Origin of the sequence: Legionella waltersii, from assembly GCF_001468085.1 — a bacterium.
In the GTDB taxonomy this organism is placed as follows: domain Bacteria; phylum Pseudomonadota; class Gammaproteobacteria; order Legionellales; family Legionellaceae; genus Legionella; species Legionella waltersii.
On the sequence record NZ_LNZB01000041.1, the window covers coordinates 21748 to 79418 of the forward strand.

The following is a 57671-nucleotide window of genomic DNA, read 5'->3' on the forward strand; positions in this document are numbered from 1 at the left end:
CGAAGCAGCGATCTTCTTATTGAGGTTACGCTGATGTCTATGTTTACTTTTGCCTTTGTAAAGCACTAAATGAACAGGCACTTGTTTTTCTTCAGTTAAGAGCGCATGCCCCAAATGGGCAGGTTTTCCCGTTGCTTGTTCAAAAAAAAGCGAGCTTAATTGCCAGGCCTGTGCATCCTCCGTAAGTACAAGGTTTTTATTGCGCAACCGTCCTACAAAATTCCACCCCATCTCACGAACAGCCATAAACCATGGGGCTCGAAATCCTCCATCAGTAACAATAATTGGGGTGGCACAAGAGGGTAAAATGGCTTTAAGATTCTTTAAAAACTGCTTGTGAACAACATGATTGTTCTCTTTTTTCTTAGGGTGACATTCCTCATAAAGCACAATAGAACGCCCTTTTACAGAAATGCTTGCTCTTAATAAATAGAGATTCGTTGTTGGATTGATACAACTCCAATCTACATGGATCCATGGGTTCATCCAGCTTGGAATTAATCGACAAGCCATTGCCTGATAAAATAATGGGCGCTCTTTATGAAGATGCTCATTTCCCAATAACCGGTTTACTTTCTCTATATTGCTGCTGGTCTTAGTTGGTGAGGGATCTTTTCTTCCTAGACCCGTTAAAAAAAGCGTGTTGTTGTTTGCTGCAGTATTGCAAGCCTTCATTAGGCAATCTAATCGTGTTTTATGAACAAAAGGTAATTCTTTTTCAAATTCTTTATGTAATAATGGCATCTGTTGCATGGTGGCGGTCTCATATTGTTTGTCGAAACGCTATTTGATCATAATCACCATGCACATTCAAATTTTTTAAATCATTTATTTTCAATAAGTTAAATCAATTATTCGTGTGGAACGCTCAGGGTCCGTCCCCAACATCGTAGTCTTATCCGCGATCGTAAGGGAGCGGATATATTTGTTAAACCTCTAACTCAGGCCGATTCTTAAAATATTCCAAAGCCTCTGGATTGGCCAAAGACTGCAAATTATTTACTTCCAGGTGATGCACTACTTGCCTTACAGCCAACTCAACTATTTTCCCACTCAATGTTCTAGGAATATCTGGTACTTGAAGTATGACTGCGGGAACATGTCTTGGAGAGGCGTTGCTTTTGATGGTAGTCTTAATTCTATCAATGAGCTGTTGATTAAGTTGTAGACCTTCTTTGAGTTTTACAAACAAAACCACTCGGACATCATCTTGCCAATCCTGGCCTATTACAATGCTATCTGCCACGTCCTCAATGGTTTCAACTTGTCTATAAATTTCAGCTGTCCCGATACGGACACCGCCAGGGTTTAAGACTGCATCAGAACGGCCATAGATAATTAAACCTTGATGAGCAGTCAGCTCAGCAAAGTCACCATGTGCCCATACACCCGGGAACCGTTCGAAATAGGCCCTCTTGTATGCACTTCGATCTTTGTCATTCCAAAACGCGACTGGCATTGAGGGAAATGGTTTTGTACAGACTAATTCACCACGTTTTTCTTTAATGGAGTGACCTTGTTCGTCAAAGATATCCACTTCCATCCCCAAACCGATGCATTGAAGCTCACCTCTGTATACTGGGAGAATGGGATTTCCCAACGCAAAACAAGAAATAATGTCTGTGCCACCAGATATGGAGCTTAATTGAATGTCGTCTTTTATGTGTTCATAAACAAAATCGTAGTTCTTGGGCAGTAAGGGGGAGCCAGTACTTAAAATCGTTCTTAATTTTGTTAGATCACAGTGACTCTTTGGTTGCACACCTGCTTTTTCAATCGCTGAAATAAATTTTGCACTGGTGCCGAAAACGCTGACTTTTTCGTTAGCAATGAGCTGGAACATTCGGTTATCTTCAGGATAGGTAGGACATCCTTCGTACAAAGTAATTGTGGCTCCTAGCGCCAAGGCTGATGCTGTCCAGTTCCACATCATCCAACCACAAGTCGTATAAAAGCATAAGTTATCCTCTGAACGGAGATCAGAGTGCAATCCCAACTCCTTTAAATGCTGAATCAGAGTTCCTCCAGCCCCATGTACAATGCACTTAGGTTTACCAGTAGTTCCTGAAGAAAACATAATGTAAACAGGGTGATCGAAGGGCAGGGAGGCAAATTCGCATTGTGTTGCTGGCTTAATAAAAGTTTCCCACTGCACAACTTTAGGTAATTCTTTGAATTGAAGTGTGTTATTAATAGTGGGGCAAATCACAATACGAGATAAAGAAGGCATAGCCTCATGTAATTTAACAATTTTATCATCAGCACTATGTTGTTTTCCTTGATATTGATGGCCATCACAAATAAATAGGACCTTGGGCTCAACCTGACCTAAACGATCAAGCGCGGCCTGTGCTCCAAAATCAGGTGAGCAGGAGGACCAGATGGCACCTAAAGAGGTTGTTGCCAGCATGGCAATGATTGTATGTGAAGTATTCGGCATCACACCTGCAACTCTATCCCCAACAGTAACGCCTATTGCTTTAAGCCCGGCAGCGCACTCTGCAACTTGTTTATGGAGTTCAGAATAAGTGATTACACACCGTTCATTGTCTTCATTTAAACTTACTAATGCAGGGTGATCATCATTTCGACTTAATAGCTTTTGCGCAAAATTGAATTGGGCGCCAGAAAACCACCTCGCCTCCATCATGTCGGCATAATAATTCAAAATTTGGTGTGGTGGGGTATCAAAAGTCAGTTTAAAAAAATCGCATAGACAACTCCAGAACGTTTCTGGATGCTTAACTGACCATGTATGTAATTCATTGTAATTATTAAAAATTTGACAGTGATTTTTAGCGGCAAACTCCATGAATTGCCACATTCTGCTTTTTTCGGGATGTTTTGGATTCCATACCATTTCATTCATGACGAACTATCTCTGCTGTTAGGATTAATTACACGGATTAGCTAATAACGCATTAGCTACTTTTGATTGATTTTTTTTACCAATGATCTTACAGATCATGTCACCTATGGTTACGACTTTGTATATATCTATACCAGTATCAATTCCTAAACCATGCATTAAGTAAAGCACGTCTTCAGTGGCAACATTTCCACTCGCTCCACGGGCATAGGGACAGCCACCTAGTCCAGCAACGGAGCTATCAAAACGATGAACACCGTATTGCAATGAGGCATGAATATTGGCTATTGCTTGTCCATAAGTGTCATGGAAATGCATGGACAGCTTGGAAATTGGGATGTTAGGGAGTATCAGATCTAATACCTTTTTTGTTTGGCCTGGGGTTCCTACACCAATAGTGTCACCAAGCGATACTTCATCCACTTCGTGCTCAAGAAGAATTTGGGTTAATTGGGCTACCTTCTCTGGTTTTACTTCTCCTTCGTAGGGACAACCTAAAACACAAGAAATATATCCTCTGACTTTTATTTGATTCGATTTTGCTAGCTGAATGACAGGCTTGAACCGTTCGATGCTCTCTTTAATCGAGCAATTGATATTCCGTTGATTAAACAATTCACTGGCAGCAGTAAATACAGCGATTTCCTTGACTCCGGCTGCCAGCGCTTTTTGCATTCCCTTTTCATTAGGTACAAGTGCTGAATAATGAACTTGCTTATTTTTAAGGATAGAGCGAAATACATCCTCGCCATCTGCCAGTTGAGGTATTGCTTTTGCGGATACAAAACTGGTGACCTCAATTTGTGTTAAGCCTGTTTGACTTAGCGCGTTGATGAATTCAATCTTGTTATCAGTAGGTACAAAAAAGGATTCATTCTGCAAGCCATCTCGAGGTCCTACCTCGATTATCGTCACCTGTTTTGGGTAGTCCATAGCCTTCTCTTACGTTTCGGATTCGCTGAGTGACAGTAGTTCAGCCCCTTCACTCACTTGTGAGCCAACGGAATAAAATACCTCAGATAATATGCCATCTATTGGTGCATGAATAGTGTGTTCCATTTTCATCGCTTCTAAAATAATGAGGCTGTCACCTGCCTTAACTTCATCGCCCTTGTTTTTTAATACAGCAACGACTGTTGCAGGCATCGGCGCTGTCAGTTGGCCTTTATGACTTGAAGCATGCGCATCCAATTTACTCCAACGATATCGTTCAATGGTTAAAATGCCATTTTCGGTATAAAAAGTAATAAGTGATGGTTTTGTTTCAAAATGAGCTTTAAGGTGCTGGTTGTTTGCCGAAATCATCAACTGTCCATCCGCAAAACGAGCATGGATCTGGAATTCTCTGTCCATTGTTTTTAGTGAGAACTGGCTATGATTAATGGGAGTTATTTCTGCTTCGATCATTGCACCATCCTGTTGATAGCGCCAGACCCAATGGCTTCTAAGATGCATTTGCCAGGCAAATGAGTCAGATAAAAGGGGGTCTGAATAAGATCGTTGAAGGATTAAATAATCCAAAGCGGTGGCTAAAAGAGTAGCCGACTCAACATCAGGAATGGGTAGTTCAATGGCTTCTTTTTCTAAGAAATCAGTGGATAGCTCAGCCTGTTTAAATTTAGGGTGCGAGCAAATGGCTTGTAGAAATGGGATATTCGTTTTAACACCACCAATCAGATAATGCCTAAGACTTTGCGATAAGCGTTGTAAAGCTTGCTCTCTGCTGTCTCCCCAAACAATTAATTTAGCGATCATAGGATCATAGAAGCGCGTAATCTCAGAGGCTACTGTGACGCCTGTATCTATCCGAACACCATCACCTTTCGGCTCTCGCAAATAATGGATCTGACCTATCGATGGTATAAAATGCTGATAAGGGTCTTCCGCATAAATACGGCACTCAATCGAATGTCCGTTCTCTTGAATTTGTTCTTGGCTAAGCGGCAGATGTTGGTTGGCGGCTATTTTTATTTGCCAAGATACAAGGTCCAGCCCTGTAATCATTTCAGTGACTGGATGTTCAACTTGTAGCCTAGTATTCATTTCCATAAAATAAAAATTGTCTTGGTCATCGACCAAAAACTCAACTGTACCTGCTCCACGATAATCAATAGACCGAGCCACTTCACAAGCTGCCTCAGATAGTTTTTTTCTTAAGGTTGCTGGTAAATTGGGGGCAGGGGCTTCTTCAATGATTTTTTGATGTCGCCGTTGAATTGAACAATCCCTTTCAAATAAGTGCACGACCTGACCATGATTGTCTGCCATGACTTGAAGCTCAACATGGCGTGGGTTGGTGATGAGTTTTTCAATAATCATTGTATCATCAGCAAATGAGGCCATGGATTCCCGTTTTGCCCCAGCTAATGCCTCGTGGAACTCCATCTCTTTATACACAGCTCGCATCCCTTTCCCGCCACCACCATTAGCTGCTTTTATTAATACAGGAAAGCCAATTTTTTTTGCAGCATCCAACAGTTGCTCTTCGCTTTGTCCTTTTCCATGGTACCCCGGGGTTAATGGAACAGCTGTCTTTTCAAGCAATTGTTTTGCGACTTGCTTTGAACCCATGGCTTCAATGGCTTTAATGGATGGGCCAATAAATACTATCCCAGCTTGTTCACATGCTTTTGCAAAATCTGGATTTTCAGATAAAAAACCATAACCTGGATGTATAGCTTGTGCTCCACATTCTTTAGCCACTTGAACAATTTTAGGTATATCCAAATAGCTTTCTTTGGCTGGTGCTTCGCCAATAAAATAAGCGCTGTCTGCTTGTCTAACGTGTAAGCTGTCCCTATCTGCCTCAGAATACACTGCAACGGCATGTATACCCATAGAGTGGGCGGTCTTAATAATTCGGCAGGCTATTTCGCCTCTATTCGCAATGAGAATTTTATCAAACATGGTTTAAACCTTTGTTCCAATTTGGTGTTTCTTTATTTAAAAATGCTTTTAAACCTTCTTGACCTTCGGCGGATACACGTTTTTGTGCGATCAGTGTAGCAGTATAATGGACCAGCTTTTCGTCAATGACTGCAGAGGCCACTTTCTCAACTAATTCTTTAGAGGCTTTTACTGCTTCAGGGGCATTCTGAGCGATCTGATTAGCGAAGTTCAGCGTAAATTCCAGTAATTGATCCTCTGGGACGCAATGTTGAATTAGATTGATGGCATGTGCTCTGCTTGCGTCAATAATCTCAGCGCTCATAAACAGCATTTTTGACATTCTTTCACCAATCGCTTTGACCACATAGGGGCTAATGACGGCTGGGATGAGACCAAGTTTTACCTCTGAAAAACAAAATCGCGCGTTATTGGCTGCGATTGCTATATCGCAAGCAGCAATTAAACCAGCACCACCACCGTAGGCAGAGCCTTGGACCATCGCAATAGTGGGTTTCGGGGAGTGATGTAAATGGTACATTAAATTGCCTAATACTAAGGAATCTTGCAGATTTTCTTGTTCAGAAAATGAAACCATACTCTGCATCCATTCCAGATCAGCCCCGGCTGAGAAATGCTTTCCATTGGCCTTTAGGATAATGACGCGAACTTTACTATCAGCAAACGCAATATCAAGTGTCTTCATCATGTCTGAAAGCAATTGGTTATTGAACGCATTGTTCTTACTTGTGCGATTCAAAGTAATTAAACCAATTTTACCCTGTTGTTCGTATAATAATTCACTCACTGGTTTATCCTCTTACATGCGAAACACGCCGAAATGCGTTGGAAGAATTGGTGCATTTAGTGCGGCAGACAGTCCTAAACCTAGAACAATTCTGGTGTCTTTGGGAGCAATAACCCCATCATCCCATAGTCGTGCACTTGCATAATATGGATTTCCTTGAGATTCATATTGAGCGCGCATCTGCGCTTTGAATGCTTCTTCTTCTGAGATTGGCCACTCTTTGCCTTGTTTACCGTACTTATCTCTATTCACTTGGGCTAGAACATTGGCCGCTTGCTCACCTCCCATGACTGAAATACGTGAGTTTGGCCATGTCCATAAAAAGCGAGGGCTGTAGGCTCGTCCGCACATGGCGTAATTTCCCGCACCAAAACTACCTCCCACAAAAACAGTAAGTTTTGGTACATTTGCGTTTGCTACAGCAGTTACCATTTTAGCGCCATGCTTTGCTATCCCTGACGCTTCGTATTTGGAGCCCACCATAAATCCAGTAATATTTTGTAGAAATATCAACGGAATTTTGCGCTGACAACACAATTCAACAAAATGGCTGCCTTTGAGAGCGCTTTCACCGAACAAAATTCCATTATTACCAATTATACCCACTGGATAACCATATAAGCGTGCAAATCCACAAACCAGAGTAGTTCCAAATAACGCTTTGAACTCATCAAATTCAGAACCATCCACGATGCGGGCAATCACTTCACGAATGTCAAATGGCTTCCTTAAATCACAGGGAACGATACCATTTAATTCTTCAGTATCATAAACGGGGGGAACTGTGTCTATTCGGTCGAGAGTCACCGACTTTTTTCGATTCAAATTGCTTACAACGACTCTTGCTAAATGCAGTGCATGAGAGTCATTTTCAGCATAATGATCGGCCACACCCGAGTGCCTGCAGTGGACATCTGCTCCTCCCAGCTCTTCTGCGCTGATTATTTCTCCAGTCGCTGCTTTAACTAAAGGTGGTCCACCAAGGAAAATAGTGGCTTGATTTTTCACCATAATGGATTCATCTGCCATAGCGGGGACATAGGCCCCTCCTGCTGTACAGGATCCCATTACGACAGCAATTTGAGGTATATTTAATGCGGACATTTGAGCTTGATTGAAAAATATACGACCATAATGTTCTTTATCAGGAAATACTTCATCCTGTCGGGGGAGAAAAGCCCCTCCAGAGTCAACTAAATAAACACAGGGCAAGTGGTTTGTTAGTGCAATTTCTTGTGCTCTTAGGTGTTTTTTTACGGTCAACGGATAATAGGTCCCTCCTTTTACCGTTGGGTCATTAGCAACGATGACACACTCAACTCCTGACACGTGACCTATACCCGTAATGATTCCAGCAGCTGGAACATTGTCTTCATAAGTCTGATAGGCTGCCAGCTGTGAAAACTCAAGAAAAGGAGCTCCTGGATCTAATAATTGTCGGAGTCGTTCTCGAGGTAGTAATTTTCCATACTGTGTATGCCTAGCCCGAGCTTTATCATCACCTCCTAAGGCAATTCGATGAATCGTGCTCTGGAGATCCTCAACTAGGGTCTGCATTGCTTGCTGATTGGTTTTAAATTCTTGGCTCGCAGGATTGATTTGCGTAGTGAGCTTAGCCATAGTTTATCCTTACTGAATCAAAATATCGCTGAGGACAATAATAGTCCAAACAACCCAAACAATTGGCAGAAAATGAGGCATGTCTTTACCTTTTATCACGCGATAGAGCATTGCAGGTATACCCACAATGATAATTGGCAAAATCATAAGAACTATTATTTTTCTAATGATGAGTCCCCAACCAGTTTGGCTAAATATCGGGGTTAATTTGAGGTTAACGTAAAGGAAAAAGGTATCAATGTATACCACAAGACTATGTGCGTATTTAGCAAAAAACACAATCAATAAACTTGCGAATAGGTAAATAAGGCTATGTCTTAGCATGTACTTCCTTTCATTTTAATGCAGAGGACACCTCAGTATTCGTACTGAAGTGTCTTTTGTTGTGATTTACAACAATTCAATTGCCATTGCTGTTCCTTCTCCACCGCCAATGCATAATGAAGCGACACCTCGGCGTTTATTGTTTTGCTTCAAAGCATTTAGCAGTGTTACAAGGATACGAGCTCCTGATGCACCAATTGGATGCCCTAATGCGCATGCACCACCATAAATGTTTACGTGCTCAGGGTTAAGTTCCAATTGAGTCATTGCTGCCATCGTTACTACAGCAAAAGCTTCATTGATTTCATACAAGTCAACGTCGTTTTGATTCCAGTTCGCTTTATTCATTACTTTGCGGATAGCATCAACTGGAGCTGTAGTAAACCATTCAGGAGCTTGGGCGTGACTGGCATGAGCAACAATCCTAGCTATTGGTTTAATTCCACGTTTTTCTGCAGTAGTTGCACTCATAATAATTAAACTAGCTGCTCCGTCTGAAATTGAGCTAGAGTTTGCTGCTGTCACGGTTCCATCTGCTTGAAAAGCGGGTTTCAATTGAGGAATTTTAGCCAGCTTAGCTTCGTCAGGCCCCTCATCTGTATTGACAGTGATATCTCCTTTACGAGTGGATAGAGTAACAGGAGTAATTTCAGCACTAAATAGTCCTGATTCAATTGCTTTAAGTGCTTTAGTCATTGAGCGTTGTGCAAACTCATCTTGTTGATCTCGAGTAAAGTTGTAGTGCTTAGCAGTAGCTTCAGCAAAGCATCCCATTAACTGTCCACGCGTGTAGGCATCTTCTAGACCATCTAAAAACATGTGATCCTTGATTTCACCATGTCCAAGTCGATAGCCTGCTCTTGCTTTAGCGAGTAAGTAGGGAGCGTTTGTCATGCTTTCCATGCCGCCAGCAAGAATGACATTTGCTGTACCTGCTTTAATTAAATCATGGCCAAACATCACGGATTTCATTCCTGAGCCACACATTTTATTAATTGTTGTCGCACCAGTAGAGTTTGGTATTCCTGCTTTAATCGCTGCTTGTCTTGCTGGAGCTTGACCAATACCAGCTTGTAATACACAACCACTGATGACCTCATCGATTTCTGCTGGACTGATACCTGATTCGGATAAAACGGCCATGTGTGCGACAGCACCTAATTCTGGCGCAGTAAGTGCTGATAAAGTACCAAGCATTGCTCCCATGGGAGTTCTTTTTGCTGCAACAATAACTACATCATTATTTTCCATGCCATTATTCCTTATAATGTTTCTTTAAAAAGTTCCCTTCCGATTAACATTCTTCTAATTTCAGAAGTTCCTGCTCCAATTTCATAAAGCTTGGCATCTCGTAATAAACGACCTGTAGGATATTCGTTAATATATCCATTACCGCCGAGGGTTTGTATTGCTTGTAATGCCATTTGAGTTGCTTTTTCCGCTGTATACAGAATGACTCCAGCGGCATCCTTACGACTCACTTTTCCATTGTCACACGCTTTTGCAACGGAATACAAATAGGAGCGACAGGCATTTAATTCGGTGTACATATCGGCTAATTTACCCTGAATGAACTGAAATTCACCGATAGCCTGATTAAATTGCTTGCGCTCATGCACATAGGGTAAAACCACATCCAAACAAGCTTGCATAATACCTACAGGACCTGCTGCGAGAATGGTACGTTCGTAATCAAGTCCACTCATCAGCACTTTCACCCCTTGATTTAGGGTGCCAAGAACATTTTCTTGTGGCACTCTGCATTGTTCAAACACTAATTCACAAGTATTCGAACCTCGCATTCCTAATTTATCAAGCTTTTGGGCTGTTTTAAAACCAGGCATGCCTTTCTCAATGATAAATGCAGTTATCCCTTTACTCTCAGCTTGTTTATCGGTTTTGGCATAAACCACTAAGACGTCTGCATCAGGGCCATTGGTAATCCACATTTTGGTACCATCTAAAACATAATGATCGCCAGCAGGTTTTGCATGCAATTGCATACTCACAACATCAGAGCCTGAATTGGACTCACTCATGGCTAAGGCACCGATGAACTCGCCGCTAATAAGTTTAGGCAGATATTTCTGTTTTTGCTTGTGATTTCCATTTAAATAAATCTGATTCACACAAAGGTTAGAGTGAGCCCCATAGCTAAGTCCAACAGAAGCTGATGCTCTAGATATTTCTTCCATAGCAATGGCATGAGCAAGGTAGCCCATGTTTGCTCCGCCATATTCTTCGCTGACTGTAATTCCCAATAATCCCATGTCTCCTAACTTGCGCCAGAGGTGATTTGGGAAAGTATTGCTCTCATCAATTTTTGCAGCAAAGGGGGCAATTTCAGCTCTTGCGAATTGGTAAACGCTATCACGAAGCATGTCGTAGGTATCGCCCAATTGGTAGTCTAAGCCTGTGTACATGGAGTACTTCCTGTTCCGTTGATAAATACGCAGACTATACCCAAACGCGGGATGTTTGTCACCTTGATGGCTTCTTCTAAAACAAACTATTTTAAAATGAATCTTTACCTTGTAATAAAAATCACCTAATCTTGCCTTAGCGTTTAGAGAGAGGAGTATGGCTCATGCGAAAGCTTGTTTTATGGGGACATAGAGCTGAAGATTACTTAGAAATGTTTGATTTATCACAAGCAGAAATTGAATCAGGAATTTTGGAGTACGGTTGTGGACCGAGCGCAGTAAACTCCCAATTGACTAAGATGAAGAAACAAATAGTGAGCTGCGATCCTTTATTTGTTTTAGATAAAGACACCTTGTCTTCTAAAGCAAAAATGATTTTTGCCAATATGGCAGATGAAATAAAACAACATCAAGATCAGTTTGATTTTTCGTCCAGTGGTGGCTTTGAGAAATTATTGGATAAAAGACAACGAGGAATGCAGGATTTTTTTGCCGATTTCAGCAATGGTAAAAAGGAGGGGAGATACTTAGGCATCAATGACTACCACTTACCTTTTGCAGATTTTACGTTTGAATTTGCTTTAAGCCCACATTATTTCTTTGCTGATTTAGATGAGCAAACGGTTGATTTTCATTTGATTGTTATTCGCGAATTAGCGAGAATTGCTAAGGAAGTTCGACTATTTCCGCTCGTGGACCGGGAAGGCAAAATGTCTGACTTTTTAGGTCCCGTTTTACTTGGTCTTCAACAAGAGAATTATGGTGTAGAAGTCAGGGAGGTCTCTTTTCATCTTCATAAATCAGGAAATGCCATGTTAAGAGTATGGGCACAAGAGTGTGTTGTGTGAAATGGATGTAAAAAATAAGGAATATTAAAATGGCGAAAGATTCAAATGAACAAAAAAAATCCCCCACTTGGGTTAAGCATCTACTAACATCTCTTTCAGGAATAGGGATTACTTCAGCGATTGTTTGGTTTGCAACTGGAATGCCTATCGCCCCTATTTTAGTTGAGTCATTTCCAGTAGGTGTGTACGTAGGAGTTTTTTTTACATTTGCTGCGATTAGTGTGCTGAATTTAACCCCCTTTGCTATGGCTGCCATTTATTTTAGTGTTGTCGGAGCCTTGGTTGGGGCAGGTGTTGTTGGTTTGACTCTATTGGCATCCAAATTCATGAACTCTAAAAACGTCAATGAAGACAGTAGTGATTTTGAATTGGAAGATGAAAGCGAGGAACTCTCCTCTGAAAGTGACGAGGAGAGTTCTGAGAACAATGAAAATACCAAGAGCTTTTGGAGTCGATATTATGGTTTAGGGGTGAATTTCATGGTAAGTTCTTTAGCCTCTGCTGGAGTGAGTTTATTGATTCCAAACGTACTTGTCTCCTTTGCTGTAATTCCCACCTTTTTGGCGGGTGTGCTCACTGGGCTTTTAGCGTTCCCATTTGCTGCCTCTGTCGAGCTTCTAGGGGTGTTGGCACTGCCTTTTGCAGCTGCCGGATTTAGTTTAAGCGCTCTTGTTACTGGAGCAACTGCGTATCTTTGCTTAAGAAATGACAATGATGCCACCTCTCCACAAGGGGATATCAACGAAGAGCTTCACTTTGAACATGAAGATGATTTCGGGCTTACTAAAAGTTCTCCATTAAGTCAATTAAGTAGGAAAAGGGATCAAAATGTTGAAGCCCATTCCGAACATGACTTGTCAAAAGAGGGCTCATCCAAACCCCTCTTTGAACGACAAAATCGAGATGAAAGACGTTCTTCACCTAAAAATTTACAAGATGATGCGGAGTCTTGTTGTGGTTTAAGTTGGAGCTCCTGATGTACTCTTTATTACGACCATTTTTATTCCATCTTGATGAAGAGAGGGCCCATGGCTTAGCACTGCATGCACTTCATTACGTACCTAAAGGTTTTTTTCCCGATCCTATTGGTCAAGCTGTGCATGCATTGGGTCTGGTTTTTCCCCATCCGGTTGGACTTGCCGCAGGGTTGGATAAAAATGGTGAACACATCGATGCTTTAGCAAAACTGGGATTTTCCTTTATTGAAATTGGCACAGTAACTCCACGACCGCAAGAAGGAAATCCAAAACCTAGGTTATTTAGGCTTCCTGAAGCACAAGCGATTATTAATAGAATGGGATTTAATAATCATGGAGTTGATGCTCTCGTAGAAAATGTAAAAAAGAGTCGTTACAAGGGGATTTTAGGAATCAACATTGGTAAAAATAAAGACACCGATCTTAACAAAGCGATAGATGATTACTCCTATTGCTTAGAAAGGGTTTATCAATATGCTTCTTACGTGACCATTAATATTTCGTCACCAAATACCCCCGATTTGCGTCAACTTCAGCAAAAGGACTATTTGTCAGCGCTTTTAACGGGACTTCAAGCTCAACAGGAGAAACTGGCAGAGAAACATGAGAAACACGTTCCTTTGGTTGTCAAAGTGTCTCCCGATGAAACTGACGAGGTGCTTAAGGAAATGACAGAAGTTATCTTACAATCCAGCATTGAAGGGATTATTGCCACGAACACAACGTCTGCCCGTGATGCCGTAAAGAATCTTCACCATGGCCAAGAGCAGGGGGGGCTCAGTGGCCCACCAGTATTTGATCAGTCGACAAGATGTTTGCGTTTGCTAAAAGAGTACGTTGGAGATGCGCTAACTTTGATTGGTGTCGGTGGTATACATAGTGCGAAAACTGCTGAAGAAAAACTAAGAAGCGGGGCTGCTATAGTTCAGGTCTATACAGGCTTGATCTATCAGGGCCCTCATTTAATTCGTGATATTGTTTCTAGTATTGCGCAAACTAGTATGCACAGCAGAGGGGAGCACTCAATTAGCCACCGATGAATGGTTGAATGATCTACTTTCAGGCCACGCTCAAGAGCAAGCTCCTCAACATCACGATAACTCAAAGAATAGGCCAGGTACCATCTGACAAGCATCAATATAATATCCCGTTTGAAATGTCTCCATTTTAAACTAAGCATCTTCAAACACCAAAAAATCTGGAACCTCTACCAGAGTCTGTAATTTTCTGCGATAAAACCCTAGTCATTTATCAATTATTAGAGACAATTATCAGAGAATTATTAGAGAATTGAAATAGTGCAAAAATTGAACTAAATTTAATTGTAGTAATTACTAATTTAATATTTAGGAAATAGAATTTATGTTTGCTAAGTTTAAGTCAAAGAAAAGCCCCCAAACTAAGAGAATAGCTTTTGTAGATATTGATGATACAATCATTAAAAATGGAAAACTTAATCAAGAAGTTGTTGAAAAGTTGAAAGATGGAAACTACGACCAAATTATTCTATTTTCTCAAAGATCACGACAAGTTCAGGTTGAAAATTTGAAACACAGGTATTTTTATGTGCAAAATTCAAATAGTAATGAACTTATTACCACTTCTCAAGTTGTAGATGCATTAACAAATGAACTAAAACCAAAAAAGCCCATCAAAGTATCATCGTCAGCGGATACCGCTTTTGGTAAGCCAATGGAGTATTATAAAAGTAAATTAAAGTCCTTCGAGGATAAGTTATTCAAAGCGTTTTCAAACCAAAAAGAGTTAGGGATGGAAGCCCCTGATATATCAGCATTTAAAAAAGAAATAGAAGAGGATGAGGAGGCTATAAAAAAACGATTTGGTGAACATCCTCTGACTAAAGAAGAGCAGTACAAATCCTTGGCTGAAAGTCTGGGCCCAGATGTAGAAATCGATTTTTTTGATGATTCTTATGCGAATCTAAAAGGAGTATATAACGATCCTACTATAGAAAAGAAACCAAATTTATATTCAGTTTATAAAGGTAAGGTGGAATCATGGGGGGAGAGTCATTATAAAGAAATTAAAGAGATAGGTCAGCTTTTAACGGATATCAACACTCTAAGAAAAAGCCTACAGAAAATTGAGAGATCCCTGGATGCTCCTGAGGATAAAAGGACTATGGCACACCAAGCATTAATGAAAATAAAACAATTCGATGAGGATTATTCAAAATCCAAGAGGTTTTGGGATACCCCTTCTGATGAATTGGTATCGGTGAAGCAAATTATTAAATCGAGAGGTCTTGAGAGTGATCTTGAATCACTTCATGAAACAGTTAAACTTAGTGAATCGTGCCACCTTAGAGGAAGGAGTAATAGGGCCTCACCCCAGGATTTCGAGAAATTTAAACAAACTCAAGTTGGGTTGAGACAATTAGTGACAGACTTAAGAAGTGATGCCATTTCGCCCCCAGCACCTCCGGATTCTCAGACAAGTGAAGACGAAACTAGTAAACAACAACTTCACTAAGGTCAATTAGTTTTCATAACTTGCTATGGTTAAAAACAAACAGACCAAAGTGAAAAAAACTAGGGAGTTTAGATAGACTAAATGACCCGATTGAAATCTATATTTAACGAAGAGATTGGAGTTTTTCGTAAGCATTTCAAGCACCCAGTGCTCCCCATAAAATAGATAACTTCGAACAATCATCCCATCCGCCCTTTGTGCAAGCTTCTCCCCATTCCTGGGGCGAAGGGAAAATTGAAGGGAGTTATTTAGAAGCCCTGTAAGAGCTTATTTTGGATTGTTTCGTTTTATTGGCACTCCGGCGTAATTCCAGTTACAATAAGGGCCGTTTACCCACACTATTCTAAATCAGTAATGAAGCACTCAAACATCATTAAAACCAGCGTGTTGTACAAACGCTTACTAAGTTATGTCAAACCGTTCTGGCTGGTGTTAGTGCTGGGCATTTTAGCTAATATACTCTACTCAGGAATTGATGCGGGTTTTACTTATCTTACTAAGTTTTTTTTAGATAAAAGCTTTATTTCCGTGGATCTGGATTTTGTGAAGAAAATTCCTTTTATTGTTTTAGTGGGAATTACTTTGCGGGGACTAGTCAGTTCCCTGGGTAGCTATTGCATGACTTGGGTTGCACGTTCAGTTGTTAAAGTATTAAGACAAGTGGTGTTCTCACACATTTTACGTTTACCTGCTGATTATTACGATGAAGCAACATCGGGACAGTTGTTGTCGAAAATTCTCTATGATGTGGAACAGGTCGCACAGGTCAGTGCGGATGCATTAACCGATTTTATTCAGAATGTGTGTTTGGTTATTGGGCTACTTACGGTCATGATGGTGATTTGCTGGCAGTTATCACTCATGTTTCTCGTGACAGTGCCATTTGTGGGTATTATTGTAAATTACACCAATAAACGTGTACGCCGTATTAGTCATTGTGTGCAGAAAACCATGGGAGAGGTCACTGAAATTGCGAGTGAAGCGATTGAGGGCTATCAAGTTGTGCGCATTTTTGGTGGTGAAAAGTACGAAACCAATAAATTCAATCAAGCTACTGAACATTCTCGGCAAAATGACATGAAAGTAGCCATGAGTAAGGCTATTAATGTCTCTGGGGTGCAACTAGTTATCGCGATTGGAATTGCCATGATCATCATGGCGGCAATTCATTTATCGGCAGTCATAACGGTTAGTGCTGGATCGTTTTTGGCAATCATGGCGGCCATGTTGCAGTTAATTAAGCCTATGAAAACCTTAACTACATTGAATGCAACCATCCAAAGAGGATTGGCTGGAGCAGAGAGTGTGTTTAATTTATTGGATTTACCCATTGAGTCAGACAAAGGGGTAATTCTCGACAGAAAGTCTCGTGGTGAAATCGAGTTTAAGCATGTTTCTTATGCGTATAGGCAAGGGCAAACGGTATTGCATGACGTGAGTTTTTTAATTGAGGCTGGGTCTTCAGTCGCACTCGTAGGTCATTCTGGCAGTGGTAAAACGACCATAGCTAGTTTGCTGCCCCGCTTTTACGAGTTAAATTCCGGCAGCATTTATTTAGATGGGATATCCATCGATAAAATCAGCTTAATTAACTTAAGAGAACAAATGTCTCTAGTTAGTCAACAAGTCACACTATTTAACGATTCAATTGCTAATAACATTGCATATGGTCGTGAAGATATCTCACGGGACCAAGTCATTCAAGCGGCGAAATTAGCCTATGCGGATGAGTTTATCCGTCAGCTTCCAGAAGGCTATGACACGCGGGTTGGTGAAAATGGAGTTCTTCTGTCCGGGGGACAGAGACAACGAATAGCAATTGCAAGAGCTATTCTAAAAGATGCACCCCTATTAATTTTAGATGAAGCAACCTCTGCATTGGACAGTGAATCTGAATTCTATATTCAAAAAGCACTCGAACAAGTGATGAGGAATAGAACAAGTATTGTTATTGCTCATCGCCTATCAACGATAAAAAATGTAGATAAGATCATTGTCATGCAACATGGCCGTGTTGTTGAACAAGGTAGTCACCAAGAACTCCTAGAGCTTAATGGTCATTATTGCCAATTGTACAAGGTACAACAGATTGATAATCGTCATGAGGAAGTCGTTGTATAATGTCATTTCTAATTGAAAAAATATGGTACGGCAATAGTCGCATCAAATGGTTCCTGTGGCCCTTTTCCCTCATTTATAAAGGAATCATTACAATTAGACGTCAGTATTTGGAACAGTTTAAACAATGCAACTTCGCTATACCCATCATCGTTGTCGGCAATATCACTGTTGGTGGTGTCGGTAAAACCCCTCTGGTTATTGAGCTAGCCAGAAGAATGCTGGATCGGGGGCTTAAGGTCGGAATTGTTAGTCGTGGATATGGCGCTCAAATGAAACATTTTCCACATGAAGTTAAGCGATTCGATTCTGCCGATCAAGTAGGTGATGAACCTTTACTCATAGCCAAGAAGGTGAATTGTCCTGTGGTTATTGATCCAGATCGCGTCGCTGCTGTTCAATACTTAATGGATCACCATTCAGTACAGTTGGTTATCAGTGATGATGGTTTACAGCACTATCGCATGGGTCGTACCATTGAGTTAGCGCTTATCGATGGTTTAAGGGGATTAGGTAATAGACTCTGTTTGCCAGCGGGACCTTTGCGTGAATCGGATAGTCGTTTGAATGAAGTCGATTTTGTCATTGTGAATGAAGGGGAATGGAAAAACGCTTATTCAATGAAATTAAGTCCTGGAAAAATCATTAATCTGTCGACTCAAGAGGAACTTAGTGTAGAGCAATTGTCGAAGGAGGTTGCTGCTGTTGCTGCTATAGGTAATCCACAACGCTTTTATTCGACATTAAGCAAGATGGGAATAAAATTTAACGCATATTCTTACCCAGATCATTACCAATTTACTTCATATGATTTAAACTATCGCGAATCTCTGGTCATCATGACCGAGAAGGATGCAGTAAAATGTCAATCATTTAATTTAGATAAGCTGTGTGTTTTACCAGTAGAAGCAAGATTAAGTGACGATTTTTGGGATGCATTGTGGTCACATCAACTGTTAAAAGGTTATTGCTAAAATGATGCCAAAACGAATTTGGTTTTTGTTGTTTTCAGTGTGTATTTTTGTAAATGGACTAGTGTTTGCTGCTGATGAAGCGAGCGAGGAACAAACGACTCAACACGTTGAACCTCAAGTAGCAAGCTGGATTTTTACTGGAATGGTTGCTAACGAAAGTGGTGATCAATACGGGTATTTTTTCCAATTGCAAAAACAGGGGAACGAATTTTATGCAAAATCAGCTTTAATCGATGGTCAGACCAATCAGTTAATTCTATTTTATGAAGGCAAAGAATTGATTCAAGATCCATCCACACTGAATTGGCGTATAGGCAGAGCCTTTATTCGCTACAATCCAATTAATTCGCGGTGGGTTTTTGGAGTGAAATCACAAGACGATAAAGGATTTAACTTTAAAGTGGACATGCTGAAACAAGACAATAATAAAAATGAAATACTGACACTTCGACCCGGTGTTGAGTTACAAGCATCACAATCTAGCCAGTTAAATGGACATATTCAAACAGGGACATCAAATAAAGAAGAGTTTGTTACTGGTAATAATGCTTGGTTTGCTAAATTATGGTACAGCAAAGACCAACGTACTGCTCATGGTATTCACACAACGTTTTGTAGACTGGGCAATAACAGTGGATTTTATTCGGCTAATTTAAAGGAAACTGATGCGACTAGAGCCGCAATCGCTGTATGGAGAGATGCGGCTGGTAATAATGTCAAAATGTCGCAATTTATATCCGTTAAGCCTCAGGCCGATAATCAATGCTTGTTATCAGTGGCTTTACCAAAACTGTCCTTAAGATTAATAAATGCTTTAAAGCAAGAAGAAAATTCCCCAATTGCTATTGCAGGGTTCTCGAAAAAAGATCCGAAAGATTTTTGTTTTGTTACTGAACAACAATTTAAGAAAGTAGAAGTGCCAAAGCCAGCTGAGTCTGCTAAGGGCGCTGCTTAGTTTAAGTATTTTATCTGCTCCATTACGATCAGGGACCGGTTGGCGCTATGGAGTATGGGTAGACGTATGGTGGAAGCATGGGGACGGACCCCAGTGGGGTCCGTCCCCATGCTTATGTGGTCCCCGTGCTCCATAGTTTACTCAGAGCCGGGGCCGTACGGGAGCCGACTACTGCAATTAAAATTTAATGGCATTAGACGATTGGAGAATCGCGTTGCTGCTGACAGGACCACTGCTTTGCATTGGTCTGAAATAAGCAGATGCGTTAGATTTTGGTTCAGGCATAAATCCAAATACCGCTAATCCTTTTTTATGCGATGCCGTGTCAACTTTACTGAATGATGGTGTCACATCACTTGGAATCTTAGTACTGTCACAACCAGCCTCTTTTCTAACGGATAAGACAACTGATTCAAGACCTTGAATTAATTGAGTGACATCGCTAAGAGTAGCTTCTTCTTGCTGAAAAACAGTAACATACTCCCTAGGCTTTTACTTCTTTTCTGGTAAAAAAGAAGCTAAAGTACTGGCCAAGATCAATGCGAATGGAACGATTAACAGTCCGGTTTGATAATCATTTAACGTATAATGACCGTGATTGTTGTTTAGCAGATCTAGAATATACCCGACTAAGGGTTGTAAAAGCGGTGCTGATAGCATTGCAATAGTATTAGTAAAGCCAGTGCATGTCGATAAAAATTGTGCTGGTGCTAGTTCGTTGGAAATTGAGTAAGCGAGCATATAGGCACCACAAGTCAAACCAATGGTGAAAAGAAGTAAACCCATCGTAAAGTAGCTTTGAATCGGCGAATAAAGACAAATTAGCAACAATAGTGCAGTTGATAAACAAGAGAAATGGATTATTGGTTTACGCTTGTTTAAGCGCGTAGAAAGGTAACCTAATACAGGACAACTAAGGCCAGCACCCAACAAAGTCATTGAGGTTAGGATACTTGCTTGCTCAAGCGAACAATTCATTTTTAATTGCAAGAAGGGGACTGCCCACATCGCAGAAAATACAGTGATCACAGAAAACTCTAGACAAACAAACAAACCATTAATCCAAGCCAACCCATTTTTAGTGATCGACAGAAGTTGACCACCGTAGTTTATGGGTTTTGCCGGCAAGGGTTTGCTATTCGGGATGAATAACCAACACAAGAAGGCAATAATAAAACCAGAAAACCCAGCTGAATAAATGAATGACCTCCATCCAAATTGGGTTATAAATGATCCCATCCCAATCATTCCAATGACAGTGAGAGTAAATCCCAATGTTTCAGATAAACCAATCATGAAAGCGTATTGCTTTATCGGGAAATGCTCTCTAAGTTGATGACTTAAACCAACAAACGCAAAAGCAGAACCCATACCAATTACCAGGCGTCCTAAGATTAATTGACCAAAACTTTCACCAGAAGCAAATAAGAAACAACCTAATGCACATAGACAAGCATTAATCGTAATCAGCCAACGAGCGTTGTAACGGTCAAATAGGATGCCGACTGGGATTTGCAAGCTTGTGTAGACGTAATAGAACGAACTAGACAGAAGTCCTGCATTAAGTGCTGATAGGTGTTGTTCATGCATAATTGCACCAATCACAATTCCTGAGGACAGCTGTAAGAAAAATTGAAAGAGGAGAAACATAACTCCAACCAACCATAGGATGATTTGCCGGCTTTGAATCGGTGCGTTTTGTGTACTAGTCATAGGATGGCGATATAAAATGTTTAAATATATAGCATTGAGCATCAGGTGTAAATTTAAAAAGTGAATCTCTTGTAAAGTGAATCGCTATAGGTTACAAAAGATAAGTTGAATCACCGTTCTACCTACATCGACTTAGGTGCAAAATGAATCTAAGAGACCTACATTATTTTGTTGTTCTTGCAGAAATCAAGCATTTTGGAGAGGCAGCAAACCGATGTTTTGTAAGTCAACCTACCCTTAGTATGCAAATCAAAAAGTTAGAAGATTCATTAGGTGTGATTCTGTTTGAGAGAAACAATAAACAAGTGCTCTTAACCGATCAAGGGAAGCAATTATTGGAGAAGGCTCGAAAAGTATTGCTTCTTGTAGATGACATGAAGGATCTAGCAAGAGAATCATCGGATCCATTTTCGGGGGATTTACGGCTTGGGGTTATCCCTACGGTTTCGCCCTATTTATTACCTTTAGTTATGTCAGAGCTTAATCATCTTTTTCCAAAGTTAAAAATATGGTTAATTGAAGAGCAAACCCATCGTTTAATTACTGAACTCGAGCATGGCAATATCGATGCTGCAATAATGGCTGTCCCAGTTGAGGCTTCTTTTGAATACCGATTGTTGTATGAAGAGGAGTTTTACTTTGCTTGCTCAAGAGCAAACTCGTTGTCTGAAAATGATGTTATCCAAATGACTGATCTAAGTAATCAGAGGGTTATGTTATTAGCAGAAGGTCATTGCTTACGTGATCAAGCAATGGCTGTTTGCCAATTAGCTCGGGCGAATGATATCGCTGATTTTACTGCAACTAGCCTAGAGACATTAAGATTGATGGTTCAAGCTGGAATGGGGGTAACTCTTCTGCCCGCTTTATCGGTTAAAACCAGCAATACTCCTAACCTTGTATGCAGACCTTTCGCAAAGCCTGCACCACTCCGCTGCTTAGCCCTGTATTGGAGAAAAAGCACCCCTAAAAGAGAGTGTTTAGGTGCCATTAGCGATGTCATTACAGCACAGGTTCATGATGCTATGAAATCGGGTGAATTTTAATGAGCATTCCAATGTGTTGATGGTCAAAATAGTACATTTCTCCACCTTTGACCCTAGCCGTTTGCGATACAGTAAAAGACTTGTCTGGAAAGCTTGGTGGTGAGCATTGGAGTTCGGCATTTACGGAATAATAACTACTTTGCACGACCTTTAAAGTACCTTCAATCTGCCATCCTTTGGTATCAATTTTCGGAAGCACGATCTTGCTTTGGTTTTTTGCCGGCTGCTTCCAAGAAAAATGACCGAGCACTTGATAGTTTGAGCGTCTACTGAGTAAATAATTTTGGTCTTTAAGCCCTGAGAGAGTGGGGGACATAATTTGATAGGTGCTGTTCGTTTTGTTGCCTATTCCAAGAGGTATGGCATTTTGGTGAGCTGTTACAAAAGGAATGGTTGTATCCAAGGCAGATTCATTAATGTTTGATTGTGGATTGGCAAAAATAATCAAGTCGACTTGATAGTTTGTTGCTGCCAATGTCAAACTCGAGAAGATTAAACATAGTTTTAAAAGAACAAATCGAATCATGATGAATTTATTGTTAGTGTGTTAAATGATATCTACAGGACTTATGAAAAGCCGCAAGGTCAAAAAAACTTTTTAATGAAGGGGTTTAGATGTACTAAATGACCGAATTAAAAATGTCTTTTAACGAAGTGCTTGGGTTTTTTCGTAAGTCCTGATCCTATTACATAAGATAATACAAATCCAACTTCTTATTCCACAACTATATTTGGGAATTTATCCGCATAATTGATTGGTTTTTTGCTCAACTCAATGACCGCACGCATCGCTGTATCTCTGAAGGCATTTGATAGCTTGTTAGAGGTGAGGGTCGCTGTAGGTATTCCTGCATCACAGTCTTCCCTAACTTGGCTGGCTAAAGGCAATTGACCTAACAAAGAGCAATTGTAATCCTTGCAAAGCGCTTCTGCGCCACCTTCTCCAAAGATAGGCTCTGCATGACCACATGCGCTGCATTGGTGAATAGACATGTTCTCAATAACTCCAAGCACATCAATGTTGGTTTTACTAAACATGGTTATGGCCTTCTGAGCATCGAGAGTGGCTACGTTTTGTGGGGTGGTAACAACAATAGCGGCAGTAAGGGGAATTTTCTGTACCAAAGTCAGCTGTATATCGCCTGTACCAGGGGGTAAGTCAATAAAAAGATAATCAAGGTTATCCCAGAGAGTAATATCCAACATCTGGATCAAGGACTTAGCAAGCATGGGGCCTCTCCAAATCAGGGCTTGATTAGAGTCGGTCAAATAGCCTATAGACATAGCCTGAACTCCATGGGCATGAACAGGCAAGTAGAAATTGTCTTGTATTTGGACTTCTTCTGATTGTCCAAGCATTAATGGCATGCTTGGTCCATAAATGTCGGCGTCTAAGATTCCAACACGAGCTCCGAGTTTCGCTAAAGCAGTCGCTAAGTTAACAGTAACGGTGGATTTGCCTACTCCACCCTTGCCCGATGCAATTGCAATAGTGTTCTTTACTCCCCGTAACCCTTTGCCTACCATTTGCGTTTTGTGGGCTTTGATGAATTCTTGGCAGCTTATTGTGGTCGTGTAGTGTGGAAATTCTTTTGTAAGAATGGATTGTAGAGTTGGGATGATCTGATCTTCTAAATATTGTTTGGGAAAGCCAGTGTTAATCAAGACAGTAATCTGATCATTTGCACACTGTACCTCGTATTTGCAATTCATTTCGGACAATGACAGATTCAAAATAGGGTCTTTAATGGTTTCAATACGCTGAGAAATTGTTGTAGGTAATGACATAGTTGGAAATCGGTAATTAATTAATGCTTAATGATAACTCAGCTTCTATTGGACGAACAGCGAAAAAATGATCAGTAATTGTATTCCCAATCTAGCCAATGTCCACTTGACATATAGTACAAACCACAGCGAATAGGTAGTGTGGTCTCTTCTCTAAGGTATTTGCCATATTGATTGAGCTGAATCTTATGTTTCTCAAGGCTGCTTTGATCTTCTTTACCAGTCTTAAAATCAATAATCCATCGGATGCTATTCTCATCAAAGGTTCTGTCAATAATTCGTGTCAGTAGTTTACCGTCTTGCTCCACCAATAACTCATATTCATTGTGTTCATTGTGATGTTCTTGGATAATCCATAATCCTCTATCAGTTGAAAATACACCAATGATTTGAGTCCTAATACTATTGATAGCATTTTCAGTCATTACTTCATTGAATCCAAGCTGGGTAAATTCGGTACGCAACCAATTCCATGGGACTTGTTCAATAGACAAGGGATGATGATCGCAGATCCATTTCATGAGTTGGTGGGTAACAATACCTATTATTCTTGGTATGCCTGAAGTTAGGAGACTGGGTTCATTTAACGTAACTTCAATGAGTGATTTTCCTTTTTCATAATACTCAATTGGAAGTTTTTCCAGTTTAGGCCAAGCAAATTCTTGAGCTTTGTCTATTTCCGATTCATCAAACTTCAAAAATTCATGCGTCTTCAATAAATGTCGAAAGGCAGTCTGATAGGACTTGTTAGAACTATCCAATAAATAGAGTTTAGATTTTGCTCTTGTGACTGCAACGTAGAGAAGTCTCTGGGCTTCATACAATGATTTTTCATCATCCAGATCTTGTAAATAATCATATAAAGAGCAATTTTCCTGATGAGCTCCTTTGATGGGTGAAAACAATAATAGTTCTCCCTGCTCCTTTGTGGGTAACCTTAACCAGCGAAGTAGTGGAGATTCTCCTCTTGGTGCTTGTGACCCTATGCCTGGTAGTATGACAGTATCAAACTCAAGTCCTTTTGATTTATGGATAGTCATGATTTGTAAAGGAGAAGGAGTAACTTGTTTGGAGTATAATTTTTCCAACTCACTGGTAAATTCACTAAAGTTGGCGATTCGACCATCTTCTTCATACTTATCGATTAACATCCATAGTTGTTCTAGGTCGAGTAATTGTTTTGGTTCTAGAATGTCTTGATAAAGGAAGTTTGCTAAGGTGCTCCGAATCCAATCTGATAGTCGGTTTTGATACCGTTGAGAGAGTGCGGTATGCATGACTTGAATAAAATAACTAGCTCGTAAGCGTCCCTCTTCACTTAATTCATTAATCTGTTCTAAGTTCAATAAATTGGAATAGATGGATTTTTTAGTATTATACTCCGCTATCCATTGAATATCTTTAAGAGCAAGCCCACAATAAGGACCATGAAGGCTTGCAAGCCAGGTTAATCGGTTTCCAGGGAATAGTAAGGCTTGAGCAATTGACCAAACATCACGTAGGTGTGTTAAATGACTAAGCAAATCAATCTCAGTTCCTTGGTAGGGGATATTGTTTTCTCGTAATGCTTGAATGATATCTGGCAGTTGAGTTCTGGAGCGAACCAGTATTGCAATATTCTTTTCAGGATGAGTGCCTAATTCATGACGTACAATTTCAATGAGTTGTTTAGCCTCTTGATCACGATTAGCGAATTGCAGCGCTTTTATATAACTTGCATCATTACTCTCTAATACATGAACCGATGCATGAAATGATACAGCTCCAGATTCTATATCAAATTGTTTTGGAAAAATGTGATCAAACTGTTGATTCACCCAATTGATTATGGTTGCTGTTGAGCGAAAGTTGCAGCTTAATTGGAGAAATTCTAAGGAGATCGGACCTATTCCTTGTTCCTTAGCGCGAAAGAATAGGCCAACCTCGGCTTGACGAAAGCGATAGATAGACTGCATGGGATCGCCCACGATAAATAAGGTTTTGCCATCCCCTGGACTCCAACCTTGAACCAGTTTGTTTAATAATTCAAATTGAGTAATTGACGTATCCTGAAACTCATCGATAAGAAGGTGATGGATAGCATGGTCAAGATACAGTGCTAAATCAGTCGGGTGCTCTTCTGTACCAAGTGCATTTAGAGCCTGTTGGGATACAGCAGTAAAATCGATTTCATTTTTATCACTAAATGAAAGGTGTAGAAACCCTGTTAAGAGTGGCAGCAATACAAATAATGATTGCAGAACTTTCCATTGTTCCTCATCATACTCTGGTCTAGGGAGCTTAGTCACTTGGATTAACGACGTTATAAAATTTGGATACTGTTGTAACTGGTTAAGTAGATCTGTACTTGCTAGTTTCAAGTGTTGATATTCTTCTGGGGTGCAATCCTTTTTTGATAAGCCAACATGATGATCAAAAGACTTGCGTAGTTGTTTATCACTCCCTAATATTAATTTGCTCAATGCAATCGCAAACTCTTGGCTTAACTGTTCAATCCCATACCAGTCTTTTAGACGGTATCTGGGTGATTCAGGGTTATTTTCAATGTCAGCCATTGTTCGACATAGTTCGATTAATTCCTTGGCTAACTCGGACGGCAAGCTATTCTTTAGGCGCGCTAATTCGTGTTGCTCTATAAGACGAAGGGCTGTCTCAAAAGTTGACTTTTCTTGTTCTTTGGCATGGAATAGCAATGATAACCATTGATCTCGTTGGGATAACAAAGATTCAAAAAGAGAGATTAAATGGTCTTGTTTATTATCCACATGCAGCAGAAGTGTTTTGATGGCTTCTTGGTACTCTTTAGTGTTAAGAGAGTGGTCTAAACAATTTCGAGCTGCCTGATTGTAATGGATAAATGATGTATCACTAATCTCTGCATAGGCTATTTGTTTTTCATACAGCGGAATAGCTTGATTAATGCTTTGGCACAAAGAATCAATGGTTATTATTCTTAATCGATTTGGCTGTTGTAATAGATTCCATTGATAATGCTTGTTTTGCTTCAAAGCTTGTTTAGCAAAATCCAAAGTAGTTTGTTGGTGCTGACTTGCTGCGATTGCATTTTCTGCTGCTTGGTTGAGAGCTAAAATGATTCGTTCTCGCATTTCGCTAGCTGCTTTACGAGTAAACGTTAATGCGATAATTTGCTCTGGATTACTCACAGTGCCCAGCAAGCGTAAAAACCGCTGGGTCAGTATTTCTGTTTTTCCTGAACCAGCAGGAGCTTGAACGATGAAGGATCTATTTGGATCTGTAGCCTGGCTCCTTTGCACACTGTCAATTAAGGTCATGATCCTATTCCATGGCTATTTCCTGAGCTGGTGGCCTTAAATTGTAATGTGAACTCATACAATGCCCATAAGCCCCCGCGTTAGCGATTAACAAGACGTCACCTTCCTTTGTATCAGGCAGTAAACGGTCGTAACCCAAGGTGTCTCCTGACTCGCAAATTGGGCCTACTATATGTGCAAAGCTTGATTTTTCTTCATGCAAACGAGTTAGGTTAACAATTTCATGGTAAGCGCCATACAAAGAGGGTCTTATTAAAGAGTTCATTCCTGTCTCTATTCCAATAAAGCGGACTTTTCCTTTTTCCTTACACTGGGTCACTTTAGCAAGAATGACGCCACTGTCTGAAACAAAGTAGCGTCCTGGTTCAAGCCAAATTTCTAAGTTGGGGTATTGTGATTTTACAGCTAATAATTGAGCATCCAAGGCCGTAAAATCGAGAGGATGTTGTCCTGGTTTTTCAACCACTCCTAAACCTCCACCTAAGTTAATTGACCTAACGTCAGAGAATTGATCGGTTAATGAGGCTAACATAGCAGCTGTTTGTTGCCATAAATCAGTAGATAGTATTCCACTTCCAGAATGAGCATGTAAACCAATCACCTTGATATGGTTGGATTTTGTTAATGAAATGACCTTACTGATGTCATTTTGAGTGATACCAAATTTAGACTCATTTCCACCTGTCGACACGTGCTTATGATGACCAGCTCCGGTACCTGGGTCTATACGAATAATCACTTCGCGGTTTTTAAATAGTTCAGGCCAATTTTCAAGTGGATACAGACTATCAATAGTCACATAACAACCTGTCTCTAGAGCAAATGCATATTCAGATTTAGGGGCAAAATTCGGTGTAAATAAGATTCTGTCCTTCTTTATAGTTGGGAAAAGACTTAAGACAAGTTCTAATTCCTGGACGGAAACGCATTCAAAGCCAATGCCTTCTTTCTCAAGTGTTTTTAAGACAGAAGGAAATGGATTGGCTTTCATGGCATAAAATAAATTATCAATCGATTTGAGTGCTTTCAGTTGTTTCGCTCTGCTTGCTTGAGTAGGACTGTGATACACATAACAAGGAGATTGCATAGAGCTCGTAGTCAGTAATTGATCACGCTCAATTTCCCACCATGGGGTGGGGCGCACATTGGGCTTGCCGAATTCTTCATGCCAACTTTTAGAATAGTAGAATATTTGTGGATTACTTTCGATAAGCAGATGGTGCAGCTTTTGACATAATTTGTCGGCTTGTGATTCGTCGACAACAAATGTTAAATTAAGATCGTTGGATGCTAAGGACATCAAGTACACCTGCTTCGCTTCAAATACTTCTAAAGCGGGGCCTAACTGAGGTAACACAGTACGGATGTGGTGTCCTACCAAGCTAACCGCACTGCATGGTTCAATCAATTTAGCTCTGCCAAATTCGTTTAAGTCTTCAATTAAGCTGTTTATAGCTGGTCTGTCGTGAATTTTAGCATTAACATCAAGAGATATCGTGACGTTAAACTCAGACGAAGAGAGCAGGTCGACTGAAAATCCATGTTTTTTGAATGCCGCGAATACATCAGCCAAGAAACCAACTTGTTGCCACATATTTAAGGTGTCAATTGAAATGAGAATGATGCTGTGTTTAACTTGAATGGATTTAATCAGAGGAGCAGACTCATCAATATCTTTAGTGATTAGCGTTCCTGAATGCTCAGGAAGCTGAGTGTATTTGACGACCATTGGTATGTTCGCGCGCCGTACAGGTGGTATACAGTTTGGATGCAATACTTTTGCTCCCATGGAAGCAATTTCTTGTGCTTCATCGTAGTTGAGCTGCTTAAGTAGACGAGCATGCGGTAACTGATGGGGATTCGCTGTATAAATGCCAGGAACATCCGTCCATATCTCACAAGCAGAGGCATGCAACTTTCCTGCGATGAGCGCAGCCGATGTATCAGAACCCCCACGTCCTAATAAAACCGTTTCTCCATGTGGATTTGAGGCAAAAAAACCTTGCGTGATGATGGCTTGAGCACCGCAATTGATGAAGTTATTGACTAGTTCAGGGCTGTATTCACTGTCGCAACGAGCAGAAAGATAATTTACAGTGTCTCCGCCTAGGCTCGGTGTACTTACTAATAGCTCTCTTGCATCATACCATTTTACTTTTATTCCTTGCTTTTCAAGAAATGCATGACCTAGTCTTGTCATCATTAATTCACCTAAGCTTAGTATTTGAGCTTGGGTTTTAGCTGGGGCTTGCTTTAATAGAGCTATACCTGTTAACCATTGATTGAGTTGGTGTAATTCTTGTGTAATTAATTCAGCGCTAACTTCAAGCTTTTCCGCTAAATGAAAATGAGTTGTTTCAATGTCTTGGTAGATGCTGTGGTGCTCATTTAATAATGCCGCCTCTATGGCTTTTTCAAGTTTATTGGATATTTGGGTTAAAGCTGAGCAAACAATGACTGGCTGAACACTTGAACTCATGTGTTTTTTAGTGATAGCTGCGATATTATTCCATGTTTCTCGTGTAGATACGCTTGTACCGCCAAATTTGGTGACAATGTGATGCATGATGATTTCCGTGCAAAATTAAAGCACATTAGCATGGACCAAAGGACTTGTACAAGTAGATGGAGTTAACTTTTTGTTTTTAGTTCATAAACAAACACATAATTATTAATTATCAAACAATTGTAAGCCTTGGGAACGTCAATAGTTCACCAAGGCTGTACTTATAAAATGAGTTGCTTTAAAACGGGATGATAGAGGGGGCTTTAGGAGTTTTTGGATGTCCATCCTTATTGACTGGCTGTTTTTCATCGCTTAATCCACGAGGTGGAATCGAGCCAAACAATGTTGAAGCTCCATACGCGATGCCTGCAATGGCAGCTGTTTCGAATGTTAGTCTTGTGGTTTGCTTGAAAAATTTACACAACATAATTCGTTCCTTCTGGTTGTTTTCTTTTGGAGCATAAATCCTTTTTTTGCATCTGTCTACGTTTTTTGTTGACAAATGAAAATAAATACCACTGGATATGTTCTATATTTAGAAAAAATCCAGTGGTATTGGTAGCTTTTATTTCTAGCTTGTTCCTACACTTTGAGGCTAGTTGAAGATGGTACGCTCTCTTTTTCAGGTGTAGGAATAATTGGGGTTGGTGTAGGTGTTTCCTGGCCTTTAGTAACGACGGGGACTCCGTCTTTTGGTAGGACAGGTAGTGGAGTTGGTGTTGCCACCGGTTTATCAGAATCTTTAGATCCAAAGAAGGTGACCCGTTTACTTTTGGCATAATCGTACATGTTTTCTGCAGGTTTCTCACCCAATACATCAGACACGCTTGAAATAATACCAAAAATTGCACCGGTTAATACTGCTCTAACAGGTACTTGTTTGAAATATTGAGTAAAGAAATACCTGGATGTACCATAGGGATTTAAAAACATTTCTTTGGCAGCTGAACCTAATACTTGGAAGGAGTATGGTGACTGCAATTTGCGATTTTGCACGGTCGTTTTACCTTGCATGATATCGGCATAATAATCAAACGGAAAGCTAAACATGGTTGCTGTAAAGCCGGTCATTACTCCAGACACTAAATGCCTGCTGCTCTCTGGTCCAAAGGTGATTTTGTTTGCCATTATTTCTTCTAAAACACAAAGAAAATACAAATTAAGAAGACTTTTAGAGGTCTTAGCTGCAAATCCTGTAGACATTAATTTTGCGTTGTTGACTACTGATTCCTTGTTAAACCTGAAACGAATAATTTCCATATTTGCAGGAGTTAATATCCCAAGTTTTTGAAGTTGAGAAACCGAGTTAGAACGTCCAGTAACAAGTGACTCACCCACAGCTGACCAAAATAGAAAGGGAAATTGCCCTCTCGTTTTAGCAGATGGTTCAACAGCGTGCTCCTCCGATTTTGCAGAGCTTCCTTTTACATTCGTGACATACGCTGTACGCATTAAAGAACCCTTGAGGCCTGAAAAAGTTCCTGCGTAAAGACTTTTAACAACAGCCTGGAAAGGGAAGCTAGTTGCGCTAGTTGCTGGTACTGTAAAAGCAGCTGTTAATTTACCTGATTGTGTTCCTTTAACTAAAATGGTTTTGATCGGACTTTGGACAGAAACAATGGCACCACTAATAACACTAGCTTTTGTCATGAAATTTAAAAAATCCCAGGCAAGAGGTTTATACTCAGCTAGGGGAGTTGTCATCACTGGAGTTTTGGCTAAATATTGTGGAAATAAGGACCATGTCTTTTGCTTTGGCATAGTTGGTTGTGGACTTGTTTGTGTGGTTGTCTCTTTTTTTGCTTGCATGATTGTCTTCTTTGGTTTTGTGTCTATTTACTGATCATTGTATTCGATGAATCTTAAGACAATATTAACAAAGTAAATAAAATTAAATCATAAATTATACTCTGCATACATTGTGAACAGAATCAGAATAAAACCTTGGGTTTAGCCAACTAATCACCAAAAGAGAAAGATTAAAAATCAATGTGAAAATAAATTGTCTATTTAACGCATCAATTAAAAAAATTAATTTTTTAAACGTTTTAAATCAAAATGAATTCATTTATTATCCATTTTACTATTCGAACAATAGGAACGACTTATAACTAAGGAGTGTGGCGTGAACATTAGACACAAGCCCCTAAAAACAAAGGTTAACACCGCTGTGATAGGCATTTTAGCCTCTTCAGTAGTTCATGCGGGTGGCTTCTCCTTGTACACCGAAGGTACAGGGTATGCTACAGGTAACTTTGCTGCAGGTATTGCTGCAGAAGCTTATGATGCTTCTACTGGGTGGTACAACCCTGCAGGTTTGGCTTTAATTCGTGATCAGCAAGCCGTGTTTGGTGGAGTTGGTGTGTTCCCCACTGCCAAATTAAGCGGTACAAGTACATTCACCCAAGTAAGCCCTGTGTTGGGTACTTTAAATTATATACAGACTTTTGCAGATCTAAACGGTGCTGAAAATGCATTTGTTCCTTCATTTCACTACGCGAGACCTTTAGGGGAGAATGCAACGTTTGGTTTTAGTGTAACTTCACCTTTCGGATTATCAACCGATTGGGGGCCTGATTCTCCCGTGCGTTACCAAGGGTCGTTTACAGAACTAATTACGACAAACATTTCTCCCGAGCTAGGGGCAAAAGTAACGGATAACCTTGCTCTAGGAGCTGGTTTAGATTTGCAGTATGCAAGAGTTAAATTTAATCGGATTTTAGGTTTGCCCACTGTATTCAATGTCCTTGGGAATCCATATGGAAGTGACTCCTTAACGTATAACAAAGGTGATTCCTGGAGTGTGGGGTTTCATGCTGGCATTATGGCCATGTTCAACGACAATCACACCAGATTGGGCCTGAACTATCAGTCCGAAATGAGGCATAAGTTTAGAGGTTACAGCCAATTAACAGGCCCACTTGCTGGAAGTACTAGTGTATTTGGGGTTATTAGCGATGGTGTATTTAGATCAGATGATTTGTACAGTAGTGCCATTGATCTACCAGATGTCGTAACTCTAAGTGCTTATCATGATTTAAATGAAAAAGTTGCTTTATTGGCATCTGTTGTATACAACGGATGGAGTAGCTTTAAAAACATTGAATTGTTTAATATTGCTGCTCCATCAATAAGAGCTGATGGAGCCATTTCACGTGTTTATGCATCAAACAGCTCTCCTCAAAATTATAAAGACACTGTCAGAGTAGCACTAGGTGCTAATTATCACGTGAATGAGAAAATAATGCTACGAGTCGGTGGTGGATATGATCCAACACCAACAAATGATATCGACAGAGATGTTCGTTTACCAGATACTGATCGCTGGGCATTATCCATAGGCGGCCATTATCAAGCTACTGACGCCTTAGGTTTTGAGCTGGGTTATACACACCTATTTCCTGCAAGCCATCCTGTGATAAACAGAACGGATGCTCTAGCACCTGGAGTAACTTACAACGTTAGCGCTGTGGGTAAAGCTGGCGCTAGTTTAGTTGGTATTCAGGCTACTTGGACAATGGATAAAGAAAAACCCGTCTCTACAAAATAAGTGGATTTAATCTCGTACAATAAAAAAGCCACTACTAAGTGGCTTTTTTATTCGTCATAGACGCTAGACGCCATTTAGTCTTTTGATATTTCTGCCTCACCTGGGGCGATTGCTTTTAATGTGTAGCCTTGTGCAGAGAGTACTTTAGGCTCAATGTCACCAGTATCTAAATTCAATGAGACGTAACCAATGTCAATTGGATTGGCTGTATTCGTTGCCATTTTTATTAATGCAGAGCATTTACCGTTTGTAGTGTGACCATAGCAAGCAAACTTCACTAAATTCCAATACACTTGGCCTGTGGAATGGGCTGCCGTTGGGTAAGGAGAGGGGATGGTTCCAGCGATATAAGCATTGGACTCTTCATTCGTATTGTTGTGTGTTGTTAAATATAGGGGTGCTGCTAAAGCGCTTACTGTACTAAAACCTAAGGCTAAAGCCGATAGATTTTTAAGCATTGCTTTCATTAATTTCTCCTGTAAATTGGTAGTGTACTGCGCGAGGCAATCTTTTTTAATATATTGGATTGCTTAGTCGCAGGCAAGCCTTATTAAGTTTATAGCGATTTCTCAGAATTACTTTTGATTGAATTGACCTATTTTAATCAAGATAGTGAGTTAAGTAGACGAGCCATGTCTTTTGCAAAATAAGTAATGATAAAATCCGCTCCGGATCGCTTGATTGCAAGCAAACTTTCCATCATAGCTTGTTGTTCATTAATCAATTGCTGCTTAGCAGCATATTTTATCATGGAGTATTCACCACTGACTTGATAGGCACATAGAGGAACTTCAGGAAAATGTTGCTTAAGTTTATAAAGAATATCAAGATAAAATCCGGCTGGTTTTACCATGATCATATCAGCACCTTCTTCAACATCTAAAGCAGCCTCTCTAAGTGCCTCATTGCTGTTAGCAGGATCCATTTGATAGGATTTTCTATCACCAAATTTAGGTGCTCCTTCTGCAGCTTCTCGAAAAGGTCCATACAAACATGAACAATACTTGGCGCTGTAACTTAAAATTGGAGTTTCTTGGAATCCTTCTTGGTCCAGGGCTTCACGGATAGCTGATACCATTCCATCAATCATACCACTGGGTGCTACCCAGTCTGCTCCTGCCTTTGCATGACTCACTGCTTGTTTTGCCAGTAGTTCTAATGTTGCATCAGTATTTAAATTCTCTCCATTTAAGATGCCACAATGACCATGATCAGTGTATTCGCAAAAGCATAGATCGCTAATGACGATTAAATCCTTATTGATGGATTTGATGGTTCGAATGGCTTGTTGCACTATACCATTATCGTTAAACGATTCACTGCCAATAGCGTCTTTGTGTTTTGGAATTCCGAAAAGAAGTACCCCTGGTAACCCGAGCTGAGAAATGGCATTAATTTCTTCATGAAGACAATCCAAGCTCAATTGGTATTGTCCAGGCATTGAGGGGATTTCTCTTTTATTTGTTAAACACTCACTAATAAATAGAGGGGCAATAAATTGAGTTGGGTGTAATCTTGTTTCACGAACCAAGGTTCTCACCATTGCATTTTTACGTAAGCGAGTTAATCGTAGTGGTATGTGATATGGCTTCATCAAATAATTCCCCAATAGTCTATTTTGCGGAAGTATACACTACATCGACACCATTTCCAGAATCACTGCTGCTGATTTGTATGCTTAAAAATTTGTTTAAAAGATATTTTAGAGTCAGGATATTGGGATCGGATTGACTTAAACCGACGTTGTAACTGACATACACTCTGTTTGAAATAGTCTTTCCAACGACTACTCCAGTCGTGTCTGTGATTTGCTTTGTAGCTTGGTTGTAATTACTTGTGGATTGAACATTGACATCAAACCCTAGTTTTTGTTTTAGCTGTTCAACGAGCTCTGCACCATTTGTCCCAGTTCCTAGATTCATGGAGGAAATGGCCGCCAATAGTAATTGCCCTCCAGCTTTATTGGCTTGGCTCGCTGGCCGACCTAAAACAAGCAAAGAGAGTATGTCTGCTTGGGATAGAGAGGGCGGATTAGAAAATAATTGAATTTTAGGTGATTGGAGACGTCCAGTTACTTCGACTCCCGCACTAATTTTATCTCCAAAATTAGTGTTGTTTTCTGTATTTAAATCGAAGATACCGGGTGTACTGCTTAAGTTATTAAATGTAGTGCTGATTTGTTTTGAGGCTCTTAGACTAATACCTGGATTATCGGGTTTTCCCCCTGTAAATAATAATTGACCTTGTTCAATATGTAGATCTTGCGCATAAGCCTTGTATTCACCTTTAGTCACGTTTAGTTCACCTTTTGCAGTGATAGGCCCTTGAGCTAATTGATTGAGGACTACTGAACCATTGAGCAAGGCATGCAAACCTTTGAAGGTTAATTCCACTGTGTCACCTAATGCAATTTTGATATTCATACTGGTGTTGAAGACAGAAATAGGAGTTGTATCACTATTTTTAGTGAAAACAATGTCTTCAGAGGCACTTAAACTGTTAGTAAATGCGTGGGGGTTGATGTGAGCCTCTGGCACTAAAATTTCCCCTGAAATAGCGACTAGACTTGGACTTATCCCCAATTGTAAATTGGGACTAATTTGAATTTGATATTCTTTAGTATTTGCAATAGTAAAAGAATCTCCTTGAAGGGAAAGATCTCCATGCAAATCCTTAGTGAATAGCCCTTTACCATTTAAGTGAAGCTTTTTCCCACTGGATTCAATTGATCCAGTTGCATTCCATTGACCATTTTTAGCAGTAAAGATAAGCTCAATTGGATTTAAGATTACTCCAAGTGCATTGATATTCATGGAGCTATGCTTAAGAGCTAATGAGCCTTCATAGCTAACATTCGATAAGGTTCCTCGGGCTTTTAATTGAGCTAACAGTTCCCCCTTTAATTGTTGAATATATGGACTGATCTTTTGCAAAAAATCAATGGAGCTAAATTGTAAGGTTGCGTCTGCAATTAAGGCTTGTTTGTTGAAATCTGTATTTAGTTTGAACTTTGGTAAAGAAAAAGAGAGTTTTATCAATTTATTAGAGTCTACTTTGACCTGTCCTTGACCAGCAAATTGCTTGGGAGTAAGTGTCGCCTTAATCACAGTTCCTTCAAAAGGAATAGACGTAGTTGGGGTAAGCCGATAATGGCCTGGACTTATTGTCAAAGTGAAGTCCCCATCATTAGGACTTTGAATAGAGCCCTTAAGTATTAAGCTTGAGTAGAGGCCTTCTTGTTTGGATGATCGTAAAGGTTGTAATAGATTAGCATCAAAGGACCAGTTCCATGGATATACTCCATGAATTGAGCTTTTTAATTGCCAATTTTGTCCTGCGTTAACGTTAATTTTAGAGTTTAATTGAATGAAAAGAGTTGGCAGGGTGCCGCTAACTTCAATTCTGCCGTTAGGACTATTCAGAAGACTATTTTTTGGGGTTTTCCAGAGTAAGTTGTTCCATTTAATGATCTGTTTGAAATGAGTTAGCTGTTGAAGAGATCCACTCATGGATAGGGTGGCCGGGCTAGATACACTGCCAGTCCATTGGATATCTTCTAGATTACCATTGAGAGTAATGTTGCCAGAGATCGAGTTAAATCGGTTGCTTTTAGCGGTTAATACGAATTTCCCACCTAAGGCATAGGGGTATACTTGTTGTAGACGAAGCCGTCCTTTTGCCTTCAAATAGGAATAATTAAATTCAATCGAGCTTAAATTGATTCCTTCTTTGTTGATGATACCTTTAGCATGGATATTACTTACCGATTTAAGTGGGCTTTTAGGGTTAAATTGGATTAATTTGGCTGAAAAGTGATTGATAGGTAATTGTTTATGCATTAAAGAGAGAAATTGCCAATTGATTTTAATTTGTTTAAGTCGGATTTCTTGATGATTGTTTTTATAAATTAACTGACCAATTGTGAACTCATCCACTAATCGTCCATTCAAATTGGAGACGGATAACGAACCAGGAAGCCAGAGACGACTGAGTTTAATGCTAAGATATAAGCCAGGTGTGGTGGTTAGGAAAAATGACAGTAAACAAATGATAACGATACTGGTCATCAACCCACAATACAGGATTTTTTTTAATAGTCTTTTCACACTCATAAGTCCGGCCCCATGCTAATGGCTAAACGTGGGTTATTCTTTGTTTTTTGAAATTGCCTATTGATGGGCTGGGCTAAACCAACTTTAATCGGGCCTATAGGAGATACCCACATTAAGCCACCACCAACATCGTATTGTAAATGTATTTGAGTTGGATTGAATACATCACCGACATCATAAAAGCCAACTAGGTACCAATTTTTCTTGAATTCCTTCTGTATCTCAATTCCCGTATAGGTTATGTATTTGCCTGGGCCGATTGAATTGTAGGTATAGCCTTTTAGATTATCGGTTCCTCCTAGTAATTGGGCTAGGGAGAGTGGTAGTTGCGTAATGTCATCCATGGCAGTCAGACCTTGGATTGTATGCCCATACAACCTTAGTCTTAATGGTTCAATCATCAAAGCAGCTTTTCCATCAAAAGACAATTGTCCGAAATCTAGATTGGAAAAGGTGTATTTATTTGAGCCTAGTGCATTGATGGTTAAATTATAACCGGATGGAGAAAACAGAATGTTGTTTGCTTCTCTTAGGCTCACTGTTGCTTTAGGATACAGAAGAAATTGATAACTATTCGCTTGTAATGAGTAATGAAAGTCTTCATAAAGAGCGTTTACTGATAAAGTTCTTTGAAAGTGATCAGTATTGTGTTGCTGTCCAATGGCCATAAGCCAAGAATTACTATACCCAGCATTGTAGTTCAAATTAGAGAAATTACCCGTAATCGCATATTGATCAGTAACTGGCTTATAACCAGGGATAAGATATTGGGCTTGAAGTGCGCTTTGGCGAAACGAACCTTGGGCAACGGCATTAAATTTATGACCCATTGGATTGACTGGAGTAATATGGAAAGCGGCTGTTCCCCGAACACCAGTGTCAGTTCCATATCCTGCGCCAAGAGTGTAGGAGTATTTTGATACGGGTTTTAACTGAACTGAGATAGGGACTGTTTGGCTTTCGGATAACTCTGGTTTTACTATGACCGAGTTAAAATAACCACTGTTAGAAAGATACTCATTCAATTGAAGCACTTTGTCACTGGAGTATGGGGCCCCTGGAGTAAAGGGAATGTAGCGACGTAACAGTTTTGGTGAAATATACGTTGGGCTAAATTGGACTTGACCATAATAAAACAAGGGCCCAGTATCGAACTCTAAACTGATTTTTGCAGAGTTCTGTTGTTCATCAACAAGAATTTCTGCTTTGCGGAAGTTTGCATGAAGGTATCCCAAGCTTTCTGCTTTGTTCATTAACTGTTGTTTAGCCAGATTATATTGCTCAGAAAGTAGAGGGTCACCAAGATGTATAGGTATCTTACTTATTGTATCCTGTAAAATAGGGTTATTTTTACCTTCGCCTATCAAACGGGTGTTTAGAGAGGTCACTTGAATCTGAGGACCGGGTAGGACACTAATAATGCTGTTTCTTTCATTATTGACTATCAGTTTTATTTGGGGATGAAAATACCCAAATGCTTGCATTGCTCTGGTTGTTTGATTAATTAATTCCTCTTCCTGAAACTCAGCTAAAGGTTTGATTTGCTGTAACTCTTCCAAGCGCTTTTCTATGTTAGATTGCACAATGGGTTCTACCCCAAAGATGCTTACTGTATTGCTTTTGCTGTTTTCTGCCCGTGCAGCAAAACTACAGCACATGAATACAGCCAGCAGAAGTCGAATCATTTAGTCCTCGCCCTAGGTGCTTTCATCGACCAGCTCCAACTTTTTCAAGTGATAAATGAAGTCAAGGGCATCTTTAGCACTTAAACTATCGGGGTTTATTCTGGACAAAGCGCTTAGAATTGGTGATTCAAAAGGGGTATCCATTGTTGCGATATCGGTGTTCAAGGTGTTTTTGTGCGTCTGCTGCAAATATTGATTTGCGGAATAAAGCACTTCTTCAGGGATACCTGCAAGTTTAGCGACCTCAATACCATAACTACGATTGGCCGATCCGTTTTCAACGCGATATAAAAAGATTATTTTACCAGAATCAACAGAAGCCTTTAGATGCACATTGCGAATACACGAGTATTCATGAGCTAATTGGGTGAGTTCTAAATAATGGGTTGAAAAGAGGGTATAGGCTTTGATTTTAGAGGCTAAATAGGCACAGCTTGCATAGGCTATGGACATCCCGTCATAGGTGCTTGTACCTCTACCAATTTCATCAATCAATACCAGACTTTCATGGCTAGCCTGTCTTAAAATTTGTGCTGTTTCAGTCATTTCTACCATAAAGGTCGACCGACCTGAAGCTAGATCATCACTCGCTCCTATTCGAGTGAAAATTCGGTCAATTGGTCCTATCACGGCTTCTTTAGCCGGTACAAAACTACCTATGTGTGCTAATAAAACGATTAGAGCTGTTTGGCGCATGTAGGTGGATTTTCCACCCATATTGGGGCCAGTGATTAAAAGCATGTTTTGGCTAGGATTTAATTCCAAATCATTTGCGATAAATTGTTCTTCCACTAAGGTTTCTATGACCGGATGACGGCCTTCGGTGATATGGATGCCAGAGGTATTCGTCAAAGTAGGGCAAATCCATCTCATGCTTTGCGACCTTTCTGACAAATTGCTGAGAACATCAAGTTCAGCCAGTCCGTCTGCGATATTCTTTAATGCAGGAATATATTGCTGCATCTCCTGCAATAAATTCTCATAAAGCCATTTTTCTCGGGCTAAGGCTTTTGTTTGGGCTGTGAGTACCTTTTCTTCAAAAACCTTGAGTTCTGGAGTGATATACCGTTCTACGTTTTTTAAGGTTTGTTTCCTTTGATAATTCAACGGAGCTTGCTCTGATTGAGTTTTAGACAATTCGATGTAAAATCCTTGAACCGAATTAAAACCCAGTTTTAAAGTAGAAAGACCAGTTCGCTTTTTTTCTTCAACTTCAAGTTGAGTCAGGGTTGCATTAGCATTGGTACTAAGTAGTTTTAACTCATCCAGTTCTTCATCAAAACCCATCGCTATAACTCCACCATCGCGAATGAGCATCGGTGGGTTTTCGACGATAGCAGTGTCTAACAGAAGTTTAAGTTGAGGAATTGTTTTAATCTTCTCTCGTATCTGAACAATCAAATTGGCAGTATTGATGTTTAATGAATCTTCAAACGCTGGAAGTATCTCAAGGGTATCTCTTAGATGTATAAGATCCCTAGGTCTAGCTGATTTTAGAGCAATCCGAGAGAGAATCCGTTCTACGTCACAACATGATTTCAACAAGTGATGAATCGTGATGTCTTGTTCTTTAGAGATAATCTCTTGAATGGCTTGTTGACGGGATTTCAAAAGATTAACGTTTTTAGTCGGTTTAGCAAGCCATCGTTTAAGTAGGCGCCCGCCCATTGGAGAGGCGGTTTTGTCTAAAATCGTGAGTAAACAATTAGGAGTTCCACCTTGAGAATTTTCAAACAGTTCTAAATGCTTTTGAGTAGATGCATCCAATTGTAAATAGTCTTCAGAGCGCTCTAAAGTGACCGCATTTAAATGCGGAATGGCTTGTTTTTGAGTAACCTTTACATAGTGTAATAGGGCCCCAGCGGATATTATTGCATTCGGATAGTCCTTGTCACTAAATGCAGACAAGTGACTCACTGAGAACTGTTCACATAAGAGCTGCTGAGCAAACTCCAAATTAAACTCCCAGCCAGGCCTTGATTTTGTGGGGTATTGATCGCAAAAATCAGGTAATAGACCGGTCTCAGAATACAAGATCTCTGCTGGTTGCAGACGAGTTAACTCAGCTCGAAGATGTGCTTCATCCTTAAGCTCTAATAGATGAAAACGACCTCCACTAAGATCTAACCATGCCATACCATAGTTATTTTTTTTACGTTGTATTGCCAATAAGAGATTATCCTTTTTAGCTTCCATCAATGCTTCATCGGTGACGGTTCCGGGAGTAATAATTCGAGTGACTTGGCGCTCGACAGGGCCTTTGCTGGTTGCTGGATCACCAATTTGCTCGCATATCGCTACGGACTCCCCTTTTTTTAATAACCTAGCGAGATAATTTTCTACTGCATGGTAGGGGACACCTGCCATCGGGATTGGTTTATCTGCTGATTGACCTCGATGAGTTAAGGTGAGGTCTAATAGTTGAGAAGCACGTTTAGCATCATCAAAGAACAACTCATAAAAATCGCCCATCCGATAAAAGAGGAGCATATTGGGGTAGTCCGCTTTGATGCGCAGGTACTGTTGCATCATGGGTGTGTGTGTTGTCATTGTTATTATTCGTGATTGAAATCGTATGATTTTAACAAATGAGCAGGTTTAAGTCAGTATTGAAGGTAGACGTTTTAGTTGCCTGCTAACAAATAACTCAGTTGGACTATAATTAAATCATCGAATGTAAGTTGAAAGGTGACCCAAATGCCCAAGACACAACAACAGTTATTTGATCAAATCGCGGATGCGTTGGATCCAGCTACTGAACGCAGCAAAGAGGAGCGCATGAACCTGTTACTATCAGCTCTCTATGACATGAATGATAACGTAAAAAAGCCTCGGCCTGTTAAACCTGAAGCAATAGATGCTAAAAAACTAGTAGAGGTTATTAATGCTACTGCCGACTTAAATAACGAAGGCATTAATGACGCAAGAAGGGTATTAACAGCTGTGATGGGGAATTTTGAGCTCTATGGATTCAGTCCAAAAATGAGTCCTCTATTTGTAAATAACTTATACAAAAAAGATGCCTTATCAATAATTCCTAAATTCCCAATAGAAGGTGAAAAGGAGACTACTAATGCCATTTTAGTAGACTTTGTTCGATCAAGAGTTAAGTCAAAACTAGAATTTGTTTTTTCTGAGTTTGGGAAAAGTATTATAGACTATTTAAAGACTTTACAAAGTTCATTAACGGGTGAAGGGGTTTCTGAGATACCAGCCCCGGATCCAAAATCAGATGACATTATTGACTACTCAGAAAATTATAGTGGATCTATTCCAAAGAAAGCGAATTCAAAGCTAGAGGAATACCTACAGTATACAGAGCTGTGTTGCAAAACAAATCCATTAATTCAAAATTCTGAAGCAGCTCAGGGTTTTTATAATGAAGGAATCAATTCACGTTGTTTATTCGCTCTTACAAAAATTAAATCCATCATCGAAGACACTGATTGGACATTAGGTAAGTGGGGTAGTAATTCAATGATCGAGGTTAATGGGGGAAAAAAGGAAATACCGAAGCACATGAAGGAAATACACGATAAAATTAAACACGCAGAACAAAATCCAAAAGATGCGCTAAATATGTTAAAAGACATCCATGAGATATCCGAAAGGGCACTTTCAGATAAACCTACAATTTTTAAAAAGTTTAGGGAGCGTAGCCAAGAAACTAGGAGTGCTTATGAAGAAATTGCGAATCAATCAGGAAAAAGATTCGAAATTTAACGTAAAAGGGTATTTAAATGCTTATGATCAGAGTGAGTACCCTTGCTATGCTCGAATTGCGTTCAATAGGTTGTTAATGAGTAATTTTATTTTTGTAAAATGATTGATAAGTTATTCACTTAATATGAATATTTGCTAGAATTAGCGTGATCCATCATAAAAATAATAAGGGAGAGTGAGTATGAAACGTTTAGCGATGGTTGCGGCAGCTAGCCTTTTAGCCATGTTGTTAACCGGTTGTGGTGAAGGCTCTAAGCCAGAAGCTCCAAAAACTGATGATGCTACAGCTACTCAGCAAACTCAAGGCAATGCAACTCAAAATACAGAGAGCAATGCTGGAGAAGAGCAAAAGCCAGCTGAAGGACAAACAGAGAGTCACTAATTCTTTTTTAGATTAATGACCTTTGAGTTAATTAGTCCTAAAAGCCTTGATTCCTGTGCTCTGTGCTTACTCATAGCACTAACCATAATCAAGGCTTTTAGCTTTAAAACGCGATTCAATACTATTTTTGGTCAGGTCAATGAACCAATACATAGAGTTAATCAAAGACATCTCAACTGCTCTTAGTGAGCATCATTGGAAATTAGTGACTGCCGAGTCTTGTACAGGAGGGCTAATATCTACTTGTCTAACCGACATGCCTGGAAGCTCAAATTGGTTTGAGCGCGGATTTGTAACTTACAGCAATGCATCAAAAGAAGAAATGCTTTCTGTTCCCCATGATTTAATGAAGCGCTATGGGGCTGTCAGTGAAGAAGTGGCATTAGCGATGGCTCTCGGAGCAATTGAACACAGCCATGGTGATGTAGCAGTCTCAGTCACTGGAATAGCTGGACCAGATGGAGGTACTCTGGATAAACCAGTTGGAACAGTTTGTTTTTCTTGGGCTCTTCGAGATTTGTCTTCACAGACCGCTAGACAACAATTCAGTGGCAATAGACAAGAAATACGAGCACAAGCCTGTCATTATGCATTAAATGGTGCATTATTCCTTTTAAAAAACAGCTAGCAATTACTTGACTCTTGTTGAGCCATTAAGGTCTTTGCACGCAGCAAAGATGATTGGGCCTGATTTTAGATATATCCTCAAAATACACTCGCCTCATGATTTTGTCCTTAGTTTGTCCTTAGTTAAAGGGTAAAAGTGCTCGTTAACTTTTCCTGTTGCTTTATTGATACAAAATGATTAAAATAAGAGCACTTATTTCAATTAAAGAGAATTTCATGGCTAAGTACTATAAAGCTCCCAAACCAACCTACAGCAATTGGGAATGGTTTAAATTTATTGCAGCACGAACTGTATTCCCACCCATTTTGTTATGGGATTTATTAAAAATGGGTGCGAACAAATGGCTGGGTGGCTATGTTGGACGCATAGTCTTGCCAGCTCAAACGTTGGGTTTTACTGGAGTATCTGAATCCGATCTAGGCCGCTATAACACCAGTAATTACACCTGTGAAAAATACGATGTAGAAACTCATGATGGGGTTCATTTAGACACGGTCCAAATTACTCATCGTTCACAAAAAGACAGAGACCCAAAATTCCAACAATACATCATTAATTTTGTTGGTAATGGGGCGTGTTACAAAGACATCATGGATGAAATGCAACGGGATGCAAACGAGTTGAAGGTAAATGTTATTGGGTTTGATTTGCGTGGAGTTGGCTCAAGTACAGGCCATGCTCAATCAAAGGATGACTTGGTAACAGACGGTATCGCTCAAGTTCAAAGATTGTTAGATGCTGGAGTTTCACCAGAAAATATTACGTTAAAGGCCCATTCGCTTGGTGCTGGTGTTGCTTCCTTGGTTGCGCATCATTTTCTTCAACAGGATATACGTATTAATGTATTCAGTAGTCGGTCATTTAGTTCAATCACTAATTTTGTCGTTGGAGTGATACGTCGGGATTATAATGAGGAATCTCCACGTGGGTCTCTACTAGCCCGAGGTAATAAGGAACCAATAGGTAAACAAATACTGGGTTGGATGCTTAAACCGATCATTAAATTGGCGGTTTCTTTAGTGAATTGGGAAATTAGTGCTGGAGATGCCTTTAAAGAAATTCCTGAAGAATTTAGAGATTATATGGTTGTTCGGTCTAAAAAAGATATCCGTGCTGACCGATTAGATGATCAAGTGATACCTCATTACGCATCGGTGCATGAAGCACTTTCTTCAGAACGTAAGGATAAAAAGGCGGCTATCGATAAGTTAATTAAAGCCGCTGAAAAGAGTCACGATGTTGAAAAGGTATCGCGTTTAAAAGCTGAGAGAAATAGAATCAAAGAATCTCATAAAATGGATACGATTAGCACTGATCGATATGCAGAGGGCCATAATAGTCCTTGGAATGGCCTCAAAAATCGTTTGGGCACAAATGGACATGAATTCTTTAAAGCGTTTTTTCAAAGGGCTGATAAAGATCATGGGGTGCATGAGACACAACAATCAATAAAATACCTATAGGATAATCGCCCTAGAAATAGGGCGAATTCTAATTGCTGAGCATCCATATCTATGTGATAATTTTGGTTTGATCACAACAGTCAATGGATACCATAATGGAAGAGAATAAACAAAAAGCACTATCAGCTGCATTGTCCCAAATTGAGCGTCAATTTGGTAAAGGTTCAGTGATGCGTATGGGGGATAGTACTGTATCACGAGATATTGAAGCAATATCTACTGGCTCATTAGGGCTAGACATCGCTTTAGGTATTGGCGGTTTACCGAAAGGTCGTGTCGTTGAGATTTATGGTCCAGAATCTTCAGGTAAAACCACATTAACCTTGCAAGTGATTGCGGAATGCCAAAAGATGGGTGGTACAGCAGCGTTCATTGATGCTGAACATGCATTAGATCCCAGCTATGCTCAAAAGCTTGGAGTGAATGTCGATGAGCTTTTGGTGTCTCAACCTGACACTGGGGAGCAAGCTTTAGAAATAACGGATATGCTAGTACGCTCTGCCGCTGTTGACGTTGTTATTATTGACTCGGTGGCTGCGTTAACCCCTAAAGCAGAAATTGAAGGAGAGATGGGTGACTCTCATGTCGGTTTACAAGCTCGTCTGATGTCACAGGCTTTACGAAAACTCACTGCCAACATCAAGCGCTCTAATACACTCGTCATATTCATTAACCAAATTCGCATGAAAATTGGCGTGATGTTTGGTAGCCCAGAAACAACAACCGGTGGAAATGCTTTAAAATTCTACGCTTCTGTTCGACTAGATATTCGCCGCATTGGTTCAATTAAGAAAGGTGAAGAAATACTAGGTAGTGAAACACGGGTGAAAGTCGTGAAAAATAAAGTGGCACCTCCGTTCAAAGTCACTGAATTTGATATTCTTTATAATGAGGGAATTTCGAGAGAAAGTGAGATCATTAACTTAGGTGTTCAATTGAACCTGATTGAAAAATCGGGCGCTTGGTATAGCTACAAGCAAGAAAAAATTGGTCAAGGTAAAGACAATGTTCGTGTGTATTTGAAAGATAATCCACAAATTGCTGCTGAACTTGAGCAAAAAATTCGCACGGAGTTGTTGGAAAATAAACTATCCATGCTGACTACTGCAACAGAAGACGCTTTTGAGTCTATCGATGACTAAAGCGTTGGACAGTGCTCTGCGCCTGCTTGCCAGGCGGGAGCATAGTGTGTCTGAGCTGTTAATAAAGTTGGAGCAAAAAGGGCATGTCAAGGATGAGATTCAAAATGCCTTAGATCATTGCCGCAACCATGGTTTGCAAAGCGACACACGTTTTGCTGAAGTGTGTTGTAGGGCAAGAGTTCGTCAAGGATATGGCCCACTCAGAATTAAGCAAGAATTAAAAAGTAAAGGCATTGACGAGGATGTAATTGACTCCGTGTTACAACTCGAGGAGGGCAACTGGGGACAATACGCCTATGAAGCATGGCAGAAGAAATACAAACGCTTTGGAAATCAATCCTTTGAAGACATGCAAAAGCAACAAAGGTTTTTATTATATCGAGGCTTTGACTGGGATATAATTACACAAATGTTTAAAGATAACTTAACTGGTAAGTAGTAACACTATGAAAAGTTCTGAAATTAGAAATGCATTTCTTGAATATTTTGCACAACGCGGTCATCAGAAAGTGGACTCTAGTTCGCTAATTCCTGGAAACGACCCAACTTTATTGTTTACCAATGCAGGAATGGTGCAATTCAAAGACGTGTTTTTGGGGGTGGAAAGCCGGCCCTACCAGCGAGCAGTGACTGCTCAGCGTTGTGTTCGTGCTGGTGGTAAGCATAATGATTTAGAAAATGTGGGATACACCGCCAGACACCATACTTTTTTTGAGATGCTTGGTAATTTTAGCTTTGGTGATTATTTTAAACGAGAGGCTATTCAATTTGCCTGGACCTTTTTAACAGAAGTATTGCATTTTCCAGAAGAGCGCTTATGGGTCACAGTCTATAAGGACGACAAAGAGGCAGAGGACATTTGGTTGAAGGAGATGAAAGTGTCTCCTGAGCGTTTTTCGCGTTGTGGTGAAAAGGATAACTTTTGGTCTATGGGGGATACAGGACCTTGCGGGCCATGTACTGAAATATTCTATGATCATGGACCTGACATTGCAGGCGGCCCTCCTGGAAGTCCAGATGAGGACGGCGATAGATACATCGAGATTTGGAATCTTGTGTTCATGCAGTTTAATAGAGATAAAGCGGGTCATTTACACCCCTTGCCTAAGCCATCAGTAGATACTGGTATGGGGCTGGAACGTTTAGCCGCCGTTGTTCAAGGGGTGCATAGCAACTATGAGATCGATAGCTTTCAACACTTAATTAAGGCCATTGCTGCTTTAGGAAAAGACATTGATCTAAAACAAAATTCTTTAAAAGTGATTGCTGACCATATTCGCTCATGCGCCTTTTTAATTGCAGATGGCGTCTTGCCTAGTAACGAAGGAAGGGGATATGTCCTAAGACGAATCATTCGAAGAGCAGTCAGGCATGGCAATAAGCTTGGATTACCTACTCCGTTTTTTTGCAACTTAGTTCAACCGTTGATTGACGTCATGGGAGACGCTTATCCCGAGCTCATTCAATCCAAAGACCATATTGAGAAAATATTAGTCCAGGAAGAAAATCAGTTTGCCAAGACTCTAGAGCAAGGATTACGTTTGTTACAAGAGCAGATTCACACTATGGGTGGCAAACATCTATCTGGGCAGGTGGCTTTTAAGCTCTATGACACCTATGGATTTCCAATTGATTTAACAGCAGACATCGTTCGTGAACAAGGACTGCATGTGGATATGGATGGTTTTAATCAGCTCATGCAGCAACAAAGAGAGTTGTCTCAGGCAGCAAGCCAGTTTAATACCGATTACCATGAGATCTCACAACTTGATCACCAATCTGAATTTCATGGCTATGAAAAGAACTCCATGACGGCAAAAATAATCAGCTTGCTTCAAGGAAACAAAGAAGTCAGTGCGTTAAAACAGGGTGTAAAGGCAGCAGTAGTTTTAGATCATACCCCTTTTTATGCTGAAAGTGGGGGACAAGTTGGTGATAGAGGAACTTTGAGTGGCAATGGCTTTGAGTTTAGAGTAGATGATACCCAGAAAGTGGGGCAAGCAGTTGTGCATTATGGCGAAGTGGTTTCAGGAGCACTGACAAGTCATGTGGATGTCCAGGCTCAAATTGACTTACCGCGCAGAGAAGCAATACGTTTAAATCATACTGCGACCCACTTGTTGCATGCCGCATTAAAACAAGTCGTCGGCCAACATGTCCAACAAAAGGGATCTTTAGTAGATGCTGAACGGGCTCGGTTTGATTTTTCTCATTTTGAAAGTTTAAATGCTCAACAAATTCAGCAAATAGAAGAGATGGTTAATCAACAAATCCGCATGAATAACGAAGTCACTACCCAGGTGATGGATATAGAAGCAGCAAAACAAAGCGGAGCTGTAGCACTGTTTGGTGAAAAATACGCTGAAGATGTCCGTGTGCTATCAATAGGAGGGTTCTCCAAAGAATTATGTGGTGGAACTCATGCGAGACGGACTGGTGATATTGGGATGTTCAAAATAACTTCGGAATCAGGGATTGCGAGCGGTGTAAGGCGTATTGAAATGGTAACTGGTCAACACGCTTTGAATTGGGTAAATGAGCAACAAAAACTTCTTTCGGACATGGCGGGTGCATTAAAAACAACGCCTAATCTTTTATTCGAAAAACTAACTCAACTCATCGCTGACAATAAAAATCAAGAAAAGACCATTGCTAAATTACTCGCTGAGAAAGCTCAAAAATCCGGAGCGGATATTCTTAATGAAGCAGAAGACATCAACGGTGTGCACTTTCTAGTGAAACAAATGGATGGTATGGATAACCAAACTCTGCGTAACACGATGGATCAATTAAAATCACGCTTAGAATCAGCAGTCATCGTTTTATTCACCTGTGAACAGAATAAGATGAATGTCATTGCAGGAGTTAGTAAAAATCTAATTGGCAAGGTTCCAAGTGCCGCAGAATTTGTTAAACACTTGTGCGGAAAAGGTGGGGGGCGCGATGATATGGCTCAAGGAGGAGGTGAGGCACCTTCTAACCTTGATCAGAAGCTGCGTGAAATTAGAGATATGTTGAAATAACATTTCCGCTCCCTTACGGTCGCGGCTCGGTTTTCTTGCATGGATCCAACAGGCCGCGACCGTAAGGGAGTGGATTAAGTGGACCTTACAAGAGAGGTTAGGGGACGGACCCTGAGGGATCGACACCTATTATAGTGTCCCAACTAATCTCTTCTCTGATGGTCAGTAAGCGTAGGTCCGGTGCTTCGCCTAATGGCCCTGCCTTAAGCAGCGTCATTCGTGAAAGCGGATAGTTCCATATCCGCTTGCTGACGCGCGCGGCTCGGTTCACTCCCTGCTGTGACTAGGATTTGATTCAGACAGCAAAGAAGGAGCCGAGCCGCGCGCGTCAGCAAGCGGACCGATGCGGGTCGTATAGAAGAACCTAATGATACCGCTTAAGGCATTGCCATTAGGCGAAGCACCGGACCTTTGGTATACATGCCCCATTTTAAAAAGTGAGACGACTCCTCAGGGACGGATCCCAGTGGGGTCCGTTCACGCGCCCTTAAAAACGGGTAAAAATACTATGAAATTATATCGCTCCCATCCGTTTATAAATGAAAAAGGGAAGGTGGGTAATTACAGCCGCAATCCATTTCCAAAATTTCGGAAAATAAATGAAAGCTTTGCCTTTAGATACTGCTTTCCAGCAAGCTAATGCACATTCAGATGGAGGTGCTGCGTAGAAAATACCGGGTAAGCCATACGTTTGCTTTGTATCAATGTATCCAAGTCGAGCAATCGTTATCACCTGCGTATTGCTGGTTTTTTGTTGCAACCCCTGCAAATACACTTCAACTGCAGCTTTACTTGCTCCATAAAGGCTATTTTTTGCTCTTCCACGACAAGCAGCAACGGAACTTAAATAGACTAGTTTGTGTTGGCTTTGAGGTAGCTTTAAATAATGATCAATAATTTGTACTGTTGAAGCAATATTGACAGTCAGTAAACGATTGATTGAGTGTGAATTCAAATGATCGTTACTAGTAAAGTCACTGTGAGCAATAAACAGATCAATTTCAGAGTTTTTTGACCTAAGAACATCGATGAAGCCATTTTCATCCTTTGTCAAATCTTGTACTAGTCCATCACAAGCAACTTTAAAGCGTATCTGTATATCCTTGGCGATCAGATCCAACTGTTCTTTATTCCTTCCAACCAAGCGCAGTGAACAACCAGCTTGAGCAGCCAGATGAGCGAATTGTTCTGCAATGACAGAGCTTGCTCCTAAAATAATCCAAGTTCTATCTGTCATGGTTAATTCCTACTCTTTCAGCCAGATCGGAATGCATATTGCAACGATAATGCTTAAGGGTTTGTTCAAATTGCTCATGTGTATTGTACATGGAGCGAAATTGATCTGGATTCAGAAGAAGGTCTTTGGCTAAATACACACGGCCATTAATGTCTGTGATGAATTGATTCATGTGCATGATTGCTTGTTTAGCCTGCTGATTATGAACAAAGTCAATAGCGATGGTAAATCCAGGTTGACAAAATGACAATAACCCATTTCCAGATTGAATAAAAAGTTTAAGAACAGCCAGGGTAGGGATGGCTTTATGTTCTCTGATAATATGAATGAGCTGTTCTATGATTTCAGTAGCACGATTTTGATCAAATAAGGCTTGGAATTGAATTAAACCCTTTGGACCATAGAGCCTATTCCACCCATCCACAGAATCAAGAGGATTGTTAAAATGAATAAACCCTTGCTGTTCATTTTGCTTTTTGGACACAAAGTATAGTTTGTTAAACAGTAACATATTCCATTTATAAATCATGCGAAATGGGAATCGAATAGCACGGTAATGTTTAGAATCTTCCTTAACTACTTCAGAGCTATGATTGGCCATGCAATGGATAGATCTTGGAACTGGGTTAAGCAAATCAAGCCATGCTACTTGATAATCATGGTTTAAACCATAACTAGACATGTTTTGAGTTAATTCTTGAATCGATTCGAACGTTTTATTTTCAATGCTTACCGATCTTGAAGCGTGTTTCATTTGCAGAGCTACTTGGGTAATAATTCCTGTTAGCCCTAAGCCTCCAACAGTTGCATAAAACAAATCACTGTGTTCGTATGGGCTGCAGCGTATAAGCTTGTTAGCTACAATGATTTCCAGCCAGAGCACATGCCTTCCAAAAGAAGCTTCACGATGATTATTTTTTCCATGCACATCATGGGCAATGCAGCCAGCAACTGTGGCATGGATAGTGCCTGGGACTACTGGGGGAATGAAATCTTGATGCAATAAAAACAAGTCTAAAAGAGGCATTCCACCTTGACATACTACAACCCCAGTATGTTCATCAAAATGGATGAAATGATTCAAAAATTGAGTATCTATCACCAAATGGTCGGTATTAAAGCAGCTGTCACTGTAACTTAATCCAGCTCCTCTGGCGAGAATCGCCTTTGGCCTTTCGCTTTTTAAATAATCGAGTAATTCTTTCTCTGTGTTAGGACGAATGCAAAAAGATTCACTGTACATTGCACGAGTGAAATTACCTAGAATGCTTTTTTTGCTGCGCATAAGCCATTATATGGAAAAGATGATTAAAGAGTTTCGCATGAATTTTCGATTTAGGAAACAGGAATATCTCTCAATTGCTGACTATAATAAATACAAGAAAGCATGACAGGGGTTTCTATGAGAAACTTAAGTGTAACCAGTAGCCTATTAATAGCTTTTCTATTTTCTTTCCAATTGTTCGCTGTGGATAATCCTGATCTTGATCAAGATGTTGATCAATTAAATCAAGAGGAATGTACAAACCAAGCTTATCAACAATGTCTAGATGATGTTTGTTTAACGTCAGATTCCACTGATTGCACACAACAATGTCAAAGCTTAGCTAATGATAAATGCCAGCAGCAACAAGATGAATAGGGCATATCTTACAAAAATGACTTCCTTTAGTACAAAGAGTCCATATTTGCTCACTTACAGGACTTCGTCTTTAAAAGTCCTTTCTTGGTGTTTTCGTAAATCAAGCAGAATCTACCTGGTTTTAAATTTAAATAAGCACTTCTCTGAGTAGTCCTCGGAATTATCTTCTGTGTCTTCCTCTGAGTTCGCTTCTGCGCTGTATGCAGGGGTGTGATCTGAGTCGCACAGTTTTATGCAATTTTCATGAACTAATTTGTGATTGATTTCAGAAGACTCAACCTTATCAATAAGCGTTTGTAATGCCTGGCGCATTTCTTTGTAACCTATTCGCTTTGTGGGATCAACACGAGTCATATTTTGCAAGGATACTTTTAGGTCATTTTGAAATTCTTTTGGCATATCCACGCAATGAAAGAGATCAATAAATTCTTCGCAACTATGATAAGAATAAGCTTCATCAATGGTGCATTCATCTGAATTAAAGGAGTCTATAGATCGGTCTCCCCATAATTCTGCGAGTGTTTTCCCCATGGAAAACCAGTCAATTTTTCGAGTTACAACATAGGAGTCAACATACTCGGGGGCGATGTAATACCAATTTCCTTGTAAAACCTCAACAGAACCTTTTTTACAAGTAAAACCAAAATCAATTAGAGTCACTTCTAAATTCTCAAGATCAACAATGATATTATCCGGTTTAATGTCTCGATGTATCCACCCTTGTTTGTGGAGATTATGGAGAGCTGTAATTAAATTGATGCTTAATTTTAGTAATTTGAGCAAGGATAGTTTTGTTTTCCCCTTCTGTATTGAAGAAATTAAATCATCTAAAGGAATTCCATGAGCTTTCGTCATCCTTAAAAAACCATAATTAGAGTTAAATAAAGAGGGTTTGCATCTAATTTTGTTGCTGCATAAATTGATTTGTTTCTCCTCAGCAATAACATCTAAATGAGCGGAGTGCTTTAGGTTAACTTGTTTTACAACCTTTTCTTTATCTGGTGTACGCACTTTAAAGTGCATATTCTTTTCGGTGTGGAGTACTCCAAGGCTGTCGTATAGACTCCCGTAAGAACCAGACCCAAGTTTCTTACCCAGTACTTCAACACGTTTATACTCTGGATTATGTTTGCAGAACCCCTTAACAAGATGATGAGTTAAAAAAATCTCAACAGTATCCGTTTTCATAAAGCTACGTTTTACTTTGTAACGACCAGGTTCGAAATAAATCTCTTGCGAAGTATAGAGAAGCCTTTTTAGTAAGAGTTTAGTTTCTGCACTAAGGTTTGTTGGGTCAATAGTTATAGTCATAGGTTTTCCTAACCTGAATTAGATGGATTCAAAAACTTACAAATAACACCCAATAACTAGTTTGATCTTTGAATTTAAAAAAGATCTGGTTTTAAAAGTTGAATGAATATTTAGATCTTGTCAAGCGATGAGGGGTTGGGAATACCCTCTGACTTTTACGTCAATTGTTTGACGGCCAACTATAGAGTATTGTCAATTTTAATCAAGCATTATCCACTTTATTCTCCTCAGCTACTTGTTGCCTTCAGAACGATGAGAATCACTACATTGACTATCTATACGATCATGGCTCGGAAACATAGGGATACGTTATCAAAATGAGTGAAAATAAAGCATAGAACAGTATTCTCAAATTTTAATTTAACTCATTGAATACAATAATAAAATTTCAAATGGCATGGGCCTTGCATGACAAAGTAATGAAGATGTATTGGTGGAGTACTGACTACTCTAGAAGTCGGGAAAAGCATTAAGGTGCGGGTGAAATAATCATGCCAGAAAAAGACGTACTTTCACAAGAAGAGATCGATGCACTGTTAGACTCCGTTGATGACACCATTGATGATGAAGAGTCTCAAGAAACGGCTACCGAAGCAACCGCTGAAAAACCAGCACGTAAAAAGGGAAAACAAGCGACTAAAGCTGAGGCCGACGAAGAGGCTGGTCCAGAGTCGCAGACGGATTCTGGAGCATCAACAAACGAAGAGGCTGTTAAAACCCTAAGTTTTACCGGTCAGGAACGTATTGTTAAAGGCCAATTACCGGTACTTGATAAAATATATGATCGCGCAGTTCGGCTCTTTGCAGCGGACATTTATCACCTCACAGCGAATGATTTTGAAATCAAGCAAGACCCTTTGTTGATTACTAAACACAAAGATTTTATGAAAAGCTTACCTAACCCGAGTTTGATGGGTATATACAAGTTCAAGCCATTACGTGGAAAAGGAATCATCTTATTTGATAGTACGTTTGTGTATGACTTGGTTGATTACTATTTTGGTGGAACAAGCCAGTTTGGTGCGCAAAAAGATAAAACTGACTTTACTGCTACTGAATTGAGAGTGATGGAGGTTGTGGCCAAAAAATTGGTTGGCGACTTGATGCAAGCATGGGAGCCCATTATTAAATTGGATGTAACGAAGTTCAATGATGAAACCAACCCTCAGTTGGTCAATATCGCAGATCCCGAAGAAATGGTATTAGTAGCGCGCTTTTCCTTAAATTTTGGTAAGGACACAGGGACTTTTTATTTCATATTACCTTACTCCATGTTAGAGCCTATTAAACAACAATTAGAGTTGGGTGCATCACGACCAGATGATGAAATTGATCCTAACTGGATTAAGTCATTAAAAGAGGAATTAATGGATGTAGAGGTGGTTGTTAGTTCAGTGATGGCCGAGTCTGAAAGCAGTTTAGGGAAAGTAATGGAGTGGAAAGTCGGAGACTTTATTCCATTGGATAAAAAAGAAGTGGTGACCATGTACATTGAGGGTACTCCGGCCTACACCGCGACAATGGGAAGCATAAACGATAAAAGAGCCTTAAAAATTATTCGAATAATCAATTATTAGGGGAAGAGCATGACTGAAGTTAATGAAACGCTTATGGAGCAACCAGGTCAAGAAAATACAATTTCTCAACAAGCACCAACTGAAAAGATGGAATTAATTTTGGATATTCCTGTATCAGTTACAGTTGAAATTGGTCGAACGAAAATGAGTATTCGCAATTTGCTGCAATTAAACCAAGGCGGTATCGTTGCTTTAGATCGTCTAGCAGGTGATCCATTGGACGTGCTTGTCAATGGTACTTTGGTAGCTCATGGTGAGGTTGTGGTTGTAAATGATAAATTTGGGGTGCGTCTCACGGATATTGTGAGCAAGGCCGAACGTATTAAACGTTTAAAAGAGCAATAAAATGCAATACCTTATTTCATGTGCTTTCATGCTCATCAGCCAATCGTTGTGGGCAGCCGATACTTCAACTTTAAATGGTATTAATCATGCTGAAATGTTGCGCATGGTTTTCGGTTTGATGGTTGTTTTGGTAGTGATTTTAGCCTTGTCATGGATAGTAAAGCGCATGAACGGGGTAGCATTTTCCTCCACAAAAGGGTTTCAATACCTAGGTGGAATGGTAGTCGGCCCAAAAGAAAAAGTAATGTTGTTAAAAGCAGGAACTAGGTATTTGCTAATCGGTATTGGGTCAGCTTCCATTACCCTGCTACACGACTTTGGCGAAGCGCTCCCTGAGGGATTTGATGCTGAGAATAAATCAATTTTTGCAGACGTATTGAAATCAGCAATAGGGAAGAAAAAATGAAAGCCAAAAGCTTAGCTTTGTTTTTTTTAATGGTAGCGAGTTTACCAATTATAGGACACGCTGATTCATTGTCTTTGCCAGCTATTACGATGCAGCCTGGAACAAATGGCTCACAATCGTACAGTGTCAATTTGCAAATCCTTATTTTTATGACCATCTTGACGGTCTTGCCTGGGGTCTTGATGGCAATGACCTCATTTACAAGGATTATTATTGTACTGTCTATTTTGCGACAAGCGATAGGAATGGCACAAACACCTACAAACCAAATATTGATTGGTATTTCATTGTTTATGACCTATTTTGTTATGGCACCTGTATTTAGTCAAATGAACGAGTCAGCTATACAACCCTATATGGCAGAGAAAATAAGTTTTCAACAAGCTCTAACTGGTGCACAAAAACCACTTCGTGAATTCATGCTTAATCAAACGAGGAAAAATGATTTGGCTCTCTTTGAAAAAATGGCAAATAGTGCACCAAAAACCATTGATGAGGTACCTATGAGTGTGATAATTCCTGCATTTATCACCAGTGAACTAAAAACAGCCTTTCAAATAGGATTTATTTTATTTCTTCCTTTTTTAATCATTGACTTGGTAGTCTCTAGCGTTCTGATGGCAATGGGTATGATGATGTTGTCTCCATTGATTATTTCTTTGCCTTTTAAAATTATGTTATTCGTTATGGTTGACGGTTGGACATTAGTGCTTGGCTCATTGGCTTCAAGTTTTGCACTGACCTAGGGGGCTTTATGAATCCAGATTCAGTTGTCTCATTATTTAGTGAAAGTGTGTACCTCATATTGTTGTTATTGATGGTGTTGATATTGCCCGGACTAGTCGTCGGTTTGATTGTTTCTATGTTTCAGGCAGCCACACAAATCAATGAGTCGAGCTTGAGTTTTATCCCTAAATTGTTTGTGACCTTCTTAGTCCTTGTGTTTGCGGGTCCTTGGTTATTAAAAACCTTGGTCAATTATACGGATTCACTGATTACTAATATCCCTTATTTGATTGGATAGGGACATCCTATGAATTTTGATTATCAAACAGTGATACAACAATTTAGTCAGTACATTTGGCCAATGATTCGTATTGGAGGATTGTTGCTTACTCTTCCTGTTTTATCTTCTGGTCTACTACCTACCCGCATCAAGTTGTTATTTATGATTACATTGAGTTGGATGTGTGTGTCCTTTGTCCCTGTTGAATTATCGTTTGATAAATTTAGTGGTGTGTATTTAGTGTATATCGCTCAAGAGTTACTTCTAGGTATGTTGATGGGATTCGTGATGCAATTAGTTTTTCAAGTGTTTATTTTGGGCGGTCAAATTATCTCAATGCAAGCTGGTCTGGGTTTTGCGGTGATGGTTGATCCTGCTAGTAGGGCGAGTGTTCCTCTTGTTAGCCAATTATACATGATGATGACCACCTTGATTTTCTTGTCTTTAAATGGACATCTCTTCATTATTGAAAGTTTATTGGATAGTTTTAAGCAAATGCCCGTTGGGAAGCTCTCGGTTGATACAGCCATGGTTTGGAGTGTCATTAGTTTTTCAGGATGGATGTTTAAGGAAGCGGTGCTCATTTCAATTCCAGCGATATTGTCATTGCTCATAGTGAGTTTGTCATTTGGAATCATGACTCGTGTGGCACCTCAATTAAACGTATTTTCTTTAGGATTTCCAATTACTTTGTTGATGGGATTTGTCATTATTAAAATTGGATTAGCAACCTTAGGAACACAAATCACTGAAAGTATCGATTATGGACTGAACTTTATTATTGGGATGTTGCGCTGA

The 57671-nt window shown here is 39.9% G+C and carries 48 protein-coding genes (1 of these 48 running past the window's edge); 24 read left to right on the forward strand and 24 right to left on the reverse strand.

The window, feature by feature from the left end; all coding sequences use genetic code 11:
* The 9 genes from Lwal_RS08785 to Lwal_RS08825 all read right to left on the reverse strand — a co-directional run.
* Positions 1 to 753 (reverse strand): IS4 family transposase (locus tag Lwal_RS08785; protein ID WP_193787226.1); only part of this gene is annotated, 753 nt, incomplete at its 3' end.
* 175 nt (positions 754 to 928) lie between these two features.
* On the reverse strand, positions 929 to 2869 hold the full coding sequence (locus tag Lwal_RS08790) for an acetoacetate--CoA ligase (protein WP_058480429.1): 1941 nt from the start codon (positions 2867 to 2869) through the stop codon (positions 929 to 931).
* Positions 2870 to 2893: 24 nt separating this feature from the next.
* A complete protein-coding gene (locus Lwal_RS08795; RefSeq protein WP_058480430.1) occupies positions 2894 to 3802 on the reverse strand; it encodes a hydroxymethylglutaryl-CoA lyase in 909 nt (302 codons plus the stop codon).
* A gap of 9 nt (positions 3803 to 3811) precedes the next feature.
* On the reverse strand, positions 3812 to 5776 hold the full coding sequence (locus tag Lwal_RS08800) for an acetyl/propionyl/methylcrotonyl-CoA carboxylase subunit alpha (RefSeq protein ID WP_058480431.1): 1965 nt from the start codon (positions 5774 to 5776) through the stop codon (positions 3812 to 3814).
* Positions 5769 to 6563, reverse strand: a complete 795-nt coding sequence (locus tag Lwal_RS08805) for an enoyl-CoA hydratase-related protein (RefSeq protein WP_058480432.1) — start codon at positions 6561 to 6563, stop codon at positions 5769 to 5771. The genes Lwal_RS08800 and Lwal_RS08805 overlap by 8 nt, the downstream gene beginning before the upstream one ends.
* A gap of 12 nt (positions 6564 to 6575) precedes the next feature.
* A complete protein-coding gene (locus Lwal_RS08810) occupies positions 6576 to 8183 on the reverse strand; it encodes a carboxyl transferase domain-containing protein (protein WP_058480433.1) in 1608 nt (535 codons plus the stop codon).
* A gap of 9 nt (positions 8184 to 8192) precedes the next feature.
* Entirely contained in the window at positions 8193 to 8507 is a 315-nt protein-coding gene (locus Lwal_RS08815) for a hypothetical protein (protein WP_058480434.1), read from the reverse strand.
* Between the two features lie 66 nt (positions 8508 to 8573).
* Entirely contained in the window at positions 8574 to 9758 is a 1185-nt protein-coding gene (locus tag Lwal_RS08820) for an acetyl-CoA C-acyltransferase (RefSeq protein WP_058480435.1), read from the reverse strand.
* A gap of 11 nt (positions 9759 to 9769) precedes the next feature.
* On the reverse strand, positions 9770 to 10930 hold the full coding sequence (locus Lwal_RS08825; RefSeq protein ID WP_058480436.1) for an isovaleryl-CoA dehydrogenase: 1161 nt from the start codon (positions 10928 to 10930) through the stop codon (positions 9770 to 9772).
* 164 nt (positions 10931 to 11094) lie between these two features.
* Between Lwal_RS08825 and Lwal_RS08830 the strand changes: the two genes are divergently transcribed.
* The 7 genes from Lwal_RS08830 to Lwal_RS08860 all read left to right on the forward strand — a co-directional run bounded on the left by Lwal_RS08830 (position 11095) and on the right by Lwal_RS08860 (position 19295).
* Complete coding sequence (locus tag Lwal_RS08830) at positions 11095 to 11778, forward strand: hypothetical protein (RefSeq protein WP_058480437.1); 684 nt, start codon at positions 11095 to 11097, stop codon at positions 11776 to 11778.
* A gap of 29 nt (positions 11779 to 11807) precedes the next feature.
* The gene (locus tag Lwal_RS08835; protein ID WP_058480438.1) at positions 11808 to 12755 is read left to right on the forward strand and encodes an ECF transporter S component family protein; all 948 of its coding nucleotides are present in this window, start codon (positions 11808 to 11810) and stop codon (positions 12753 to 12755) included.
* On the forward strand, positions 12755 to 13795 hold the full coding sequence (locus Lwal_RS08840) for a quinone-dependent dihydroorotate dehydrogenase (RefSeq protein ID WP_058480439.1): 1041 nt from the start codon (positions 12755 to 12757) through the stop codon (positions 13793 to 13795). Before Lwal_RS08835 ends, Lwal_RS08840 begins: the two co-directional genes overlap by 1 nt.
* Before the next feature lie 322 nt (positions 13796 to 14117).
* Positions 14118 to 15248, forward strand: a complete 1131-nt coding sequence (locus Lwal_RS08845; protein WP_058480440.1) for a hypothetical protein — start codon at positions 14118 to 14120, stop codon at positions 15246 to 15248.
* Positions 15249 to 15602: 354 nt separating this feature from the next.
* Positions 15603 to 17369 (forward strand): lipid A export permease/ATP-binding protein MsbA, encoded by a 1767-nt coding sequence (gene msbA / locus Lwal_RS08850; protein ID WP_058480441.1) that lies wholly within the window; start codon positions 15603 to 15605, stop codon positions 17367 to 17369.
* Positions 17369 to 18340 carry a tetraacyldisaccharide 4'-kinase gene (lpxK, locus tag Lwal_RS08855; protein WP_058480442.1) on the forward strand — a complete coding sequence of 324 codons (972 nt, stop codon included), beginning with the start codon at positions 17369 to 17371 and terminating at the stop codon, positions 18338 to 18340. Before msbA ends, lpxK begins: the two co-directional genes overlap by 1 nt.
* A gap of 1 nt (position 18341) precedes the next feature.
* Positions 18342 to 19295 carry a hypothetical protein gene (locus tag Lwal_RS08860; RefSeq protein WP_058480443.1) on the forward strand — a complete coding sequence of 318 codons (954 nt, stop codon included), beginning with the start codon at positions 18342 to 18344 and terminating at the stop codon, positions 19293 to 19295.
* A gap of 492 nt (positions 19296 to 19787) precedes the next feature.
* Here Lwal_RS08860 and Lwal_RS08865 read toward each other — a convergent pair whose 3' ends face one another.
* On the reverse strand, positions 19788 to 21008 hold the full coding sequence (locus Lwal_RS08865; RefSeq protein ID WP_083500077.1) for an MFS transporter: 1221 nt from the start codon (positions 21006 to 21008) through the stop codon (positions 19788 to 19790).
* A gap of 143 nt (positions 21009 to 21151) precedes the next feature.
* On the opposite strand from Lwal_RS08865, the gene Lwal_RS08870 reads away from it, so the two are divergent.
* Positions 21152 to 22054: a LysR substrate-binding domain-containing protein gene (locus tag Lwal_RS08870; RefSeq protein ID WP_058480444.1), complete on the forward strand. Its 903-nt coding sequence runs from the start codon at positions 21152 to 21154 to the stop codon at positions 22052 to 22054.
* Here the strand turns inward: Lwal_RS08870 and Lwal_RS08875 are convergent.
* The 6 genes from Lwal_RS08875 to Lwal_RS08900 form a co-directional block, all read right to left on the reverse strand.
* Entirely contained in the window at positions 22032 to 22580 is a 549-nt protein-coding gene (locus tag Lwal_RS08875) for a CsiV family protein (RefSeq protein ID WP_058480445.1), read from the reverse strand. The genes Lwal_RS08870 and Lwal_RS08875 overlap by 23 nt on opposite strands.
* Before the next feature lie 188 nt (positions 22581 to 22768).
* Positions 22769 to 23842: an iron-sulfur cluster carrier protein ApbC gene (apbC, locus tag Lwal_RS08880; protein WP_058480446.1), complete on the reverse strand. Its 1074-nt coding sequence runs from the start codon at positions 23840 to 23842 to the stop codon at positions 22769 to 22771.
* 71 nt (positions 23843 to 23913) lie between these two features.
* Positions 23914 to 27135: a UvrD-helicase domain-containing protein gene (locus Lwal_RS08885; RefSeq protein WP_058480447.1), complete on the reverse strand. Its 3222-nt coding sequence runs from the start codon at positions 27133 to 27135 to the stop codon at positions 23914 to 23916.
* Positions 27136 to 27139: 4 nt separating this feature from the next.
* Positions 27140 to 29701 carry a bifunctional aspartate kinase/diaminopimelate decarboxylase gene (locus tag Lwal_RS08890; protein WP_058480448.1) on the reverse strand — a complete coding sequence of 854 codons (2562 nt, stop codon included), beginning with the start codon at positions 29699 to 29701 and terminating at the stop codon, positions 27140 to 27142.
* 178 nt (positions 29702 to 29879) lie between these two features.
* The gene (locus tag Lwal_RS08895; protein WP_058480449.1) at positions 29880 to 30068 is read right to left on the reverse strand and encodes a hypothetical protein; all 189 of its coding nucleotides are present in this window, start codon (positions 30066 to 30068) and stop codon (positions 29880 to 29882) included.
* A gap of 155 nt (positions 30069 to 30223) precedes the next feature.
* On the reverse strand, positions 30224 to 31450 hold the full coding sequence (locus Lwal_RS08900) for a hypothetical protein (protein ID WP_058480450.1): 1227 nt from the start codon (positions 31448 to 31450) through the stop codon (positions 30224 to 30226).
* Between the two features lie 316 nt (positions 31451 to 31766).
* Between Lwal_RS08900 and Lwal_RS08905 the strand changes: the two genes are divergently transcribed.
* Positions 31767 to 33191: an OmpP1/FadL family transporter gene (locus Lwal_RS08905; protein ID WP_058480451.1), complete on the forward strand. Its 1425-nt coding sequence runs from the start codon at positions 31767 to 31769 to the stop codon at positions 33189 to 33191.
* Positions 33192 to 33265: 74 nt separating this feature from the next.
* Here the strand turns inward: Lwal_RS08905 and Lwal_RS08910 are convergent, their stop codons facing one another.
* From Lwal_RS08910 to mutS, 5 genes are all read right to left on the reverse strand, one after another.
* Positions 33266 to 33658, reverse strand: coding sequence for a hypothetical protein (locus Lwal_RS08910; protein WP_058480452.1), 393 nt, complete (start codon positions 33656 to 33658; stop codon positions 33266 to 33268).
* Between the two features lie 137 nt (positions 33659 to 33795).
* Positions 33796 to 34785: a porphobilinogen synthase gene (gene hemB / locus Lwal_RS08915; protein ID WP_058480453.1), complete on the reverse strand. Its 990-nt coding sequence runs from the start codon at positions 34783 to 34785 to the stop codon at positions 33796 to 33798.
* A gap of 19 nt (positions 34786 to 34804) precedes the next feature.
* Positions 34805 to 37303: a translocation/assembly module TamB domain-containing protein gene (locus Lwal_RS08920; RefSeq protein WP_058480454.1), complete on the reverse strand. Its 2499-nt coding sequence runs from the start codon at positions 37301 to 37303 to the stop codon at positions 34805 to 34807.
* Positions 37300 to 38988, reverse strand: coding sequence for an autotransporter assembly complex protein TamA (locus Lwal_RS08925; protein ID WP_058480455.1), 1689 nt, complete (start codon positions 38986 to 38988; stop codon positions 37300 to 37302). The genes Lwal_RS08920 and Lwal_RS08925 overlap by 4 nt, the downstream gene beginning before the upstream one ends.
* Before the next feature lie 12 nt (positions 38989 to 39000).
* Positions 39001 to 41538 (reverse strand): DNA mismatch repair protein MutS, encoded by a 2538-nt coding sequence (gene mutS, locus Lwal_RS08930; RefSeq protein WP_058480456.1) that lies wholly within the window; start codon positions 41536 to 41538, stop codon positions 39001 to 39003.
* Positions 41539 to 41685: 147 nt separating this feature from the next.
* Between mutS and Lwal_RS08935 the strand changes: the two genes are divergently transcribed.
* The 7 genes from Lwal_RS08935 (at position 41686) to alaS (ending at position 49349) form a co-directional block, all read left to right on the forward strand.
* Positions 41686 to 42711 carry a hypothetical protein gene (locus tag Lwal_RS08935; protein WP_058480457.1) on the forward strand — a complete coding sequence of 342 codons (1026 nt, stop codon included), beginning with the start codon at positions 41686 to 41688 and terminating at the stop codon, positions 42709 to 42711.
* 181 nt (positions 42712 to 42892) lie between these two features.
* Positions 42893 to 43093, forward strand: coding sequence for a hypothetical protein (locus Lwal_RS08940; RefSeq protein WP_058480458.1), 201 nt, complete (start codon positions 42893 to 42895; stop codon positions 43091 to 43093).
* A gap of 139 nt (positions 43094 to 43232) precedes the next feature.
* Positions 43233 to 43721: a CinA family protein gene (locus Lwal_RS08945; RefSeq protein WP_058480459.1), complete on the forward strand. Its 489-nt coding sequence runs from the start codon at positions 43233 to 43235 to the stop codon at positions 43719 to 43721.
* A gap of 215 nt (positions 43722 to 43936) precedes the next feature.
* Entirely contained in the window at positions 43937 to 45184 is a 1248-nt protein-coding gene (locus tag Lwal_RS08950; protein WP_058480460.1) for an alpha/beta hydrolase family protein, read from the forward strand.
* A 95-nt stretch (positions 45185 to 45279) separates the two neighbouring features.
* Positions 45280 to 46326, forward strand: a complete 1047-nt coding sequence (gene recA, locus Lwal_RS08955) for a recombinase RecA (protein ID WP_058480461.1) — start codon at positions 45280 to 45282, stop codon at positions 46324 to 46326.
* Positions 46319 to 46765, forward strand: a complete 447-nt coding sequence (gene recX, locus Lwal_RS08960; RefSeq protein WP_058480462.1) for a recombination regulator RecX — start codon at positions 46319 to 46321, stop codon at positions 46763 to 46765. The genes recA and recX overlap by 8 nt, the downstream gene beginning before the upstream one ends.
* A 7-nt stretch (positions 46766 to 46772) precedes the next feature.
* Positions 46773 to 49349, forward strand: coding sequence for an alanine--tRNA ligase (gene alaS, locus Lwal_RS08965; protein WP_058480463.1), 2577 nt, complete (start codon positions 46773 to 46775; stop codon positions 49347 to 49349).
* A gap of 514 nt (positions 49350 to 49863) precedes the next feature.
* On the opposite strand, the gene Lwal_RS08970 is transcribed toward alaS, so the two are convergent.
* Positions 49864 to 50586: an SDR family NAD(P)-dependent oxidoreductase gene (locus Lwal_RS08970; protein WP_058480464.1), complete on the reverse strand. Its 723-nt coding sequence runs from the start codon at positions 50584 to 50586 to the stop codon at positions 49864 to 49866.
* Positions 50576 to 51871: an FAD-binding oxidoreductase gene (locus tag Lwal_RS08975; RefSeq protein WP_058480465.1), complete on the reverse strand. Its 1296-nt coding sequence runs from the start codon at positions 51869 to 51871 to the stop codon at positions 50576 to 50578. The genes Lwal_RS08970 and Lwal_RS08975 overlap by 11 nt, the downstream gene beginning before the upstream one ends.
* A gap of 117 nt (positions 51872 to 51988) precedes the next feature.
* Here Lwal_RS08975 and Lwal_RS08980 point away from each other — a divergent pair, with 117 nt between their 5' ends.
* Positions 51989 to 52228 (forward strand): hypothetical protein, encoded by a 240-nt coding sequence (locus Lwal_RS08980; RefSeq protein WP_058480466.1) that lies wholly within the window; start codon positions 51989 to 51991, stop codon positions 52226 to 52228.
* A gap of 111 nt (positions 52229 to 52339) precedes the next feature.
* Here Lwal_RS08980 and Lwal_RS08985 read toward each other — a convergent pair whose 3' ends face one another.
* On the reverse strand, positions 52340 to 53539 hold the full coding sequence (locus Lwal_RS08985; RefSeq protein ID WP_058480467.1) for a protein kinase domain-containing protein: 1200 nt from the start codon (positions 53537 to 53539) through the stop codon (positions 52340 to 52342).
* A 491-nt stretch (positions 53540 to 54030) separates the two neighbouring features.
* Here Lwal_RS08985 and fliM point away from each other — a divergent pair, with 491 nt between their 5' ends.
* Positions 54031 to 55116 (forward strand): flagellar motor switch protein FliM, encoded by a 1086-nt coding sequence (gene fliM / locus Lwal_RS08990; protein WP_058480468.1) that lies wholly within the window; start codon positions 54031 to 54033, stop codon positions 55114 to 55116.
* 9 nt (positions 55117 to 55125) lie between these two features.
* Complete coding sequence (gene fliN, locus Lwal_RS08995) at positions 55126 to 55461, forward strand: flagellar motor switch protein FliN (RefSeq protein WP_058480469.1); 336 nt, start codon at positions 55126 to 55128, stop codon at positions 55459 to 55461.
* A gap of 1 nt (position 55462) precedes the next feature.
* The gene (gene fliO / locus Lwal_RS09000) at positions 55463 to 55867 is read left to right on the forward strand and encodes a flagellar biosynthetic protein FliO (RefSeq protein ID WP_095197556.1); all 405 of its coding nucleotides are present in this window, start codon (positions 55463 to 55465) and stop codon (positions 55865 to 55867) included.
* Entirely contained in the window at positions 55864 to 56613 is a 750-nt protein-coding gene (gene fliP / locus Lwal_RS09005; RefSeq protein ID WP_058480470.1) for a flagellar type III secretion system pore protein FliP, read from the forward strand. Before fliO ends, fliP begins: the two co-directional genes overlap by 4 nt.
* An 8-nt stretch (positions 56614 to 56621) precedes the next feature.
* Positions 56622 to 56891 (forward strand): flagellar biosynthesis protein FliQ, encoded by a 270-nt coding sequence (fliQ, locus tag Lwal_RS09010; RefSeq protein ID WP_058480471.1) that lies wholly within the window; start codon positions 56622 to 56624, stop codon positions 56889 to 56891.
* Between the two features lie 9 nt (positions 56892 to 56900).
* Positions 56901 to 57671: a flagellar biosynthetic protein FliR gene (fliR, locus tag Lwal_RS09015; protein ID WP_058480472.1), complete on the forward strand. Its 771-nt coding sequence runs from the start codon at positions 56901 to 56903 to the stop codon at positions 57669 to 57671.
* Position 57671, forward strand: partial view of a flagellar biosynthesis protein FlhB gene (flhB, locus tag Lwal_RS09020; RefSeq protein ID WP_058480473.1) — a 1-nt sliver only. Its footprint extends 1148 nt past the window's final position; just 1 of its 1149 coding nucleotides falls inside the window; the start codon is cut by the window's right edge — 1 of its three bases falls inside, at position 57671; the stop codon falls past the right edge of the window. The genes fliR and flhB overlap by 1 nt, the downstream gene beginning before the upstream one ends.

Coding starts and splice junctions, on each gene's coding strand:
- Lwal_RS08900 (WP_058480450.1), bottom strand. CDS start 31,450: ATGCAAGCAAAAAAAGAGACAACCACACAAACAAGTCCACAACCAACT.
- Lwal_RS08875 (WP_058480445.1), bottom strand. CDS start 22,580: ATGATTCGATTTGTTCTTTTAAAACTATGTTTAATCTTCTCGAGTTTG.
- alaS (WP_058480463.1), top strand. CDS start 46,773: ATGAAAAGTTCTGAAATTAGAAATGCATTTCTTGAATATTTTGCACAA.
- Lwal_RS08945 (WP_058480459.1), top strand. CDS start 43,233: ATGAACCAATACATAGAGTTAATCAAAGACATCTCAACTGCTCTTAGT.
- apbC (WP_058480446.1), bottom strand. CDS start 23,842: ATGTCATTACCTACAACAATTTCTCAGCGTATTGAAACCATTAAAGAC.
- fliN (WP_058480469.1), top strand. CDS start 55,126: ATGACTGAAGTTAATGAAACGCTTATGGAGCAACCAGGTCAAGAAAAT.
- Lwal_RS08980 (WP_058480466.1), top strand. CDS start 51,989: ATGAGAAACTTAAGTGTAACCAGTAGCCTATTAATAGCTTTTCTATTT.
- Lwal_RS08845 (WP_058480440.1), top strand. CDS start 14,118: ATGTTTGCTAAGTTTAAGTCAAAGAAAAGCCCCCAAACTAAGAGAATA.
- recA (WP_058480461.1), top strand. CDS start 45,280: ATGGAAGAGAATAAACAAAAAGCACTATCAGCTGCATTGTCCCAAATT.
- lpxK (WP_058480442.1), top strand. CDS start 17,369: ATGTCATTTCTAATTGAAAAAATATGGTACGGCAATAGTCGCATCAAA.
- Lwal_RS08975 (WP_058480465.1), bottom strand. CDS start 51,871: ATGCGCAGCAAAAAAAGCATTCTAGGTAATTTCACTCGTGCAATGTAC.
- Lwal_RS08950 (WP_058480460.1), top strand. CDS start 43,937: ATGGCTAAGTACTATAAAGCTCCCAAACCAACCTACAGCAATTGGGAA.
- Lwal_RS08800 (WP_058480431.1), bottom strand. CDS start 5,776: ATGTTTGATAAAATTCTCATTGCGAATAGAGGCGAAATAGCCTGCCGA.
- Lwal_RS08940 (WP_058480458.1), top strand. CDS start 42,893: ATGAAACGTTTAGCGATGGTTGCGGCAGCTAGCCTTTTAGCCATGTTG.
- Lwal_RS08835 (WP_058480438.1), top strand. CDS start 11,808: ATGGCGAAAGATTCAAATGAACAAAAAAAATCCCCCACTTGGGTTAAG.
- Lwal_RS08860 (WP_058480443.1), top strand. CDS start 18,342: ATGATGCCAAAACGAATTTGGTTTTTGTTGTTTTCAGTGTGTATTTTT.
- Lwal_RS08830 (WP_058480437.1), top strand. CDS start 11,095: ATGCGAAAGCTTGTTTTATGGGGACATAGAGCTGAAGATTACTTAGAA.
- Lwal_RS08920 (WP_058480454.1), bottom strand. CDS start 37,303: ATGAGTGTGAAAAGACTATTAAAAAAAATCCTGTATTGTGGGTTGATG.
- fliM (WP_058480468.1), top strand. CDS start 54,031: ATGCCAGAAAAAGACGTACTTTCACAAGAAGAGATCGATGCACTGTTA.
- Lwal_RS08790 (WP_058480429.1), bottom strand. CDS start 2,869: ATGAATGAAATGGTATGGAATCCAAAACATCCCGAAAAAAGCAGAATG.
- Lwal_RS08810 (WP_058480433.1), bottom strand. CDS start 8,183: ATGGCTAAGCTCACTACGCAAATCAATCCTGCGAGCCAAGAATTTAAA.
- Lwal_RS08935 (WP_058480457.1), top strand. CDS start 41,686: ATGCCCAAGACACAACAACAGTTATTTGATCAAATCGCGGATGCGTTG.
- Lwal_RS08910 (WP_058480452.1), bottom strand. CDS start 33,658: ATGAAAGCAATGCTTAAAAATCTATCGGCTTTAGCCTTAGGTTTTAGT.
- fliO (WP_095197556.1), top strand. CDS start 55,463: ATGCAATACCTTATTTCATGTGCTTTCATGCTCATCAGCCAATCGTTG.
- Lwal_RS08795 (WP_058480430.1), bottom strand. CDS start 3,802: ATGGACTACCCAAAACAGGTGACGATAATCGAGGTAGGACCTCGAGAT.
- fliQ (WP_058480471.1), top strand. CDS start 56,622: ATGAATCCAGATTCAGTTGTCTCATTATTTAGTGAAAGTGTGTACCTC.
- mutS (WP_058480456.1), bottom strand. CDS start 41,538: ATGACAACACACACACCCATGATGCAACAGTACCTGCGCATCAAAGCG.
- Lwal_RS08970 (WP_058480464.1), bottom strand. CDS start 50,586: ATGACAGATAGAACTTGGATTATTTTAGGAGCAAGCTCTGTCATTGCA.
- Lwal_RS08925 (WP_058480455.1), bottom strand. CDS start 38,988: ATGATTCGACTTCTGCTGGCTGTATTCATGTGCTGTAGTTTTGCTGCA.
- Lwal_RS08825 (WP_058480436.1), bottom strand. CDS start 10,930: ATGTACACAGGCTTAGACTACCAATTGGGCGATACCTACGACATGCTT.
- recX (WP_058480462.1), top strand. CDS start 46,319: ATGACTAAAGCGTTGGACAGTGCTCTGCGCCTGCTTGCCAGGCGGGAG.
- Lwal_RS08985 (WP_058480467.1), bottom strand. CDS start 53,539: ATGACTATAACTATTGACCCAACAAACCTTAGTGCAGAAACTAAACTC.
- Lwal_RS08895 (WP_058480449.1), bottom strand. CDS start 30,068: ATGTTGTGTAAATTTTTCAAGCAAACCACAAGACTAACATTCGAAACA.
- fliP (WP_058480470.1), top strand. CDS start 55,864: ATGAAAGCCAAAAGCTTAGCTTTGTTTTTTTTAATGGTAGCGAGTTTA.
- hemB (WP_058480453.1), bottom strand. CDS start 34,785: ATGAAGCCATATCACATACCACTACGATTAACTCGCTTACGTAAAAAT.
- msbA (WP_058480441.1), top strand. CDS start 15,603: ATGAAGCACTCAAACATCATTAAAACCAGCGTGTTGTACAAACGCTTA.
- Lwal_RS08890 (WP_058480448.1), bottom strand. CDS start 29,701: ATGCATCACATTGTCACCAAATTTGGCGGTACAAGCGTATCTACACGA.
- Lwal_RS08840 (WP_058480439.1), top strand. CDS start 12,755: ATGTACTCTTTATTACGACCATTTTTATTCCATCTTGATGAAGAGAGG.
- Lwal_RS08815 (WP_058480434.1), bottom strand. CDS start 8,507: ATGCTAAGACATAGCCTTATTTACCTATTCGCAAGTTTATTGATTGTG.
- fliR (WP_058480472.1), top strand. CDS start 56,901: ATGAATTTTGATTATCAAACAGTGATACAACAATTTAGTCAGTACATT.
- Lwal_RS08885 (WP_058480447.1), bottom strand. CDS start 27,135: ATGACCTTAATTGACAGTGTGCAAAGGAGCCAGGCTACAGATCCAAAT.
- Lwal_RS08820 (WP_058480435.1), bottom strand. CDS start 9,758: ATGGAAAATAATGATGTAGTTATTGTTGCAGCAAAAAGAACTCCCATG.
- Lwal_RS08870 (WP_058480444.1), top strand. CDS start 21,152: ATGAATCTAAGAGACCTACATTATTTTGTTGTTCTTGCAGAAATCAAG.
- Lwal_RS08865 (WP_083500077.1), bottom strand. CDS start 21,008: ATGACTAGTACACAAAACGCACCGATTCAAAGCCGGCAAATCATCCTA.